This window comes from Ruegeria sp. CDSC042, assembly GCF_059610745.1.
This window is the reverse complement of sequence record NZ_JBXWOF010000007.1, coordinates 54,400-108,156: the sequence shown is the minus strand read 5'-3', so window position 1 is coordinate 108,156 and position 53,757 is coordinate 54,400. Positions and strand designations below refer to the sequence as shown.

The following is a 53,757-nucleotide window of genomic DNA, read 5'->3' as shown; positions in this document are numbered from 1 at the left end:
ACCAATATCTTCGAAGGTCTGACCCGGTTTATGGGCGACGGATCGGTCGTGCCCGGGCTGGCGGAAAGCTGGGAGATTTCAGACGACGGCACCGTCTATACCTTTAAGCTGCGCGATGGTGTGACCTTCCACGATGGCACCACCATGGATGCCGAGGACGTCAAATTCAGCCTCGACCGGGCCCGCGCTGAAGACAGCGCCAATGCACAAAAGGCCCTGTTTGCCGGGATCGAAAGCGTTGAGGTCGTGGATCCGCTGACCGTCAAGGTCACCCTGTCAGGGCCAAACGGGAATTTCCTGTTCAATATGGCCTGGGGGGATGCGGTGATTGTCGCCCCCGAAAGCATAGAGGCGATCAAGACCAACCCGGTCGGCACCGGCGCGTTTGCCTTTGGGGACTGGGTGCAGGGGGACAGCATCACGCTGACGCGAAACCCCGACTATTGGGGTGATCAGCCCGCGTTAGAGTCTGCTACATTCAAGTTCATCTCGGACCCGACCGCCGCCTTTGCCGCCATGATGGCCGAGGATGTGGATGTGTTCGACATTTTCCCGGCGCCTGAGAACATGCCGCAGTTCGAGGCTGATCCGCGCTTTCAGGTGCTTGTCGGCTCGACCGAGGGTGAGACGATTCTGTCCACCAACAACAAACAGCCGCCCTTTGACGACATCCGGGTGCGGCAGGCGCTGGCCCATGCCATCGACCGTCAGGCAATTATTGACGGCGCGATGTTCGGCTATGGCACGCCCATCGGAACGCATTTTGCCCCGCACAACCCGGCCTATGTCGATCTGACCGGCAATTCGGCGTATGACCCCAAGAAGGCCGCGCAGTTGCTGGCCGATGCGGGCTATGCCGAAGGGTTCAAGACCACTCTGCACCTGCCGCCGCCTTCTTATGCTCGCCGCGGAGGCGAGATCATCGCCGCGCAACTGGCCGAGGTCGGGATCGAGGCTGAAATCATCAATGTCGAATGGGCGCAGTGGCTGGAATCGGTGTTCAAGGGCAAGGATTTTGGTTTGACTATCGTCAGCCATACCGAGCCGATGGATATCGGCATCTATGCGCGACCCGACTATTATTTCCAGTATGACAGCATCGACTTTCAGACGCTGATGGAGACGTTGAACGCCACCACCGACCCAGATGAGCGTACCCGCCTGTTGGGCGAAGCGCAGCGTCTGATCGCAAATGATTACGTCAACGGGTATCTGTTCCAGCTGGCCAAGCTTGGCGTTGCCAAGGCTGGCGTTCAGGGCCTTTGGGAAAACGCACCCACAGCGGCCATCGACCTGACCGCCATCAGTTGGGCGGAATAAGACCAGTTCCAGAGAGGAGACCGGCGCATGAGAAGATCAACCCTCGTTGCGTTGATGATCGCGGTTTTAGCCGTGATTGCGCCGGTCGCCAAAGGGGATACGCCGCTTGAACAGGCGGTGACACTGTGGCTGGAGGGCGATGATGAACGCGCTCTGCCACTGCTGGCAGAACTGGCGGCTGATGGCAACGCGCAGGCTCGTCTGCTGTTGGGGCGAATTGAAACCGCCGATCTTGGACCATCTCCGTTCCGCCAATCGCTGGGCCGAAAGGGTTCGCGCAAGCTGTTTCGTCAAAAAGACCTGACGGCCTTTGGCCGATCCTGGCTGTTGGTTGAGGCGAAAGGTGGAAATGAGCTTGCCCAAGCGCTGTTGGATGCCAAACGCCCCACACCAGACCCGAAGCTGATTGCACAGCTCAATGCGTTGGGAGAACATCAAGCTACGGACTACCCGACGCGAATTGTGGCGCTCTATGGCGATCCAGAAATGCGCGGCGATCTTTTGGCGGATGGGCAGCTGATGCAGGACCTCAAACCTTACCTGAGTTATCTGACGGTCAATCCCGAGCCGCGTGGCGACGGTCTGGCCGCGCTGCGCCACATTCAGCCTGATCCAGTTGACATGAATTCCGATCAGGCGCTGGGAATGGCGGGGTTGCTGGCCCTGGGGCTGGGATATGGCGATCTGTCTGTGGACAATAGCTGGCGCCCGGCGGTGGAAAACTGGTTGATGACATCCCTGTCGACCCGCCCCATCGCGCAGCTCTGTTCTGACCAATGCGGGGCCGAGGCACCAAACTGCGCCTTTGCCTTCCTTGCCCTGTTTGGCGGCTATTTCGAGGTCATCCGCATCGACAGCCCGCTGGAAACGCTCATCCCGCAGGAGCAGTTTCTGGATAGTCCTCGCGCGCGCCTGATGGTCCTTCGTCGGGCGGCACTAGCCCGAACCGAGACAAATCTGGAAACGCTGGTGGACAGCGCACCCGCGGCGAAGCTTTCGACCTGCGCGACCGATTTGGTCCGGCAAGAGCAGCAGTCCTACAAGTAGCTGTTGCGTAGGCGCGGCTCGCACCCGTAACCTGTTTGTAATGCTACGCTATGCCCTCAAACGTCTGATTTCGCTGGTGATCAGCCTGGCTATCGCCTCGGTGGTCATTTTTGCAGTGATCGAGGTCGCGCCGGGCGATCCGGCATCCTTCATGCTTGGCGTCAACGCGCAGGCGGACACGCTGGCCGCGCTGCGGGCCGAGCTGGGGTTGGATGTGTCCAAACCGCAGCGCTATTTCAACTGGGTCAGCGGAATGCTGGTCGGGGATTTCGGCACCTCATACACCTATCGCACGCCGGTGTCTCAGATGATTGCGGACCGACTTTGGGTGTCGTTGCCGCTGGCGCTTTATGCACTGGCCCTTTCAACCCTGATCGCCTTTCCCGCAGGGATTTACGCTGCTGCGCGCCGGGGGCGGCCCGGCGATGTGGCGGTCATGGGGGCCACACAGCTCGGCATCGCCGTGCCCAATTTCTGGTTCGCCATGATACTGGTGCTGGTCTTTGCCATCAATCTGCGCTGGTTCAACGCTGGAGGGTTCGCAGGCTGGGACGGCGGGTTTTGGACCGGTCTGCACTCGCTGACCCTGCCAGCCATAGCGCTGGCTCTGCCACAGGCGGCGATTCTTGCAAGGGTCATGCGGTCGGCCCTGCTGGATATTCTGGGTGAGGATTTCATGCGCACCGCACGGGCCAAGGGCCTGTCGCGCCGACAGGCGCTGTGGCGGCATGGGGTGCGCAACGCGCTGATCCCGGTGCTGACCATCATCGGGCTGCAGTTTTCCTTTCTATTGGCCGGGTCGATCATCATCGAGCAGGTGTTTTACCTGCCCGGCCTTGGGCGGCTGGTGTTTCAGGCGATCTCGGCCCGCGATCTGATCGTGGTGGAATCGGTGGTCATGCTGCTGGTCTTTGCGGTGATCACGGTGAATTTTCTGGTCGATCTGGCCTATGCCGCAGTTGATCCCCGTTTAAGGAGCAGGACATGAGCCGCAACCTCATCCTTGGTGCAGTGCTCTCCTCGCTGGTGGTCTTGGCGGCCGCACTTTCCTTTGTCTGGACGCCCTATGCGCACGCCGCGCTGAATATTCCCGCCAAGCTGCAACCACCCAACGCGCAGCACTGGTTTGGCACCGATCATTTTGGGCGGGACATGTTCTCAATGATCATGGTGGGTGCGCGCACTTCAATCGCTGTGGCCTTGGTGGCGGTGGGGATCGGCATGACATTGGGCGTGCCACTTGGTCTGGCGGCAGCGGCGCGCAAAGGCACGTGGCTGGATGAGGTGATCATGCGCGGCAACGATCTGGTTTTTGCTTTCCCGTCGTTGGTCATCGCCATCCTGATCACTGCCGTTTTCGGTGCCGGGGCGGTCAACGCCATCATTGCCATCGGTATCTTCAACATTCCGGTCTTTGCCCGTATCACCCGTGGCGCTGCGCTGTCCCTGTGGGAGCGAGAGTTCATCCTCGCCGCCCGGGTCTCGGGCAAGGGCGCGGCGCGGATATCGGCGGAACATATCATGCCTAATGTGGCGAACTTGCTGATCGTACAGGGCACCATCCAATTCAGCCTTGGCATTCTTGCCGAGGCGGGCCTGTCCTATGTCGGGTTGGGTGCGCAACCGCCTACGCCCAGTTGGGGCCGGATGTTGGCAGATGCGCAGACGATGGTCAGTTTTGCCCCGCATTTGGCTCTGATTCCGGGGCTTGCAATCATTGTCACTGTTTTGGGGCTGAACCTGCTGGGCGACGGTTTGCGGGATTGGCTGGACCCAAGAATACGGGTGGCGCGCGCATGAGCTTGCTGGAAATCGAAAATCTCAACCTGTCGATTCATGGCATGGACATCCTCAAACAGGTCAGCCTGTCTGTTGCGTCGGGTGAGATCGTCGCCGTCACCGGTGAAAGCGGTTCGGGCAAGTCCATGACGGCGTTGGCGGTGATGCAACTGCTGCCAAACGGTGCGGATGCCGCGGGCGCGATCCGGTTGGACGGGCTGGACCTGCTGAACTGTTCCGAGGATGAGATGTGCGCCCTGCGTGGCGCCTCGGTCGGGATGGTGTTTCAGGAACCCATGACCGCGCTCAACCCGGTCAAAACCATCGGGGATCAGGTGATGGAGACAATCCTGATCCACAAAGCCATGCCTACTGCACAGGCCCGGTCCCGTGCCGAGGAAGTGCTGACGCGCGTCGGCCTTCCGCCCGAAAGGTTCCCTCTGTCCAGGTATCCGCATGAGCTGTCCGGTGGTCAGCGTCAGCGCGTGGTGATCGCCATGGCCATCGCGTTGCGCCCAAGGTTGCTGATCGCGGACGAACCTACGACGGCGCTGGACGTCACTACGCAGGCGCAGATTCTAGACCTGCTCACGGGGTTGGTGCGCGAATACGACATGGGATTGCTAATGATCACCCATGATCTGGCGGTTGTGGCCGATATGGCCGACTGGATCATCGTCATGCGCTATGGCGAAGTCGTCGAGGTCGGCGCCACCGAACCCTTGCTGCGGAACATGCAGCACCCTTATACACGCATGCTGTTCCGGGCTTCGGGCCATCAGGTCAACCTGCCGGAACCCAAACCGACACAGCCTTTGCTTGAGGTTGCACAGGTGGTCCGGGATTACCGTTTGCCCCGAAAGGGCTTGTTTGATGCGCCGCGACACCACAGGGCTGTGGCTGGGGTCAGCTTTACACTGAACAAAGGCGAGCGCTTGGGCCTAGTCGGAGAGTCCGGGTGCGGAAAATCGACCCTAACACGGGCTATCCTGGGGCTGGAAGAGGTGCAGAGCGGCCAGATTCTGCTGGACGGGCAGCCAGTATTCACCGGGCACAAACCCAATCTGGCCGTCCGGCGTAAGATGCAGGTTGTGTTCCAGGACCCCTATGGCAGCTTCAACCCCCGACACCGGGTCACGCGCCTGATCACCGAGCCGTTTCACCTGCTCGAACATCCCCCAACCGGGTTCGAGCGGCAGGATCGGATCGCCGAGATTCTGACAGCCGTAGGTCTCAGCCCCGATGACGCGGGTCGGTATATTCACGAATTCTCGGGCGGGCAGAGGCAGCGTATTGCCATCGCCCGTGCCCTGATCATCCGGCCCGAGCTGATCCTGTTTGATGAGGCGGTCTCGGCCCTTGATGTTTCTGTCCGGGCGCAAATTCTGGATCTGCTGGCCGAGCTCTGCGCTGCTTATGACCTAACCTATCTGTTCATCAGCCATGATCTAAGCGTCGTGCGTACGATCACCGACCGGGTTTTGGTGATGCAGGCAGGGCAGATTGTCGAGCAGGGCGAGACGGAACAGGTCTTTTCCAACCCGCAGCACGTTTATACCCAAACTCTGATTGCCGCTGCACCTATCCTGCCGGATATCGGTCAGGATGTGGCGTAAACTTCAATGTTAGAGACGAAATGGAGCCTGACATGACCAACCCCTTGTGGTTCGATCCCAGCTTGTGCCTGATTGGCGGCGCATGGCAGCGCCCAGCCTCGCAGGCCGATCTGCCGCTGATCAACCCCTCGGACGGATCTGAACTTTGCCGGATCGCGCGCGGAGATGCCGGTGACATCGACGCAGCCGTGGCCGCGGCCCAAAAAGCGTTGGATGGGGACTGGGGCCGCAAATCCGCATTAGAGCGCGGGCGCATTCTGACCCGGTTGGGTCAGATGGTGCTGGAGCGTGTCGATGATCTGGCCGCGTTGGAGGCGATGGATGTCGGCAAACCCCTGACACAGGCGCGCGCCGATGCGGTGGCACTGGCGCGGTATTGTGAGTTTTACGGAGGCGCGGCGGATAAGGTGATGGGCGAAACGATCCCTTATCTGGATGGCTATACCGTCTATACCCTGCGTGAACCGCATGGTGTGACGGGCCACATTGTGCCGTGGAATTACCCTATGCAGATCATCGGCCGCTCTGTCGGGGCGGCTTTGGCGATGGGCAATGCCTGTGTGCTGAAACCAGCGGAAGAGGCCTGTTTGACCGCGCTTGCCTTTGCCCATCTGGCGCAGCAGGCCGGGTTGCCGGCGGGCGCTTTGAACGTGGTTCCGGGGCTGGGGGCCGAGGCCGGGGCGGCGCTGTCGGCGCATCCGGGGATTCAGCATGTGTCTTTCACCGGCTCCGTTGCCACCGGCGCGTTGGTGCAACAGGCCGCTGGGCATAACGTGGTGCCAGTGACGCTGGAGCTGGGCGGGAAATCCCCGCAGCTGGTGTTCGACGATGCAGATCTGGATGCGGCCCTGCCATTTCTGGTGAATGCGGGCGTTCAGAACGCAGGGCAGACCTGTTCGGCCTCCTCCCGCGTTCTGGTGCAACGCGGAGTGTATGAGCAGGTCAAATCGCGCATGGCCTCGGCCTATTCCGAGTTGACCGTTGGGCCCGCGTCCGAAGATTTGCGCCTGGGGCCCCTGATTTCAGCACGTCAGAAGGACATCGTGACCGGATTTATCGACAAAGGCGCAGATCTGAATATCGTGGGACAGGGGCCGATTGTTGGCCACGCACCCGAGACTGGTGCCTATGTGCAACCGACCCTATTTGCCGACGTACCCCCTGATCATGTTTTGGCACAGGATGAGATTTTCGGCCCAGTCCAAGTGCTGATCCCCTTTGAGACTGAAGTAGAGGCCCTGCAGATCGCCAACTCCACCGATTACGGGCTGGTTGCCAGCATTTGGACACGCGATGGCGCGCGGCAGATGCGGCTGGCGAAGAAGTTGCGGTCGGGGCAGGTGTTTATCAACAATTACGGCGCTGGCGGAGGTGTGGAGCTGCCCTTTGGCGGTGTCGGGAAATCCGGCCATGGTCGCGAAAAAGGGTTCGAGGCGCTGTACGGATTCTCACAGGTGAAAACGGTAGCCGCGTTCCATGGTTAGGGCCTAAACGATGACCTCGATTGGCTGTTGCACGCCAACGCCAAAGACACGTTTGTAGCGCTCGATCTGATCCGCCGGACCCATCGCTTTTTCCGGGTTGTCCGACAGTTTGACCGTCGGGCGACCATTGGCCGAAACCGCCTTGCAGACCAACGAGAAGGGTGCCAGCGCGTCATCGGGAACCAGCCCTCTGAAATCATTGGTCAGTAGCGTGCCCCAGCCGAAGGATACTTTGGTGCGGCCCGCAAACTGACTATGCAGTTCGCGGATTTTGTCGACATCCAGACCGTCAGAAAAGATCACGCGTTTCTGTTTGGGATCCTCACCGCGTGATTGCCACCATTTGATCGCAGTTTCTGCACCGGTTGCCGGATCACCGCTGTCGATTCTGATGCCAGTCCATCCCGCCAACCAATCTGGCGCGTCGTCCAGAAAACCCTTGGTGCCATAGGTGTCAGGCAGGATGATCCGTAGGTTGCCGTCATGTTCCTCGTGCCAATCGCTAAGCACGTCATAGGGTGCCTGCGCCAGTTTCTCATCAGTATCAGCCAGCGCAGAGTAAACCATGGGCAACTCGTGGGCATTGGTGCCGATGGCCTCGACCTCGCGCCGCATGGCGATCAGGCAGTTCGAGGTGCCGGTAAATGCAGGGCCCAGACCTTCGATCATGGCTTGGACGCACCAGTCCTGCCATAGAAAGGAATGCCGCCGTCTGGTGCCGAAATCGGCGATGCCCAGCCCCTGAATCCCTCGTAGATGTTCGATTTTCTCCCATACACGGGTCATCGCACGAGCATAGAGAATTTGTAGCTCGAACCGCCGCATCGCATTCAGCACCGAGCGGGATCGCAGCTCCATCAGGACTGCCAATGCGGGAATTTCCCACAGCATGACCTCGTGCCATTTGCCTTCAAAGGTCAATTCGTACTGATCACCTTTGCGTTCAAGGTGATAGGGCGGCAGTCGCAGGTTCTCGAACCACCCCATGAAATCCGAACGGAACATCTGACGTTTGCCATAGAAGGTATTGCCGCGCAGCCAAGTGCTTTCCCCCCGGCTCAGGCTGAGTGACCGAATGTGGTCCAGTTGTTCGCGCAGCTCCCCCTCATCAATCAATTCAGCCAATGGAATGTGATTCGACCGGTTAATTAGTGAAAACACCACATCCGTTTGAGGCTTATTTCGAAACACTGACTGGCACATCAGCAGTTTGTAGAAGTCTGTGTCGATTAAAGACCGGACAATCGGGTCAATCTTCCATTTGTGATTGTATACTCGCGTCGCAATATCGACCATTGGGAACTCCTGCGATTTCCGTTGTTAGATCAATAGGTGCGTGGAATGGCAAGAGTCGCTAAATTGATGACAATGACAAGGTCAAGTCACAATGCGAGCATATTGTGGGGTCTTTTCACCGGTTAGTGGAAAGAGGGGGATGGATAGTCGAGGTTTAGTTAGTGAATGGTTCTCGAGTACGACTTTGATATTGTAACGATCGCTTCGGGGGAAAACGATCCGGAGGCGACCCCGTCAGGGGCGCAAAACGGACGCAAAGTGCGTGCGCTGTTTCGGAATGTGAAAACAGCCGATGCATTGCGGGCAGCGTCACCCAAAATACGCAAAATTTTTCATGATGCCGGTTTTGGTCTGGATTCGACGCGCAGCGAGATTACCCATGGATATTACCGTCCACAGGATACGGCGGACAGGGATCGCATTCTGCGAGCCTTGTTTCACAATATCCGGACGACGGGAGTCAAAGGCGAATATTGCGGCGAGTTTGATTTCCTGAAGTTCATGAACGATGTAAAAGCCGCCAAGCCGCGCGCCGGGTTGCCCAAAGAGGTTCCAATGTGGAAACCCAGGCCACAGCAGGCGGAATCGGCCGGACCAAATCGCCGAACTGTACCAGGCCGGGTTGGGTTTGCTTTGGGGTTGGCGGTGATTATCTTTGCGCTGCTCAAGTATCTGGCGGCTGCGGGGGCAACCCCTTAGATCAGCCGAACGCCAGCATCTTTCATCGCGGTCTCTGCCGAGGCCAATGACCCATCCAGGTTAATTGCCCGGCAGGCTCTCATCTGAACTGACACGTCGAAACCCAGCCGCGCTGCGTCAACCGCAGAGTAGTAGACGCAGAAATCCGTGGCCAGTCCGACGAGTGTCAGTCTCTCGATTTCACGGGTGCGCAGATACCCTTCCAACCCGGTGGGCGTGGTCTGGTCGTTCTCAAAGAACGCCGAATAGCTATCGATGTTGCTGCGGAACCCTTTGCGCAGGATCAGATCGCCATCCGTACGCAGGTTCGCATGAAATGCTGCCCCATTTGTTCCCTGCACGCAGTGATCTGGCCACAAAACCTGAGGCCCATAAGGCATCTCGGTCATGTCATAGGGGTTTTTGCTCGCATGGCTGCTGGCAAAGGACGAATGCCCCGCAGGGTGCCAGTCTTGAGTCAGGATCACCGCGTCAAAATCTGGCATCATCGCGTTGATCGGAGCCACGATCTCATCCCCGCCGGGAACCGCCAACGCACCGCCGGGACAGAAATCGTTCTGAACATCGATCACAATAAGGGCATGGGTCATGGGGACCTCCTTCGGTTGCGTTATCGGTAGTGGGCGCGACAAGGGGCGTCAATCCGGTCTCTTGCGACTCTGTCCGCGCGGGTTTAGACCGCGCGCATGTATACGATCGCTGCTCTCTATCATTTCACCCGGTTCGCCAACCACGAAGCCCTTCGTGCGCCCTTGCTTAAGCTGTGCCGCGCGCAATCGGTCAAGGGGACGCTCTTGCTGGCACAGGAAGGGATCAATGGCACTATTGCCGGACCCCGCGCTGGCATTGACGCGGTTCTGGCCCATATCCGTGCGCTGCCCGGCTGTGCTGATCTGGAGTGGAAAGAGGCCACGTCTGACCAACCGCCATTTGGCAAGATCAAGGTACGCCTGAAAAAAGAGATCGTGACCATGGGCCAACCGGACATCGATCCGCGCGCCCGTGTCGGCAATTATGTCGAGCCCGAAGACTGGAATGATCTGATCCGCTCGGATGATGTGGTGGTGATCGACACCCGAAATGATTACGAGGTGGCAATCGGTACGTTTGAGGGCGCGTTAGACCCTGAAACAAGCAGTTTTCGTGAATTCCCCACCTGGTGGGAAGAAAACAAGGACCGGTTCCACAATAAGCGTGTGGCGATGTTCTGCACGGGTGGCATCCGGTGTGAGAAATCCACCAATTACTTGTTGGGTCAGGGGGTCGAGGATGTCTATCACCTGAAAGGTGGCATCCTGCGGTATCTCGAGGAAATGCCCGTCGAGAACAGCACCTGGCAGGGTGAATGCTTTGTGTTCGACAACCGCGTATCCGTTGGGCATGGGCTGGTCGAAGGGCCGCACAACCTGTGCCATGGCTGCCGTCGCCCGATCCTGCCTGAGGATGTGAAACGTGCCGAATACGAACACGGCGTGTCCTGCCATCAATGCATAGAGGAAACCTCTGAGGTCGACAAAACCCGGTTCCGGGAACGTCAAAAACAGATCCTGCTGGCACGTCAGCGGGGACAGGAACATCTGGGCACGGACTGATTTTCTGAAATCTGGTTGCCACGCAGGACAGTCCACCGGATAATCCCGGAGATTTCAGCGCGTTGGAGGTTCCATGTCCCGAAAACCCACGACTTTGGAAGAATGGAAATCTACGCTGCTGGCGGCAGCCGCAATGGTGGTTGCCAGTTTCCTCGCATGGTTCGGTCTGTCCCGTCTGAGCGAGGGCACCGCAGGTGACACGATCGGTACGATCGCCTCTGTGGGGCTGGTTGTGTGGATGGTGTCTCAATCCTGGTTCTATATGACTCAGGTGAAATCACCGCGCCGCATTCTGTTTTTGATGGGTGTGTCCTTTATTCAGGTCGTTCCGTTCCTGTTCGCCGCTGCCTATGGCGCATTCGGGTACCAGGATAATTGCGTCATCGGGGCGCAAGGGCCCGCTGATATCCTGTATTTTTCTTATGTTACATTCACCACCGTTGGGTACGGCGATATGTCCCCAACCGGGCTGTGCCGCGCCCTGGCCGTGGCCGAGGCGGTGACCGGCTATATCCTACTGGGCCTGTTCGTCGCGGCGGCGGTGGCGTTGTATGCCCGCAATCATAGTCCGGATTAGGCTCTGATTTCGTCTATTTGTTTTGATCTATCCAACGCGACATCATCTGTTTGTCGCGAAAGCACTCCGACGGGATTGGGCGGCGTTTGCTGCGCGAGATACGTTCGGCAAAGGTAACCTGCTTGCCGGTCGGGTAATTTGCAAATGGCGAGGGATCATCAGGTTTGTGTTTGGAAATCCAGGCAGACATGGACTGACGGTCGCGCTGCGCCTCGACCGGAATCTCAAGAGCAGTTTGCTCCGCGATGGCGCGGGCATAGCGTATCTGCCGATCGGTGGCGGGCAGCAGGTGATAGTCGTTTGTCGGGCCGTGCGGGGCGGTGTTTCGCAATGAATGGGCCATCGGTTGATCCTCTGACTATGTAGAACAAAAATAGAACATTAACCGAAAATTTCAAGCCGTGGCCTGTTGGAATTGGCAGGAAATCGCTCTGGATCAGTTTTATTGACTGCTGAGTCAATAAAATATAAACGCGGAGGAAACAGCTTCTGATCAGGGAATCCCCACAATGAGATTTCAGCCCAAGGCGAGCCATTTCATCAACGGTGAATATGTCGACGACACGACCGGAGCACCCATAGACGTGATCTACCCCGCAACAGGGGAAGTGATCGCACGGCTGCATTCTGCTACTCCGCAGATCATAGATCAGGCTCTAAACAGCGCAAAATCGGCACAGGCAGACTGGGCCGCGATGTCTGGGACCGAAAGGGGCCGTGTTCTGCGCCGCGCCGCGGACATCATGCGCGAACGCAATCGTGATCTGTCGATCATCGAAACCCACGATACTGGAAAACCGCTGCAGGAAACATTGGTTGCCGACGCTACCAGCGGAGCCGATGCGTTGGAGTATTTCGGAGGTTTGGCGGCCTCGCTGACCGGCGAGCATATCCCGCTGGGTGGTGGGGATTTCGTCTATACGATCCGTGAGGCGCTTGGGGTTTGCGTCGGAATCGGCGCGTGGAACTATCCAACCCAGATTGCCTGCTGGAAAGGCGCGCCGGCTTTGGCCTGCGGCAACACGATGGTATTCAAGCCTTCCGAGACCACGCCCTTGTCTGCTCTGCAAGTGGCCGAAATCCTGGTCGAGGCCGGGGCACCAAAGGGTGTCTATAACGTAATTCAGGGTTATGGCGATGTGGGCGCATCACTTGTGACGGACCCCCGTGTTGCCAAGGTCTCGCTGACCGGATCGGTACCGACAGGGCGCAAGGTTTATGCCGCAGCAGCCGATGGCATGAAGCATGTCACGATGGAACTAGGCGGCAAGTCCCCCATGATCGTGTTCGACGATGCAGATATCGAAAACGCCGTGTCTGGCGCCATTTTGGGGAATTTCTACTCCTCGGGTCAGGTCTGTTCCAACGGCACCCGCGTTTTTGTACACAAAGGCATCAAAGAAGCCTTCCTCGATCGCCTGTCCCAGCGTCTGGCGAATGTGAAAATCGGCGACCCGATGGATGAAGAGGTTAATTTCGGTCCGATGGTTAGCGAAAACCAGATGAATATCGCTCTGGGTTATGTTGAAAAAGGCAAGGCAGAAGGTGCGCGTTTGGTCTATGGCGGTGCGCGTATCGAAGGCGACGGGTTCTACATTCAGCCCGCCGTCTTTGCCGATGTGACCGATGACATGGCCATCGCGCGCGAGGAAATCTTCGGCCCGGTTATGTCAGTGTTGGATTTCGAAACCGAGGAAGAGGTGATGGCCCGCGCCAATAACACCGAATTCGGTCTGGCAGCCGGTGTGTTCACCAAAGATCTGACCCGAGCCCATCGTATCGTGGCCGCGTTCGAGGCGGGCACCTGCTATATCAACACCTACAACCTCGCACCGGTTGAAGCCCCGTTTGGCGGGTCAAAAATGTCTGGGGTCGGGCGGGAAAACTCGAAATTGGCAATCAATCATTTCAGCGAGATGAAAACGGTCTATGTCTCGATGAATGATGTCGAGGCGCCTTACTGACTAAATCCACCAATTCAGGCTCTGTTCATGGGGTTTTCCCTCGGGAACAGGGCATTGGATGCCGCGGTTCGTCAGGAGATCAGCCCTGACTAAGTGGCCACCCTGAGTTTTTCCCAGACGTTTCAGTCCGCCCTCACAAGTGCGAGAAGCTGAGCGATGCTCTCTCGGGCGTTGGCCGTGTTTTCAAGCAGGGCAGTTGCATCCGCCAATGGTCGTTCTTCAATCCTGGTTACAGGTTCTGCCAATGCCAGAGTCGCCCGCCTGACCTGTCCAAATTTTTGGTCGGCCTCAGGCTGCGGGACGTCTTCCATATCAGAAAGCCAGAACAATCTTTCTGCTTCGTTCACCCTGTCAAACTGCAACAATACCCGCCCTGCATTTTCAAACTCACCTATATCCAGATCGGCCTGCGCCCGAAGTGACATGGCCTTGTCCGAGGGGTCATCCCCTAACTCCAGCAAGGCTTTGTGTGGCTGGCCGGACAACAATGCCGCCTGCGCGCGCAAAAGGGCTCGGTCCTTTCGCCTGATAGTGTCCTGAGGTCGGTTGGACCAAAATAGCGTTGGACGGGCAAACCCCAGCGATGCCAACCTTTCGGCAATCGAGATTGCGGTTTCGGTTGTCAGCGATTGTGCCATCGGTTCGGGCAGGTTGAAGATGCGCCGCAAAAAAGTATCGTCGTCGGCGCGCGCAGTCAGTACTTGAACGGCCCGGTCCAGCGTTTCAGCTGAATTCGGAATATCTTCTAACAGATCAAAAGACTGGTCGAACTCTTGGCCCAAACTCAGCGCCAGCGCATATGTCCGTTGCATAAGTGGGCCGATCTCAGATCGGCGCAATTCGACCGTGTAAGATGCGGCAAGTTCGAGCTCCCGGGCGGAGGCTGACCCGCGTTCCGCCCACCGCTGTTCAATCAGTCGCGCCAGCGCCAGAGGCGCTTCGAGCCCTGCTTCCGAGCTGCCCACCACGTCTTTCAGCAAGGTTTCGGATTTTTCCTGATTACCTTCGGCCTTTGCAACACCGGCCTCGGCCTGAATCGCGCCGGGGCTGGGTTTGGTTTCGATGCGATCAACAGCCCGCAAGACGCGCCGCGCGGCTTCAAGTTTTTGGGCTGCAACGAAAATGTCGGACAGCATAGGTCCGACTTGCCGACGCAGATGATCCGGTAGTCGCGCAAAGGATTGTTCCATAACCCTTATCTGGGCATCCTCCGCAAGCTTACCCTCGGTCAGAGCGGCCCAGATTGCGGCGTCACTTTCGCAACGCTGTAGGTCGCGGAATGGATTTGACCCTTTCAGTGGCCGGTCGTCCAGAACAGCGGCAATCGCAGAAATCCGGTTCGTTTCCGGCGTCTCTTCACCCATCCAGCCAAGGCTGCGAACCGCCTCGGCACCGAAGCCGAAATACGCATAGAGCTTGGCAAGCTTCATGGCCCGTCCTTTGTCAACGCGATCAAACTCCTGAAATAGGCCAGTGCGCAGCTCTGCCACCTGTTCGGGGAACAGGCGCCCATCGGACCAGCTGTCAAAGCCTAGCTCGGCGCTGGAAATGCAGGCCGGTTTCTTCTCCAGTTGTGGAATCGACGGTCCCAGCAAGCCATTCAGATCATCCAGTACCGAAGTGACCGCGATGTTCAGGTCCATGCGTGGCGGCATGTTCAGTGATTGATTGCCGTTCGAATCTCGTGGGCCGATCTGGGACAGTTCAAGATCAACCAGATCTCGGTCAGCGCCCTGCAACAATCGCGTCGATAGCTGGTCCTCAAATACCTGCGCATTGAGATTCAAAAGCGGCAATACCAGAGGATCAAGCGCCTGTGGCCCGGGCAGCGGGGCGTTTACCACAGCGGCTTTGGGCAGCGTTGGGGGTGGAATGTCGCTGCTGATCGGTGGAAGGGCTGCCCCCGGCGCAATATCCACAACGATCATCGTGTTTTGATGCAGAAATGCGGTGGCAAAGCAGTCGCAGCCGAATTCGATCTCTAACGCATCACCCGGGTTGGTCTGTGAGATCGCAGACAGACGGTTCTGCGACAGCCGCTGAAATACCGCTCCGGTTTGAAATTCGGCATCAGGAAGCGCTATGTCGAGTCTTGCGCCATTCTTCGTTTGCTTCAGACCCCATTCCGTACCCGGGGGCACCTGCACAACAAGACGGGTATATCCGTCATGCTCGCCCGATCGCACAGAAATGTCGCGCGCGCCAGCCTGTCCAGCGGCCGTAAGCGCCGCTGAAACCATTAGGGCGTATCGGATCATGCCGCTGCCTGCTTTAGCTCTTTCAAGGCCTCTTCAAGTTCTGAGAAACCCGGCCTGTTATGGGTGGGAGTGTTCTGCCGTCCGACTTCGATGCACATGGCAGGGTTGTGGTTGTGCAGGTTGGCAACCAGAACCTCTTTGATCAACTGATAGAAATGATTGTCTTCTTCCACCACGGATTTGAGTTTTCCTGCAAATGGGCCGACCAGCCCATAAGCCAGAAAGACCCCCAGGAACGTCCCGACCAAAGCGCCACCGATCAGCTTTCCCAACACTTCTGGGGGTTGATCAATCGATCCCATCGTTTTGATAACGCCCAGAACTGCCGCAACAATTCCAAGTGCGGGCAGGCCGTCAGCAACAGTCTGTAGCGCGTGGCTAGAGTGCATGGCGTGGTGAAAATTCGCCTCCATCCGCTTTTCCAGCACCTCTTCGACCTGGTGGGGATCGTCATAATTCAAAGAGGCAGCCCGCATTGTGTCGCAGATCAAGTCGACGGCTTCTTTGTCGGCCTGAATTTTCGGATAAGTCGAAAACAGAGGCGAGTTTTCGGGGTCTTCAATATGTTGTTCAACCTCGACCGGGTTGGCCTTGGCGATACGGATCAGCGAAAACAACAGGCACAGCAGGTCACGGTAGTCATCTGGTTTCCATTTAGGACCTTTGAATACTTTTGCCATATCCTTGATCGTGTGCTTCACGGCGCTCAGGTCATTGCTGATCATAAATGCGCCGACCGCGGCGCCACCGATCATCATCATCTCGAACGGCAGGGATTTCATGATGATGGTCATTTTCCCGCCAGCCGCCAAATAGCCGCCGAACACCATGACGAAAATAACAACAATTCCGACAATTCCGATCATAAGAGGTCTCCGGCGAATTCCGATGCAGGGTTGAAAATCATGGGGGCTACTCCTGCGGAGCCGAAGCGTTTCGCCCGGCCATAATCACGCTGATTGTATAGGCAGCCTCGGGGTTCAGGCCTGCCAAAACACCGGCTGCGGCATCGGGCGGCATCCGTGACAGGAATCCGGCGGCAAAGGTCGGGTCCATCGTTTCAAACAGGGCGGCCGCATCTTTCGGCTTCATGTTCTGATAGACATCCGTCAGGCGCGTCAGGTCTGTCTCAGCCGCTTTTTCCGCAATGGCCAGCGTCTCACGCAGCGCCTCTTCGGCCTGCTGCAGGGCGGCCAGGCGGGTCTCAATGGCCTCATCGGCAATGGCGAGCGCCTTTTCCCGATCAATGGCTGTGGCTTCGCGTTTTTTCAACGCTTCTTCGCGCCGCAGCAATTCGGTCAGCAATATTCGGGCACCGGGCAGTTCTGCTTGGGTCTCTTTCGGTTTTGATTCTGCCTGTTCGGCCCCTTTTGCCAGGGCTGGTGCAGCCTCAAACCCCAACCGAATCGCGGCTGATCCAAGCATCAACAGTGAGATCACTGTCAGCACACCGCTTCTTGGTCGTTTCTCTACAACGCGTCCGCTCATGTCGCGGCCTCTCCGCTATTGCGGTCGTGGCGGAAAAACATCAGCCCGCCCGGGCGCTTTTCCTGAGTGTCCTCAAATTTGGGCGCAGCAGGATCCTCTGGCTTTTCCACCGCCTCGATTGGAACCTCTTCAGGCACAGGATCCGTCGTTGGTTCCTCGGCCTTGGGTTCTTGCGGCTTGGGATCTTCAACCTTGATGTCATTGGCGGGTTCTTCGGCCGGAATGACATCATGCATCGAAGCCATCATCAGTTCGAGCCGCTGAGCAACCGATTCCGCCCTTTGGGTCAGCGCCTCAAGTACAAGGCCCGACTGGTCCGAAGCAGTTCGTGCCGAATCAAGCGATTTCTTCAACTCATCCGCCTGGGATGACAGGACAGCGACCGCGCCACCGACACCTTGTTCCAGATTAGTGAACCGCTTTAGCCGACGGGACAGCACGAAACAGTAAAGACCCGCACCCAGCGCACCTGCGACCAGCAAAATATCTGCAATCAGCTCCATCTCGGCCTCCTAATTCAATACGAATTCCATTACGAGGACATCGCGCACGCGCCCTTCCCCAACGACGATTCCAATGCGACGCAAAAGGTGACCGCGAATGCGCATCAGTGCGAGCGAATCCTCCAGATCCGACACTTCGACCGCCCGCAGGTACCCGTTCAGAACATCCATGATACGAGGCTTCATCTTCTCGACATCCGAGGCGTAGCTGCTGTTCACCTCAAGCTGGGCATGGAATTTCAGGTGCCGCGAATCGCCAGCATTGACCGAGACGATCACCGCCGGCAGGTCGATAAAACCAACCTCAGGCAGGGCTTTAACCTCGGTCCCTTTGTCTTTTTCCTTGGCGTCTTCCGCGGCTGGTTGGCCGCCAAATGGCAGGAGTCCCGAAGTGGTCAGGAAATACCCGCCCGCAGCCCCGGCAACGGCCAGAATCACCCCAATGATCAATCCTTTTTTCCCCGATTTTTCCGGGGCTTCTGCCTGTTCTGCAGTCGCGTCAGTCATGACGTCCTCATTCATTCAGTCTGGGGATGTCATAACCCGGCAGGGACTAACCGATTGTTAAGGGCAATCGTCCAAACAGGGGATGCGCCGGGCAGAATGTCGGCGAGTCGGAGGTGAGCGTGCAGCAGATCGGAACTGTCTGGGCAAGTTTGGACAGGCGAAAGCAAATCATTGTCGCCGGTGCAGTCGTGCTGGTGTTTTTGGGGGTCCTTGCGATGTCGCGGTTGGCGACGGCGCCGTCGATGACCCTACTCTATGCCGGGCTGGAAAGCGGCGCGGCGGGGGATATCGTTCGATCACTGGATCAGCGCGGCGTACAGTATGAGATTCGAGGCGGTTCGATTTACGTGCCCGGTTCGCAGCGGGACGAATTGCGCATGACGCTCGCCAGCGAAGGCCTGCCTGCAAACGGGAACCGCGGGTATGAGCTTTTGGATTCGCTCAGCGGGTTTGGCACCACCTCGCAAATGTTCGATGCGGCCTATTGGCGTGCGAAAGAAGGCGAACTTGCACGCACGATTATCGGCAGCCCTCATATAAGCCAGGCGCGCGTGCATATTGCCAACGGGTCAACGAATCCGTTTCAGCGCAGCGTCGCGCCGACAGCTTCGGTCTATCTGGTGTCCTCGGGTGCGGATATCACTTCGGATCAGGCCAAGGCGATCCGTTTTCTGGTCTCTTCTGCCGTCAGCGGTCTCGCACCCGAGAATGTGGCGGTGATTGATTCCAATGGTGCGGTCATTGGCGCAAAAGAGACTGCGGTTGCGGCAGATACTGCGGATGACAAGTCGCGCCAGCTGCGCGAACGGGTCCTGCGTCTGATTGAGGCCCGAGTGGGGGCTGGAAATGCTGTCGTCGAAGTCAGTGTTGATACGGTCACCAAAACCGAATCCATCCGTGAACGGCGCTTTGATCCCAAGGGGCGCGTGGCCATCAGCACTGATGTCGAGGAACGGTCAGACAGCGCCCGGAACCAATCGTCCGATGTCACCGTGGCGTCGAACCTGCCCGATGGCGACGGCGCGGGCGGGGATGCATCCAATTCGAATGCCACACAGACACGGGAACGGGTCAATTATGAGGTGTCCGAGACGGAGCTAGAGGTTCATACCGCACCCGGTGCGATCAAGCGCCTGACCGTTGCAGTTCTGGTGAATGGAACGCGGACGGTTGATGCCTCGGGTGCCGAAAGCTTTGCGCCCTTGCCCCAGACCGAGCTTGATGCATTGGGTGAGCTTGTGGCCTCGGCCGTTGGGTTCGATGCAGAACGAGGTGATGTCATCACCCTGAAATCGCTGGATCTGCCCGCAGTAGAGCCTGGCGGAACTGTGGTTTCCGCTTCGATCTGGCAGCAGATTCATTTCGACGCCATGTCGCTGGTTCAAATGGCGGTTCTGGCGATTGTGATGCTGGTGCTGGGATTGTTCGTGATCCGTCCGATCCTGATGAAACCGGCCCTTGCCCCCGCCCTTTTGCCAGCAGGATCGCCGCCAGAGCCCGAGGCGGTTCTGACCGGTGAGATTGCGACCGAAGAGGGCGGGCAATTCGCCGCTATTCCGGGACATACCCCGGGGGATGTACCCGCGCTGGCGGCAAATCCGGGCACTGATCCGGTTGATCGGCTGCGGGCCATGATCGGCGACAAGCAGGAGGAGACCGTGGAAATCCTGCGCAGTTGGCTTGAAGAAAGCGAGGAGCGTGCGTGATGTCGATAGCCCATCTTCTTGAGGATTTCACCGTACAGGCAGGCGGCGGCAAAGTTCATTTACTGGACGAAGAGGCGCTGGAAGAACAGCGGCTTGGAGCCTTCGAACACGGCTATCGCGCCGGATGGGACGATGCCCTTCAGGCCCAAGAACAGGGTCGTGGACAGGTATCAGACAACCTCGCCCGCGCGCTTGAGGATATGTCCTTTACTTATCACGAGGCGACGAGCCGGATGACACTGTCGTTGGAGCCCATGTTCCAAAGCCTGGTCAATCTGGTGTTGCCGGACACCCTGGATCGGGGGCAGGCCCCGCGGCTGGTCGAACAGCTTACCGAAATGGCCCGGGAACAGATTGGTCAGCCGATGCAGGTCTTTGTGCCTTCGGGTTTCGCGGATGCGGTTGAGGGGCTGTTGCCCCCTGAATTGGCCACCCCGACACGGGTTGTCGAGGACCCGTCTCTGGTGCCTGGTCAGGCGCGTCTGCAGGTTGGTACCTCGCAGCGAGAGGTGGATAGCAGCGCCTTGCTAGAGACAATCCGTTCAGCATTTGACGCTTACGTGTATGAGGCAAAAGAGGCATTGAACAATGAGTGACCCGCAATCCCCCAAACCCGAAAAAGCCAGCCCGTTTGATTCCGTTCCGATCGAGGTAACCGTGTCAGTCGGTCGGGCGCGCCCGCTAATCCGAGATCTGCTGAATATGGGGGAAAACGCTGTTCTCACCCTGGACAAACGGATCGAAGATCCTGTGGACCTATATGTTGGCGATCAACTGGTGGCGCGCGGTCTGCTGGAAGAGATGGAGGGTGATCAAGCCGGGCAACTGGCCGTGCGCCTAACCGAAATCGCGGATCTGCAGAACGGGATCGGGTAATGCGTTTCCTGTTTTGGGTGGCGGTGCTGCTGACGCTGACGCCGTCTCTGGCCGCCGCGCAAGAGGTGTCGCTGTCACTGGGCGAAGGCGGGTCGATTTCCGCGCGCACCATTCAGTTGATTTTGCTTATTACCGTGCTCAGCCTCGCGCCTGGGCTGGCGATCATGATCACCTGTTTCCCGTTCCTGATCACCGTTCTGGCCATCTTGCGGCAAGGGATCGGATTGCAGCAATCCCCCCCCAACATGCTGATCGTCAGCCTCGCACTGTTTCTGACCTATTTCATCATGGAGCCGGTCTTTTCGGAGGCCTGGACCACAGGTATTCGCCCCATGGTCGAAGAAACGATGGAGGTCGAACCAGCGTTGGAGCGCGCGTTGCAGCCGTTTCGTGCCTTTATGGCAGGGCGAGTTGATCCGGATACTTTCCACGCCATGGCAGCATTGCGACCCGGGGGTGATACGGTTTCCTTGTCGGCCGAGGCACCCTTGTCGATCTTGATGCCGTCTTTCATGCTCTCTGAGATAGCGCGGGCCTTTCAGATCGGGTTTCTGATCTTCCTGCCGTTTCTGATCATTGATCTTGTGGTGGCCGCTGTGCTGATGTCGATGGGGATGATGATGGTTCCGCCTGCAACAGTGTCGCTGCCGTTCAAACTAGCCTTCTTTGTCATTGCCGACGGCTGGTCGCTGATCGCAAGCGCGCTGGTGCGTAGCTATATGACATGAATCGTCACTGCCTGGTGATCTGCAGACGTGCGCGCAGGCCTTGCTCTCCGGCTTCGAAGCTGAGGGTGCCGCCATGCTGTTCCGCGATTGTCGCCGCGATTGTCAGACCCAGACCAAACCCATCCGAAGACCCGGTGTTTGACCCGCGCCGGAACGGGGCCATCAGGGCTTCGATATCCGAGACGGACAGATCGGCCCCTTTGTCCTCGACGGTGATGGTTGCTATTTTGGCATCGGTTTCCAGCTGAACCTCGGCATGGCGACCATATTTCAGCGCATTGTCGATCAGGTTGGTCAGGGCGCGCTTCAGCGAAATTGGCCTGCCGACGACCAGCATTCTCCGGGTCTCGGGCAGGGATCCATGCCCTCGGCGCGACATGAAAACGGAGGTGCCCCCCTGAACCGCCACCGGGGTCAGCTTTTTCAGGGTCACCGGCAGATCCATATCCTGATAATCCGCCACCAAGGCTTCGACCAGCGATGTCAGTGAAATCTGGCGCGGTTCTTCGATGCTCAGCTCGGACCTTGTGTAGGTCAGAACGCTTTCGATCATGCCGGTCATCTGATCGACATCGGCCTCAAGCTTTTCGCGCAGCTCTACATCCGGGATCAAAGCGGCACGCAACCGGACGCGGGTGGCCGGGGTGCCCAGATCGTGGCTGACACCCGACAAGACAGTGGCGCGCTTTTCCAGCTGCATGCGCTCGGCGTCCAGATGCTCGTTCACGGCCGAGACGATGTCGCGCAACTCGGCCGGGCCATCGGCCTCATAGCTGTTCGGCCCGCCCCGTCTTTTGCGGTCGCGCAAGGCAGTAGAGAAGCGGGTGAAACTGTCCGATACATTGCCGACCGAGGTAAGGATCACCGCCAGCGCGACAATGGCGACCAGAATCGTGGGCAGACGCAAGTCGGTTGGGGCTGCACGGCATCCCCAGATATCTGTCCCGTCCACCTGTTGCCATGCGCCGCGCCCATAGCGGGCGATCAGTATCGGTTCGCTGCAATAGGTCGCCAAAAGCCGGGTCAGGTTGCCCATTTTCTCTGGGCCGGTCTGGTCGATGCCGGAGAGGATGTCGGACACCGGGTAAACCAGCCGGTCTGACATCACAGCCAGCGTCAACTCTCGGCCCGAAACCGGTGCCGAGCTGTCGGTCAGGATCGACAGGTTGGTGACAAAGCTGCGATCCGAAAACCCGGGGAGTTGTTCGAACTGCCCGGCGTCCGCCAGGCTGGCGGATTTGGGTGGCAATGGAGTAATGGTGATGCCCGGCGGTGGGGATTTACCGATGCGCAAATCCTCATAGACCGCGAACCCGGCAACATAGGCGCGTGTCTGGAATTCCTGCCATGCGCGGGCCGAGGCGAACCAAAGGCCTGCGGCCAGCAACCCCGTGGTAAAAGCGACGCAGGTCCAGATCCAGCCCAGGCTGCGCAGGCGCGTGGCGCGGACGGTCATGCGGTTTCGTCCACAGACACCTCTGCGGCAAAGATATAGCCCACACCGCGTTCGGTCTTCAGCATTTGCGGGTCTTTGGGGTTGGCTTCGATCTTGGATCGCAGCCGCCCGACCAGCATGTCGATGGCGCGTCCCTGGCTTTCGGTCTTGTCAGCCGCGCCGGTTACATCCAGGGCGGCGGCGATTTCATCCCGGGTCAGCGGAATATGCGGGTTGGCCAGAAACACCTTGAGCATCGCCGTTTCGCGTTGGGACAGGGAAACCAGATATCCGTCCGGCGAATGCACTTCGTCGCGCTTGCCATCATAGAGCCAGCCGTCAAAGCGAAAGCTTTTTGTCCGACGGCGATAGGCAAGCGAAGGTGTACGACGCGCCCGTTGCATGACGGCGCGAACGCGAGCCAGCATCAGTTGCGGATTAAAAGGCTTGGCGATGTAATCGTCGGCGCCTACCTCATACCCGGCCATGCGTTGATGATCGGCGGACAAGGCCGAGACCAGAATGATCGGCACGTCCTGTTCGGCCCGCAGGCGGGCACAGATATCAACGCCGTTTTCATCCCCCAGCATCACATCCAATAGAATCAGGTCGATCCGACCCGACTTGAGATGGGCGCGGATTTCGCTTTCGGAACTGGCGGGCAGCGCAATGAAGCCATTCTGTTGCAGGAACTGGGTCATCATCGACCGCATTTCAGGGTCGTCATCCACCACCAACAGCCGCGGAATGCTCACAGTGTTCTTCCTCCTGTTCTCTGGCCCCAAACTTCGTCCATTGTAACGAACGGAAACAGATTCAATGCTAACGTAACACGCTGTAACAAAAGCGGTGAAAATTTGCGCCTTTCCCGGGTATTGGCCCGGATTAAGCGTTGTCAGACTCAGATTGGGGCACAGTATTGCGGCATTGCCATTTTGACTGGCACCGAATTCTCAGGGAGGAGAAAACATGAAACGATTTTCTTTTGCGACTGTGTCCGCATTGGCCGTCGCAGCCGGATCATCTGTGGTGGCCGAACCACAGGCCGAGGTCTTGCATTGGTGGACATCCGGTGGCGAGGCCAAATCGGTGGCCGTGCTTCAGGAAGAGTTTGCCTCGAACGGGGGCACATGGACCGATATGCCTGTCGCAGGCGGCGGCGGTGATGCAGCCATGACGGCGCTGCGGGCGCGGGTTCTGGCAGGCAACGCGCCGACAGCGGTTCAGCTGAAAGGCCCGGCGATTCAGGAATGGTATGAAGAAGGTGTTCTGGCCGATATTTCGAACGTGGCCGCAGCCGAAGGCTGGGCCGAAGTTCTACCCGCGTCGATTGCCGGTCACATGATGTGCGAAGGCACTTGGTGCGCGGCGCCTGTGAACGTTCACCGCATCGACTGGATTTGGGCCAATGCCGATGTGCTGGCCGCAAACGGAATCGAGATGCCGACCACATGGGACGAGTTCAACGCCGCAGCCGAAAAACTGCAGGCCGCCGGTGTGATCCCGCTGGCGCATGGCGGTCAGGCCTGGCAGGACGCTACGGTTTTCGAAGCCGTCGCGCTGGGTCTTGGCGGACCGGAATTCTATCAGAAAGCCCTGGTCGATCTGGACCCCGAGGCGTTGACCTCGGACACAATGATCCAGGTCTTTGACCAGATGCGCACCCTGCGTGGTTATGTGGACGAGAATTTCTCGGGCCGCGACTGGAACCTGGCCACCGCGATGGTGATGAACGGCGAAGCGGCCTTTCAGATCATGGGTGACTGGGCCAAGGGCGAATTCCTGGCAGCGGGCAAAAAGCCTGGTGAGGATTTCCTGTGCGCCTCGACCCCCGGCGATGGATATCTGTACAATGTCGACAGCTTTGCCATGTTCGAGGTTGAGGGCGACGACAATCGCGCCGGTCAGGAATTGCTGGCCAAGCTGATTGTTGCACCGAACTTTCAGGAAGTGTTCAACCTGAACAAGGGTTCGATCCCGGCCCGGACCGATGTGTCGCTGGATGCCTTTGACATCTGTGCGCAAATCTCGGCCGAAGACATGGGCTCGACCTCGGCAGGTGGTTCGCTGCTGCCATCTTATGCCCATGGCATGGCGCTGCGCGGGTCGCAGGCTGGTGCGATCACAGATGTTGTGACCGCGCATTTCAACTCGGATATGTCCTCGGCTGACGCGGTTCAGCAACTGGCGGACGCGGTGGCCAACAGCTACTGATCCAAAACGCTCTGCCCCCCAAGGTGTGGGGCAGAGCATCTTTCCCCGGAGGAAAACATGTCCGAATGGCTGGAAAACCACCTGCCCAAGGTGGTGCTGGCACCGTCGTTCATCGCCGTATTGATCTTTGTCTACGGATTTATCGGATGGACCGCATGGGTGTCGCTTACACGCTCAAAACTGCTGCCGAAATACGAGATCCATGGCTTCATCCAATATGAGCGCCTGTTCGACTCTCCTCGCTGGGATACGGCGATTGGCAACCTGTATATCTTTGGTACTCTGTTCATCGTGATCGCGATGCTGCTGGGCCTGCTGCTGGCCATCCTGCTGGATCAGAAAATCCGCGTCGAAGGAGCGATCCGAACAATCTATCTCTACCCCATGGCGCTGTCGATGATCGTCACGGGCACGGCGTGGAAGTGGATCCTGAACCCCGGTCTGGGGATTGAGTCCATGGTGCAGGGTTGGGGCTTTCCCAACTTCGAATTCGATTGGCTGGTGAACCCCGATTACGCGATCTACACTATTGTGATCGCTGCACTCTGGCAGAGCTCGGGCTTTGTGATGGCGCTGTTTCTGGCCGGTCTGCGCTCGGTCGATGGCGAGATCATCAAGGCCGCACAGGTCGATGGTATTCCCACATGGCGTATCTATACCGCGATCATCATCCCGTCGATGGCCCCGATTTTCCTGTCCGCTTTCATCGTGTTGGCGCATCTGGCAATCAAAAGCTTTGACCTTGTCATCGCCCTGACTGGCGGCGGCCCGGGTTATGCCACCGATCTGCCCGCCACTTACATGTATGCGATGGCCTTTTCGCGCGGCGATATCGGTCAGGCGGCGTCTTCTGCAATGATCATGATGCTGGTCGTCTTTGCCATCGTGGTTCCTTATCTCTACTCAGAATTGAGGGCTAAAAATGACTGATCTGTCGATGCCCCACACCCAAACCCGCAGTCAAAGTAACATGAGCAAAATCGCCCTGCGCTGGCTGCTTTACGTGGTGCTGTGCCTGTTCGCGCTGTACTATCTGATGCCGCTGTTTGTGATGTTGACGACATCGCTCAAAAGTCTTGAGGAAATCCGTACCGGTAGCCTGATATCGTTACCGCGTGAGGTGAGTTTCGAGGCCTGGAAAACCGCTTGGTCGGGCGCCTGCACGGGAATCCAATGCGAAGGTCTGCGGCCTTACTTCTGGAACTCGGTCCTGATTGCGGTGCCTGCGGTGGCTATCTCGACCCTGCTGGGCGCTCTGAATGGTTACGTTGTCGCGCAGTGGCGGTTCAAAGGGGCTAACATCATCTTCTCGCTGATGCTGTTTGGTTGCTTCATTCCGTTTCAGGTCGTCCTGCTGCCGATGGCGCGCCTTCTGGGCATGATGGGTATTGCCGGAACCATTCCGGGCCTGATCTTTGTCCACGTAATCTATGGTCTTGGCTTCACCACGCTGTTTTTCCGCAACTATTATGTCTCTATCCCGGCCGAGCTGACCAAGGCCGCCCGCGTCGATGGGGCCGGGTTCCTGCGGATTTTCTGGTCGATCTTCCTGCCACTGTCACTGCCGATCATCGTGGTAACCGTGATCTGGCAATTCACGCAGATCTGGAATGATTTCTTGTTCGGCGTCTCGTTCAGCCAGGCGGGCACACAGCCTGTGACCGTGGCGCTTAATAACATCGTAAACTCCACCACCGGTGTCAAAGAATACAATGTCGACATGGCCGCCGCGATCATCGCGGGTCTGCCGACGCTGCTCGTCTATGTCGTTGCCGGTAAGTATTTCATCCGCGGCCTGACCGCTGGCTCTGTGAAGGGATAGAATGATGGCTCCCATCCTTGATATCAACAAGCTGTACAAGAACTACGGCGCAACCGAGATCCTGAAGGATATCAACATCTCGATCGAACCGGGCGACTTTCTGGTGTTGGTCGGCCCATCGGGCTGTGGGAAATCCACCCTGCTGAACTGTATTGCCGGGCTGGAACCGATCACCGGCGGTACGCTGGCCATTGGTGGCAAAGACATGACCCATGTCAGCCCTAAGGACCGGGACATCGCCATGGTGTTTCAGTCCTACGCCCTGTACCCAACCATGTCGGTGGCCAAGAACATTACCTTTGGCATGAAAGTGCGCGGCGTAGATCAGGCTACGATGGACGCTAAGCTAAAGGATGTGGCCGCACTGCTGCAAATCGAACCGCTGCTGAACCGCCGTCCCAGCCAGCTGTCCGGTGGACAGCGTCAGCGGGTGGCGATGGGACGGGCGCTGGTGCGCGACCCCAAACTGTTCCTGTTTGACGAGCCGCTGTCGAATCTCGACGCCAAGCTGCGGGTCGAGATGCGGACAGAAATCAAGAAGCTGCACCAGACGCTGGATGCCTCTATCGTTTATGTGACCCACGACCAGATCGAGGCGATGACGCTGGCCACCAAGATTGTGGTTCTGAAAGGCGGGATCGTGCAGCAGATCGGCAGCCCGGCCGAGATCTATAACAACCCTGCCAACCTGTTCGTCGCCGATTTCATGGGCTCACCTGCGATGAACCTGATCCCTGCAAAGGCAACCAAGAACGGCACAGGCACCGAAATTGCCATCGAGCGGTCATCGGGTGAAACGCTAGTCCTGAAGGATGCCCGTGATCTGTCACTGCCGCAGGATGTCATTCTGGGCCTGCGCCCAGAGGATATCGCCGAGGCCGGGTTCCGCGCCGGAGACGGTGTACAGGAAGCGGTTTGCATGGTCGACATGGTCGAACCTGCCGGAGCTGACACCTATGTTGTGTCCGAACTGGGCGGCAAACAGGTCACTGCGCGCCTGCACGCGGAAACCAGCGCCCAGGCCGGACAAGAGCTGAACCTGGCCTTTGACATGAGCAAAGTGTCCTATTTTGCCAAGGAAACCGGCGAGCGGTTGAACTAGCGCACTGCGCAGGACTTGTTCTTGCTAAGCTCGGGCAATTTCGCCAAATACTGACGCCATGTCAGGCCAACGAGATTGCCCGGGGTATATGATGATACTGGAAATTCGACATTACACACTAAAACCGGGCCGCCGAGAAGCGTTCATAGAATTCTTCGAGAAACACAATCGCGCTGCGTTGCGGGATGCAGGAATGCTTGTGTTTGGGCCGCTCAGAGACCTGGAAAATCCTGACAAAGTGCATTGGATGCGCGCGTTTTCTTCGTTGGAAGAACGCGACAGGATAAAGGACAGCTTCTATGGCGAGGCGGTCTGGAATGACCAGATCGAACCCATTGCAATGCCAATGATCGCACACTATGAGGCCGAACTGGTCGAAACTACGAGCGGATTTGAAAGTTTTGACTGCAGCAAAACTCTGTGAATTCACCCGGTTCGCTTCATATCCTTGATCAGACGGTTCAGATCACCGCCGCGCGCGTCCAGCATGGCGCCAATCTCGGTACGTTCGGTCAGCAGCATGTTCACGCCTTCGATAAACATGTTGAAGAATTTGTCGCGGCCGGATTTGTCGGACACCAGGAAGGTCACCTCAAAGGGCGAGGAGCCCTGCAACTTGACCGAGGTGCGGACCTCGTATCCCGCTTTGATCTTGCGCGCATTGCGAACGGTCACCTGGCCGCCAATAAACTCGCGAAAGCGACGCCCGTATTTGCTGGAGATATAGCCCTGAAACGCGTCGGTGAACTGCTTTATCTGTGACGCACTGGCCGAGCGGCCATCGGCCCCCAGCACATAGCGGGCCATGATCGGAACGTCAGCATATTGCACGAAGATCTTTTCAAAATCGCGGATCATGCTCTTTTCGGATTTTCCTGAACTGATGACGCGGTTGATGTCATCCACAACGCTAACGACCAACGCTTTTGCACTGGCCTCTGTCTGGGCAAAGCCTGGCAAGGGGAGGGTGGCTAGCGCCAGGCCGGCGATGCCAGATGCAATAAACTCTCTTCTCTTCAAATAATTACTCGGCATATGGATCCTCGTAGGGGTCAAGGTAGGGGTCTCTGACAGGGTCGGTCCCGATATCTGCATAGGGATCGTCATACAATCCCAGATAGGCGTCCTCATCATCGCGTGCCAGTTCGAAACGTCGATTTTGCAGGTAAATTGTTTGTGCCTGCTTATAGCTGTCAGCACTTTCATAGAGGATGGAATCGACTGTGTCCGAGAACCGTCCACGGTCGCCCATCCGCCTTACGATTTCGGCGTAGACGCCGATATTCTCGACCGGGCGCACCGGTGTGAAGTTGATCGGGTTCGAAAACAGGTTGACGACGACGCCGACCGCATCCCTGGATGTTGAGGGGCCATAGAAAGGCAATTCCACATAGGCGCCTTCGCCAAAACCCCAGACGTGCAGGGTTTCACCGAAATCGGTATCCACGGGCGGCAGGTTCAATTCGCTGGCCGGGTCAGACAGACCCGCGCCACCAACGGTCGTATTGATGAGGAACCGCAGCAGGGCATTGCCCGACTGCTTCAGATTGCCCTGCAGCAGATAATCCAGAGCCTGACCCGGCATAGTCAGGTTTTCGGCAAAATGGTTGAAACTGGTCACCATCGGATCGGGCACGATCTTCACATAGCCCTTCGAGGCCGGACGGAACAGGAACCGGTCGACGCCCAGATTGAACTTGTGAATGCCGCGGTTTGTATTCTCGTAGGGATCGAAAGTATCGCCGCGCGCGGCCTGATCGGCGGGTTGGGACGCACAAGCGCCAAGAACGGTCATCAGGGTCACGACAATCAGGGGCTTGAATCTGATCTTGCTCAACACGGTATTTCAACTCCAAACGCGCCAGCCGTTTTGTGAGTGGGGCTGGACGCTCAATCAATAATGCCTGCGGCCATTTTGCGGCTCAATCTGTCGTCACATAAAGGTTTTGGGCCCATTTTGAAACAGTTCGCGTTTAACCCGGCCGACTGCATCTGGTAAAGTGACACAAGTTCAACACCTCGGGATAAGAGAAGTTACGCTTAATACGCCACTGACCGCAGTTTTACTGGTTTCACACTTTTCCAGCCGAACGATCCCGGATAGCGTCCCGCCGAGTCTATATCAGGTGAGGATCAACAGATGAGTATCGCAGCAAAACTGGAAAGCTTGGGAATCAGTCTGCCGGACGGGCCGGCGCCCGCCGCCAACTATGTGCCTTTCGTGCGGGTCGGCAATATCGTCTACGTTTCAGGACAGATTTCCAAGGATGCGGAACTGATCACCGGCAAGCTGGGTGATAACATGGATGTTGCAGCCGGTGCTGCGGCTGCCAAGGTCTGCGCGATCAATCTTCTGGCGCAGGTCAAGGCTGCTTGCGGTGGCGATATAGAAAAGCTGGTGCGTGTGATCAAACTGACAGGGTTCGTGAATTCAACCGCCGATTTCACCGACCAGCCGCAGGTGATCAATGGTGCGTCGGACTTTCTGGTCGAGGCGCTGGGCGAGGCTGGTCGCCATTCGCGCTCGGCCGTGAGTGCAGCGTCGTTGCCGTTGGGCGTCGCGGTTGAGATCGAAGGCATCTTCGAGATCGCATGACCCCGGTACTGCCCGCTACGTTCCTACAGGCCCCGATCACGCATCGGGCCCTGCACGACAAATTGGACAACCGCCCGGAAAACAGCCGGGCGGCGGTTCGTGCCGCTGTTAAGGCCGGTTACGGGATTGAGATTGATCTGCAGTTGAGCGCCGACAACCGGGCTTTAGTCTTTCACGACTATGACCTGGGGCGACTGACCGGGCGACCGGGGCCAGTTCGGCAGATTTCGGCGCAGGTAGCGTCCGAGACACAGCTGTTGCACGCTGATGACGGTATTCCGACACTGGATGATGTGCTGGAAATCGTGGCGGGCAAGGTGCCCCTGCTGATCGAGCTTAAGGATCAGGACGGTGTGATGGGCCCGAATGTGGGCCCGCTCGAGCGCGATACTGTACGAGCCCTTGAGGGTTACGAAGGTCCGGTGGCGCTGATGTCGTTCAACCCCAATTCGGTGGCTGAACTGGCGCGGTTGGCGCCGCATTTGCCCAGGGGGATCACGACCTGTTCGTATCAGCCCAAAGTCGAACTTTTGCCTGCGGCGGTGTGCGATTACCTGCGGGACATCCCGGATTTCGCAAGGGTCGGGGCCAGTTTCATCAGCCACGAAGCCGAAGACCTGTCCCGCCCAAGGGTTGCCGAGCTGAAGGCGCAGGGTGTTCCGGTCCTGTGCTGGACCGTTCGCTCGGCTGCGCAAGAGGCCGAGGCCCGCAAGATTGCCGATAATGTGACTTTCGAAGGGTACTTAGCCGCGCATCCGGGTTGAACCGCGCCCCTTCCGTCACAGATAAAGATGAAATGCAGAGGGCACATGGATCAGGCACAAATCGAGGTTCGGGTACTTGGATCGCTCTCGCAGATTATTGCGGCAGAGTGGGACAGCTGTGCCTGCCCCGAGGCTGCGGACGGGGGCCGTCCGCTTGATCCCTTTACCACTCATCGCTTTCTTTTGGCTTTGGAGGAAAGCGGGTCGGTCGGGCCGGGTACCGGCTGGCAGCCGCAATACCTGACGGTTTACCTGGACGGAATGTTGATCGGGGCCGCCCCGATGTACGCAAAATCGCATAGTCAGGGCGAATATATCTTCGACCACAACTGGGCGCATGCCTATGAAAACGCTGGCGGGCGGTATTATCCCAAACTGCAGATTGCGGTGCCGTTCACCCCGGCCACCGGGCGTCGCTTTCTGCTGCGGCCGGGATATCAGGCGGTGGGCATGTCCGCCTTGGTGCAGGGGGCGGTGCAGCTGGCGGCGGATAATCAGGTATCGTCAGTCCATGCGACCTTTTGCACTGAAGATGAGGCGTTGGCGGGCGCGCAGATGGGCCTGATGCTGCGCCATTCCCAGCAATTTCACTGGCTGAACGACGGGTATGCGAATTTCGATGGATTTCTGGCCGCTTTATCCTCGCGCAAACGCAAGAACATTCGCAAGGAACGCGCACAGGCCTGCGCCTTTGGCGGCGAAATCCGCGCGTTGACCGGCGATGACCTGCGCCCCGAACATTGGGACGCGTTCTGGGAGTTCTATCAGGATACCGGCGCGCGGAAATGGGGCGTGCCCTATCTGACGCGGCAATTCTTTGATATCGCTCAGGAAACCATGGCGGATGACATGGCATTGGTTCTGGCCGAGCGCGGCGGGTATCCGATTGCGGGCGCGCTGAACTTTATCGGGCGCGAGACGCTTTATGGCCGTTACTGGGGCTGCGTCGAACATCATGCCTGCCTTCATTTCGAACTGTGCTATTATAGGGCAATCGACTTTGCCATTGCCCAAGGCCTGGCTCGGGTCGAGGCAGGGGCGCAGGGCGAACACAAGCTGGCGCGCGGCTATCTTCCCACGCGCACGCACAGCCTGCACTGGGTCAATGACCCCAGCTTTGCCGATGCGATCAAAAAATATCTGGACGCCGAGGCCCAAGCAGTGGGAGAAGAAATCGAGATTCTGACTGATTATGGCCCGTTCAGAAAGTCGAACCCGGAGGAACACCAATGACTGAACTTCTGTCGACCGAGACCCGTGGCCCCTTGCTGGACCCGCTGTTCAAAGGCGGCTGGACCATGGTCAAGGACCGGGATGCGATTACCAAGACCTTTATGTTCGAGGACTTCGTCCACGCCTTTGGTTGGATGACCCAAGTGTCTATGTTTGCCGAGAAATGGAACCATCATCCCGAATGGTTCAATGTCTACCGCACGGTCGAGGTGACGCTGTCCACCCATGATGTCGGTGGGCTTTCGGCGCTGGACGCCAAACTGGCCCGCAAGATGGACAGCCTGGTCTAACCGCTGTCACCGCGTGATCCGACACCGCCGGCAAGGCTGGCAACCTGACCCAGCCGCCTGAACTCGGCTGGGGTGACCAGGTTGTCACTAACGTCGATTTCGGCAGGTATCCGGGTAGTTCTGTTGCCGATCATGCGCACGGACCGTGCTGCGGGGTTGATGTCGAGACAACGCCGGTCATAGCAGGTCAGGCCATTGGTACTGATCTCTATCCTCGGTTGGCCATCAGGGCCGGTCACAATAGGGGCCTGCGGCACATCACATGCAGCAAGCAACCCCAACGCAAAAAGAGCGCTCCATTTGGTCATTGCATACTCCTGTCTGGCCCAAGGCCGCAGAGCCTAGTCCAGTTGACCGTTGCTGTTCTGATCAGCAGAAATAAAATCTTCGGTCATATGCTGATCGTATTCCGTTCTTGAAATATTATTATCCCGGTCCCGGTCAACCTTTTGGAATTGCTTTATATCCAGAAACGGCTTGGCTTCATCCAGGCCCAATGTGCCGTTCTTGTCCTCATCCATCGTCTGGAACGCATAGTCGGAGAAGGCGTCGAACTCATCTTTCGACAGGAAGCCGTCATTATTGGTATCGATGGCCTTAAGCTCATTCTCATGCAGCTCTGCCACGGTTTCGGCCGTAGCGGCACCCGCCAGGGACAACATCGACAGGACGATTGCGGTTTTCATCTTCATCCCTCTCAACATGCGAACCTCTGACCTTCAACGCCGCCGACCGCAGCACCCGCTGCCGTCAGAATGGTTTTCCCGGAACCGCCTCCAAATTGATTGCCGATGACGCCGCCCAGCAAGGCACCACCCACTGTGCCGCTCAGGCAGGCGATCTCATGCTGTCGTGCGGCCTGTTGCTGCGGGGTAGGGGCCGGTCCACAAGCGCCAAGTGCGCCGGTCAGACCTAAAAGAAAGGTAAATGTCTTTAGGTTCATAAACAAACTCCCTGATGAATATGTACCAAGTATTCGCCCATCATAAGAGTGTCGCAAGTTAAATTGCGAAAATGGCCCCAGCAGCACTGGGGCCAGATCAGGTCAGATAACCTCTAACAGCCCTTCACCTGCGGAAATCTCGCAGACGCCGGGATTTTCCTCCAGGTTCATGGCGACCACTTTGCCGTCTTCGACCAGCATCGCATAGCGCTTGGACCTGCCGATCAGACCAACGGGCGGGGCGTCGAAATCCATCCCGATGGCTTTGGTGAATTCAGACGCCGCATCGGCCAACATGGTTAGGCCAGTCGCAGTTGCGCCGGTGGACTCGCCCCAGGCGCTCATGACAAAGGGGTCGTTGACCGAGATGCAGATGATTTCTTCCACGCCTTTTGCATCGAACTGGTCTTTGGTACGCATAAAGCTTGGAACATGCGCCGTTGTGCACGTGCCGGTATAGGCGCCGGGCACGGCGAAAATGACAACCTTGCGCCCTTTGGTCTTGTCCGAAACGCGGACCTCTTCAGGGCCATTTGCCCCCATTTGGGTCAATGTGGCGTCGGGCAGAGTGTCACCTGTTGAAATCATTTTTTCGCTCCTGTCATTTGGATTTGCAGAGTCGGGCCTAGCCGCAATATAGGTGAGCTAACAAAAGTGACCACGGGAATTCGACAGGGTGAGGGGAATATGAGCCATATTGTCGTGATTGGCGCCGGCCAGGCAGGTGCTTCGCTTGTCGCCCGGCTGCGCAAAGATGGGTTCGACGGCGAGATTACTCTGATTGGCGCAGAGCCGCATTTGCCCTATCAGAGACCGCCTTTGTCCAAGGCCTATCTTCTGGGTGAGATGGGGCTAGAGCGCCTCTTCCTGCGCCCCGAAAACTTCTATACCGATAACAATATCACCCTGCGCCTTGGTCAGCGTGTGACCGGTATTGACCCGCAGGCCAAGACGGTGACGCTGGGTGATGAGGTTGTTTCTTATGATGAGCTGGCCCTGACCACTGGATCGGATCCGCGCCGCCTTCCAGCCGCTATTGGCGGCGATTTGGACGGGGTGCATGTGGTGCGTGATCTGTCCCATGTGGACGAAATGGAACCCTATGTGTCCGAAGGCGCGCGTGCGCTGATCGTGGGTGGGGGATACATCGGGCTTGAGGCCGCAGCCGTTTGCGCCAAGCGCGGGGTCAAGGTGACCCTGGTCGAAATGGCCGACCGCATTTTGCAACGGGTCGCCGCCCCCGAAACCAGTGACTATTTCAGAACGCTGCATTCCGAATATGGCGCCGATATCCGCGAAGGTGTCGGGTTGGAGCGACTGCTGGGTGAAAACGGCAAGGTCACTGGCGCGGTGCTAACGGATGGCTCTGAACTCGAGCTGGATTTTGTCATCGTCGGGGTCGGTATCGCCCCTGCGACCCATCTGGCCGAGATGGCCGGGCTTGAGCTGGACAATGGCATCAAGACCGATGTGCATGGCCGCACCTCTGATCCGTCGATCTGGGCGGCGGGTGATTGCGCCTCATTCCCGCATGCTGGCGGGCGTATCCGTCTGGAAAGCGTGCCAAACGCGATTGATCAGGCCGAGATTGTTGCCCAGAACATGTTGGGCGCGGCAAAGGACTATACTGCGACCCCGTGGTTCTGGTCGGATCAGTATGACGTCAAACTGCAGATCGCGGGCCTGAACACCGGGTATGACCGGGTGGTGACCCGCAAAGGTGACGGGCAGACCGTGTCCTTCTGGTACTATAAGGGCGATCAGCTGATCGCGGTCGACGCGATGAACGACCCGCGTGCCTATATGGTTGGTAAGCGTCTGATTGAAAGCGGAAAAACAGCTGATCCTGCTATTGTGGCCGACCCGGATGCGGACCTGAAACCGCTGCTCAGAGCGTGAGGATCATCTCCGGAGCCTTCCGAGGTCGGGCTTTGGCCTCGGTCGGCAAGGGGGACGCCGGCGCGCATCTGCGCCCGACCACAGACCGGGTACGCGAAAGCCTGTTCAACGTACTGGCCCATCAGATTGATTTTGACGGGCTGCGCGTGTTGGACCTGTTCGCAGGCACCGGTGCGCTGGGGCTTGAGGCCTTGTCGCGCGGTGCGGCACATGTGAGCTTTGTCGATGATGGCCGCGTGTCACAGGGCCTGATCCGCAAGAATATCGACCTGACCCGCAGCTCTGACTGTACCGAGCTGATCCGTCGCGACGCAACGCGGCTGGGGGCCAATCCCGACGCGCCTTATGACCTGATCTTCCTGGACCCGCCCTATGGCAAATCCCTTGGGCAAAAGGCGATTGCGGCTCTTTCTGACGGCTGGTTCGCACAAGGCGCCCTTGTCGTCTGGGAGGAAAACGCGCCCATGCAGCCGCCCGACGGGTTCGTGTTGCATAACAGCCGCAAATATGGCGACACGCATATCACCCTGATGTGGAATGGCGATCCGGATGCATGATCTGGTGATCTTTGATTGCGACGGAGTCCTGGTCGACAGTGAGCCGCTGTCCAATCAGGTACTGGTCGACAATCTTGCCCGTTATGGCCTGAACCTGACAATCGAAGACAGTATGAAGCTGTTCGTTGGGGGCACCATGACCGGGGTGCGGGACAAAGCCCGGGCGCTGGGCGCGGAGCTGCCCACAGGCTGGGTTGATGAGGTCTATGCGGAAACCTATGACCGGCTCCGACTTGGCGTGCAGCTGATGCCCGGCGTGGCGGACCTGCTGGCGGTTCTCGAGGCAAACGGGCTGCCCTTCTGTGTCGCCTCGAACGGCAGCCCGGACAAGATGCAGATCACTTTGGGTCAGAACGGGTTATGGGATCGGTTTCGCGATGTCGCCTTTTCGGCCCATGTCCTGGGAACGGCCAAGCCGGACCCGGCATTGTTTCTGACTGCGGCTGAACGCTTCAACGCGTCAAACCCTCTGGTGATCGAGGACAGCCTCAGCGGCGTGACCGCAGCAAGCAGGGCACATATGCGCTGTTTGGCCTATGCACCGCATGGTGGCGGTAAAAAACTGGCCGCTGCGGGGGGCGAAGTCTTCTCTGACATGGCGCAGGTTCCGGCGCTTTTGGGGATTTGACCCGGTCATGTTACCCTGCGGGGCATGGACCGTGCACTGACCCCGTCGAATTGGTCACTTCCGCAAGAGGCTGACACCGCAACCGATCCCCAGCGCACGCCTCTGCGCGCGCCGGTTTTCATCCATGATGCGGTCACGCCATGGGGGCAGGAAACCCTGCTGCTAAAGCTGCTACGGGATCAGGCGGCGGATCAGGAAGAATAGGTCGGGTGGTACTTGCCGCCTGGCGACAGGGTAAAGATCTCGACCCCATCTGCCGTTACACCGACCGAGTGCTCAAACTGTGCCGACAGTGACTTGTCGCGCGTCACGGCGGTCCAGTCATCGGCCAACGTCTTGGTCTCGGGGCGGCCCAGATTGACCATCGGCTCGATGGTAAAGAACATGCCCTCTTCCAGAACCGCACCAGTGCCCGGACGGCCATAGTGCAGAACGTTTGGCGGTGCATGGAAGACCCGGCCCAGCCCGTGGCCGCAAAAATCGCGGACTACGCTCATCCGGTGTGCCTCGACAAATGATTGAATCGCGTGGCCGATATCGCCGAACGTGTTGCCGGGTTTGACCATCTCGATGCCCTTGAACAGGGCATCATGAGTGATCTGGATCAACCGTTCGGCTTTGCGCGGCAGCTTTCCCGCTACATACATGCGCGAGGTATCCCCGAACCAGCCGTCGACAATAACGGTCACGTCGATATTCAGGATATCGCCATCCTTCAGCTTTTTGTCGCCGGGAATGCCGTGGCAGACCACATGATTGACGCTGATACAGCTGGCATGCTGATAACCCTTATAGCCAATCGTGGCCGACGTCGCGACCGCATCCTCGACCATCTGCGTGATGAGCCCGTCAATCGCGCCAGTGGTCTGGCCGACGAAAACATGATCGGCAATATCATCCAATATCCGCGCAGCCAAAGCCCCTGCCGCCTGCATGCCGGCAAAGTCACCCTGTTCATAGATACGGATACCGTCCTTGGTCAGACGGCCACGATGTTCTTTCATCGATGCGAGGCTCCAAATATTTCGCGCAGCACCCTTTTTACGCTGCTTGTGCAGAAAGTACCAGAGGGCGCACGGTCGCGGGTTAAGATGGGGATCAATGCTGTGGCTTCAAGGATTAGTCGGATCGCCTTTGTTGGGCGGGTGCTTTTTCAGAGCTCTATGCGCAGTTAGAGGGGGGTGCTAATGTCGGCTTGGCGGACAAATCTGCCGTTCGCCGCACCTGCATCAGTGTGACCTTCCGAAACACTGGAGTGACCTTTCAAGCTCTGTTCGCGTTCACTGTGACAAGACCCATTTCCTACTAGTTTCTGTACCTGTTTTTACCTGAATTTTGCGACCAGAAAAGATCCGATGTGATAACCGGAGTACAAGACCCATAAGAACCACAATGCGTCCAGCGCCCAAGCAGGGTTAAAACTGCCTTCTCCGAAAGAGAAATACATCTCGTTTGATACGCCGCTAATCAGAAAGTATGAAACAAACGTTGACGAAATTACTAGCAACGGTCTCTTGTCCAGAACACTTTTATACACTTTGCTTCCCATTTCTTTCCGCTATGTCGCGATAGTAATGCGTTTTCGCGGCACGCCCGTGAGCCAACTTGGGGCAGCGAATTGGACATTGCAAGTTTGGGCTCAAACTACCCCTTCAACGCTTCTGCATGAACGATAGTTTTTCGGCTAAGTTCACCCAGACCCCCTCAGTCGAAACCCGCGTGCCGTAGACCAGTTTCTCGACACCCCTAGCTGCGCCGCCTCGAACGCCGCTGCATAGGTCGGGTCGATATCTGCGGCCATGGAAATTCGTCCACAATCGCCGTTTTGCCATTCCACAACCTGAGCGATGATCCAGAACAGTTTTTCAGTGATGGTATTACAGAAGACATCATCACAGGATTGTCGCGCTTTTGCACGCTTCAGTTGGTCTCAAGGAACGCTTCTTTTCGCTTCAGAGGCAAGGAGGCCGATCCAGCTGAAATTGCGGCGACTTTGGGCGCGGATTATCTTGTCGAAGGTAGTGTGCGAAAAGCAGGGAGCGGGGTCAGAGTTTCGGTGCAGCTCTCCGACTCAATTTCGGGATCGCAGTTGTGGTCGGATCGAAATGATCGTGAACTAGAGGATGTTTTGGAGGTTCAAGACGATGTGACACGAAGCATCGTGGCGGTCCTCCCCGGGCGGGTTCAGCACGATGTTGACGATCGTTCGACCCGAAAGCCAGAAAATGAAATGAAGGCTTACGAGCTAATGCTAAAGGGCAAAGCCCTTCGCGAGGGCCTGAATGCCCGAGATACGGCAAAGGCACGGGCCCTGCTAGAACAGGCGGTAGCCCTCGACACGACAATCGCGCGATCGTTCATGTACCTTTCAGATACCTATGTCATTGATATTTGGCTAGGGTTTGCTGTTACCGAAGCAACCAACCATGTATTGCAAATTGCTCGAAAGAGGGCGGCACTGGACAACCGGGATGTCTACATCCAGGACCAACTCGGTTTCGCCTATTTGTGCGCAGGCCTTTGGCAAGAGGCTGAGACCCAGTTTGAAAAAACGCTGTCTTTGATCGAAAACGAGGCAGAGTCCATGGCTTGGTGTGGATACGCCTTTCTTTTGCTCGGGAGGCATGAGAAGGCGCGTGACGTCGTATCTGAGGCAATGCAGTTGGATCCTTTGCACCCCCCGGCCATCGACTGGATCATGGGACAGATTCAATTCTTCTGCAAAGACATCGAAGCGGCACTCGGTTTGTTGATGGGAGAGGCTTGGCTCAATTCCTTGGCGACGGCACTGGTGGCGGCCTCCTACGCAAAGCTAGATCGTCAGGCAGAGGCCGAAGCAGCCCTCGTTGAATTTTACAGCCGAACGTCGCGACGAACTCATGAGCCGAGGTATCCGAGTGAATGAAGAAACCGTTTCCACTCTCGCTCATGGGTTTCAGACGATGTGGCGGCAACCAGATGATTTCGAACACCTTGCTGCTGGCCTACGCGCAGCCGGTTTGCCCAGTTGAACTTAAGTATAGAAATTGCTTTCGACTTTGTAGGGCTGGACCAGACCTCGGAGGCAGAAGGAAATTCGGGGTTCAGACACATTTACTTGGATGAGGACAGCCTAGAGCAGCCACTCGATCCGGCCCTGTCATGCTGCGTCGCAGCCCGCCATTGCCACCGTTGATACATGGCGCAGCATTCACAAAGGATCAGTTTTGTTGTTGGGGCAAACCAATCCCTGATGCGTTTCTACTTAAGGGTATGATCGGATTGATTTGATTCCAGTTGCCTAACATCATGTCCAAGCCTGAACTCGGTGGTATCAATCCGGTCGCAAACCTAATATGCCTGCCTGCAACCAAGAGAGGACACCCAATGCCTAAATCCAAAAAGCCCAAGGCGAGGCGCCCGGGTGCAAACCCTGTCAAGAAGCCTGCTTGGCATCAAGCGCTCAACGGTACTGCCGGACAACATGGGGAGCGGCCTACCAAAACAGGCAAAAAGGCACAGAACAAATCGGCTTAGGCAAATAGCCAATTTCGCCAAATCCATCCTTCGCAATGCTAGCGGCGTTAGCTTCTTTTTCTTACTATCAAATATGTAGTGGATTGCTTTCGACCGTGAAGTTTCTCGCAGAGCGCGTGTTCCCTAGAAGTCGTCGTATCGAGCCGCACCGACAGCTCAACACACTTCTAAAGGAACAACACAATGACCACGCAACCCCAAGACAAGCCCGTTTCAAATGGCGTAAATACCGAGGCCCTGATCGGGGCACGGGGCGCATTTGCCGAGATGCCAAAAGCTGCGTCCTTCACATTCCGCAGCACTTGCGACTGGGTCGACGGCAGTGAAAGCCGCAACACCATCAATGGCTATTTTGGCCTGGGTGAAGAACACACACGCAAAGAAACTTTTTCAATTTGCTCGGACCATCCAGAAGTTTTCGCTGCTCGTGACAGCGCGCCGACCCCCCCGGAAATCGCATTGTCCGCATTGGCGAGCTGCCTAACCGGTGGCATCGCTGCAGTTGCGCAACATCGGGGCATCCAACTGCATGACGTACAATGCGTTGTCGAGGGTGATATGGATATGCGCGGGATATTGGGCATGGACCCCGACATTCGCAACGGCTTCAGTGCAGTCCGTGTGACCTTTGATATCGATGCTGACGCAAGCGACGATGACATTCGCGCTTTGGTCGCACAGTCACAAAAACGATCCACTGTTTTTGATCTTATGACCAATCCGACCAACGTACATGTGGTCGTCGCCTAGGCCGCGATTGCTACAGGAGCGAGCGTCATGCGACATATTTCGACTGTCATCATTGGCGCCGGGCAAGCCGGGCTCGCAATGAGCAAGTGTCTTTCGGACCGTTCCGTTGCGCATGTTGTGGTGGAGCGGGGCGAGGTGGCGCAGTCCTGGATGAAAGACAGGTGGGACAGCCTGCGGCTGCTTACTCCAAATTGGCAGTCAAGGTTGCCGGGGTATGGGTATAAAGGACCTGATCCGGACGGGTATATGAACATGCCCCAGATCACTGGTTATCTGCTTGACTATGCCCATGCGATCGATGCCCCGGTCGAAGAGCACACAGCTGTTCATTCTGTGACCTTTCATGGGAACAACTATTTGGTTCGCACCAACAAGGGCGATTGGATCTGCGACCATGTCGTTGTCGCCAGTGGGGCTTGCGCACGGCCTAAACTGCCTCAGTTGGCGGGCGCTGTTCCGGAAGGCGTCACGCAGCTGTCGCTCGGAACGTATAAATCGCCTGATCAAGTTGCAAAGGGCGGTGTGCTGGTGGTTGGAGGGTCAGCCAGCGGCGTGCAGATTGCCGCTGAACTCTGCAATGCGGGGCATGCTGTGACCCTTGCCGTTGGGGAGCATATCCGTGCGCCGCGGCGTTATCGTGGGCGGGATATTCAATGGTGGATGGATCGTAGCGGCATTCTGGACGTCCGCGTCAAGGATGTGGACGATATCGAACGCGCCCGCCGCTTGCCCTCGTTCCAACTGATGGGTGATTCTGGAATAGGCTCCATTGACCTGAATACGCTTCAGGCGATGGGGGTTGCAGTAACGGGTCGACTGGTCGGCATTCAAAACGGTATGGCGCAGTTTTCCGGCTCAGTTGCCAATCACTGTGCCATGTCGGACTTGAAGATCGGCCGCCTTCTTAAGCATTTCGACGACTGGGCCGAACGCGTGAACATTACAGGCCTTCCCGAGGCGCAGCTGTTGCCACCGACGTTATTGTCCAACCCGCCACACCTCATGTCCAATCTGAGAAACGGAGCGATCTGCACCATCATCTGGGCAACGGGTTATTCCCCCGAATTCAGTTGGCTGAAGCTTCCTGTGTTCGACCGGAAAAGCATTTTGGTCCACGATCAAGGCATCGTTGCACCCGGTCTATACGTCCTGGGATTGCCCTTCATGCGGCGTCGGAAGTCGGCGCTGATTGATGGCGTGGGCGGTGATGCGCAGGCCCTTTCCGATCACCTTATTGCCAATCGAAACCGCCACGCGGCTTGAAGGAGTTCAATCATGAACAAGGCGATCAAAACCCGCGCAATTTCGACGGCGTTTACAGATCTGGTTGCGGTTGATCACCCTATCGCGCTGGCCCCCATGGCCGGCGCCGTGGAAAGCGACTTGGCTGCTGCTGTTGGCAATGCAGGCGGCTATCCGATCATGCCCTTCTCGTGGAGCAGCAGAGAGACTATAGAGGCTGAACTTACAAACCTGCGGGCAAAGACCGGCGCGCCATTTGCCGTAAACCTTTGCCTCGACATGCCGCAAGAAGCCCGATTAGAACTTTGCCTATCGCATCGCCCTCATGCTGTGCATTTCTTCTGGGGGGATGCAGCGCCCTTCGTAAAACAAGTGCATGCCAGCGGGGCATTGGTAATCCAAACCGTCTCGTCTGCGAATGAGGCAAAACGCGCCGTTGATGCGGGCGTTGATGTATTGGTCGCGCAGGGTTGGGAAGCAGGAGGGCATGTTCGTGGGACCGTTGCGACCCTGCCGCTGATCCCGGCCGTCGTGGATGTGGCAGGATCGGTGCCAGTTCTGGCGGCCGGAGGTATCTCGGACGGGCGCGGGTTGGCTGCGGTCCTCTGTTTGGGGGCCAGCGGCGTTGTCATGGGAACTCGTTTTCTGGCAACCCCAGAAAGTGCGGCGCATTCCGAATACATCGCACAGCTTTTAGCGGCCCAGCATTCAGACACAGTCCATGAGACCGATCTTTATAATGTTGGATGGTCAAATGCTGCACATCGCGTGCTGCGTAACGCCGTAGCGGATCGTTGGCTAGCAGAGGGCCGCCCCGGCAATCGGGCACGTCACCGGTCCGGTGAAACGGTTGCAATGCGAGGCATCGCCCCAATCAAGGCCTATCAATCCACGACACCCCATCATTCGATGACCGGTGAGATTGAAGCGTTATCGATGTGGGCAGGTCAAAGCGTTGGCCTGGTGAACAGCACTGAACCCGCTGGAACGATTGTCGACAGTATTATGGCACAGGCCGGCGCTGCGCTAAGATTGTCCTAACGTGTTGCCAAAATCTCTTCGGCATTCGGCAAGCTTGCAAAAATGCAATCGGAAAGCCAGCTTGATATATTACGTGTCAGAGCCGCCGGTCCGATGATCTCCATCGTGCCAAAGGCTTTGGCAGCCTTATAGGTCGTGTGACCCAACCATGCATCCGCCATCGCGCGCACCTTGGTTGTGATGAATACGTCCACGTCCAGACCGGGGTCGGTTGTGCAGACATCAACATTGCCACCTTCAACCGTGATCCACCATTTAGGTTGCTCAGCGAAATCCGTAAACTGGAACAACACGACCGTTCTGCTGCCGGGCAGGTTCTCGGGAACAATACTTCGTTGAAGATAAAGCATCAAAAGTTCGACGTCGTAATCCGCGTCGCTCATAAACGCCTTTGACCATTCCATGCCCCAACTTCCAAGTGCCAGTAGGATTGGCTGCAGCTGCCGGCAGCTTGCGGTTGGTAGGTATTCGTGCCCCCGACCGCCTTGAATACGACGCTTATAGACAAGGTCATACTCCTCGAGCGTGACCAATCTGCGCGTCAAAAGCGTGGGAGAGATCGCGCCCAACCCACGCTGGAGCTCTGAAAAACGTGTGCTGCCCATCAACAGTTCGCGTACAATCAGCATGGTCCATTTTTCGCCCAAGATTTCAGTTGATTTGGCGATGGGGCACCATTGGCCATAGCTGTGCGACATCAAAGTTACTCCAGAAAGTGTAGTAAGGCACTCCAATCGGTATAGTGCTTTGCTCCAATCTGTAAAGCATCGCGTAGGGACGTCGTCAGATAGATCTCATGACATCAAGCAGCCCAACTGCGGATCTGCAAAACAGAGAGTGCTTATGACCCTATCCATACACACGCCCCAGACAGCTGCCCCACAATCACGTCCGATATTCAACGCGATCACGCAGGCACGTGGCTTTGTTCCTAACGTTTATGCCGTCTATGGCGGTCTTCCTGATGCGATGACCGGGTTTGCCGGGCTGACCGGCGCCTTTGGGAACAGCAGCCTGTCGCCCGCCGAACGCGAAGTGATCCAACTTGCGGTTAGCGTGGCCAACAAGTGCCGCTACTGCGTCGCAGGTCACACAGCTTTTGCTGCTGATGCCAAACTGAGTGACAGCCATGTTCAAGCGATGCGTGCGGGGCGCGACCCTGAAGACGATCGTCTTGGTGCTCTGGCACGGTTTGCCCGGAAACTCACAACAGACCGTGGTCGTGACTGCACCGAAGAATACGCGGGATTTTTAGCGGCAGGTTATCACCCAGAGCAGGCGCTGGAGGTAATCATAGGCGTTGCAAACAAGACGCTAAGCAACATGACAGCCAACTTACTGGACCTGCCGCTAGACGCGGAATTTGCGCCCTATGCATGGACTCCTAAGGCAGACGCAGCATGAGCCCCGAAAGCCGCGCGAAGGGATTAAAGATCGCCTTGGCCCTGTTTGGGACCATCTGTTTTCTGATCTATCCACTGGCCGTTATCTGGCCTTCGGGGTGGGTCTGGCATGGTGGCGGAGGTCAGCACTATTTCCAGATGATCTGCGGTATTTACGCGGTTCTGGGATGGTTCCTGATCCGGGCATCCTCAGCCCCGCAAAACCATATGAGTCTGATCAGTTTTGCCATCTGGTCCAGTATCGTCCACGCAGCGATTATGGCCGCTCAAGTCAGCCGGGACCATATGGAGATCGGTCATTTGGTGGGCGATATCCCAGCCCTGATCATTATGGCTGCGGTGCTTTGGTATCTGTCGCCATGCCGATCAGAGACACCTAGAACCAGCGAAGGAACACCCAAATGAAAACCGCAGCTCTGCAGCGCGTGTCCGTCAAGACCGCCCAGACACCCGCTGAAATCGCCGCCATACAAAACATGATGCGCGCCTTGGTTGATTGGTTGTTCGTGCGCCATCACGCCTATCGCGATCTCGTTGCCCGCTATTACGACCCGGTTGAATTTGAACGAGAGCTCTCAGACCTGCGTTGCATATATGGAGCGCCCACAGGAACGCTGTTAATCGCAACCATTGATAAGGAATTCGTTGGGTGTGTCGGACTGCGCGCACTCAATACAGAATATTGCAAAATGAAGCGCATGTTCGTCGTTCCGAAATTTCACGGGCAAGGCGTAGGTCAGGCTCTTGCAACGCATCTTACCCACCGTGCCCGCGAATTTGGGTACTCAAGAATGTATCTTGATACCGGCCCAGAACAAATCGAGGCACGAGGATTGTATCAAAAGCTCGGTTTTAAGCCGATCAAACCCTATTATGATGTCAGCGAGGAAATGGCGGATTGGCTAACCTTCATGGTCCTGCAACTCGACCCACAATGACTGGATCAAGGTTGGGGACTGATTATGACAGCACTGCGTGTAATGACGCATTCCTCAGATACTCATGGAAGATATCTGCCTGGTCGTGACTGCTGACCCAATGATCGTACATTGTTGTCATTGCCGGATGTGCCAGCGGCAAACAGGCAGCGCATTCGCCGCAATCCCACTTCTTACGGCAGACAATGGGTGTTCAGATCAGGGAGGGCCAGCGCCCCGGTTTTCTTGCTCACGCAGAGAATCCCACGTTGCTAGAAGGTCGAATTCACAGGATGGGATCAAAGGGCCTTTTCAACGCTTCTGCATGAATGATTGGCTTTCGGTCACGTTTACCCAAACCCCTTCAGGCGATATCCGTGTGCCATAGACCAATTTCTCGACACCCCTAGCTTGCGCCGCCTCGAACGCCGCTGCATAGGTCGGGTCGATATCTGCGGCCAATGCAATTCGCTCACAATCGGTGCGCTGGACCAGATACAGCAGGATTGCGCGATGCCCCTCGTCCACCATAGCTGTCAGTTCCCCTAGATGTTTGGTTCCGCGCGCTGTGACGCTGTCGGGGAATTCGGCCAGACCGGGTTCGCGAGACAGGGTCACGCATTTGACCTCGACATAAGCGTCCTGAAGGCCCGGCTGGGTCAGCAGGAAATCAACGCGGCTGTTCTCGCCGTATTTCACCTCGGGGCGCACAGTTTCATAGATTGCCAGTTCGGGGATCTCCCGCGCGATCAATGCCGCGCGCAACGCCCGGTTCGGGACGGACGTATCCACGCCGGTGAAATGCCCGTTTTCGTGATCGACCAGCCGCCAGCCATATTTCAGCTTTTTCTTCGGGTCGTCATTGGGCTCCAACCATATTTTCTCGCCCGGTTCGGCCAGTCCCATCATCGAGCCGGGATTGGCGCAATGCGCTGTCACCTCGCGCCCGTCCTCAAGCCTGCAATCGGCTAGAAAGCGTTTATAGCGGCGGATCAGGTGGGCGGGGACAAGAGGGGTTTCAAATCGCATGCTTCAGGGCCTATACCTGCGGAAAGGGTCGATCAAGGGGGCGCAGGCCATGCAAAATCCAACCGCAGCCATGCTGGTGATCGGGGATGAAATCCTGTCGGGTCGCACCCGCGACGCAAACATGCATTATCTCGCGCAGGAGCTGACCAAGCAGGGGATCGACCTGAAAGAGGTCCGTGTGGTCAGCGATGACGCCGCTGCGATCGAAGCCGCCGTTCAGGCGTTGTCGGCAAATTTTGATCATGTCTTCACCAGCGGCGGGATTGGACCGACCCATGATGATATCACCGCCGATTGCATCGCCCGTGCCTTTGGCGCGCATATCGACATCCGCGACGATGCCCGCGCTTTGCTTGAAGCGCATTACGAGAAATCCGGGCTGGAACTGAACGCTGCCCGTTTGCGCATGGCGCGCATCCCTGATGGTGCCGCGCTGATCGACAATCCGGTTTCGACTGCGCCAGGCTTTACCATCGGCAATGTTCATGTGATGGCTGGGGTGCCCTCGGTCTTTCAGGCGATGGTGGCGAGTGTATTGCCGGGTCTGACCGGCGGTGTTCCTCTGCTGTCCCAAACCTTGCGGGTGGATCGCGGCGAAGGCGATATCGCAGCCCCCCTTGCGGCACTCGCAGCGGATTTTCAGGATCTGTCCATCGGGTGTTATCCGTTTCAGATCAACGGTGTGTTTGGCGCCAATGTGGTCATTCGCGGAACCGAAGGTGCCCGGATCGACGCGGCCTCAACCCGGTTGGCGAAAGAGCTTGGTCTGTGAGCGTTACCTGGCCTGATGTCGTCGATGGCACTTGGCCATCTGCGCATCGCGACAGGAAGGGGCCGTTTTGGGTGCGTCAGGGTCTGGGCGGCGGATCGCGGGTGAGTGCAGCCAATGCGCTGGGGCCGGTCTTGGATGACGATATCGCGGCGGCCGAGGTCGCGATGCAGGCTCTGGGGCAAAAGCGCATCTTTTGCCTGTGGCCAGGGGACGAGGCGCTGGATGCGCAGCTTGAAGGCCGGGGCTATTCCGTGTTGGATCCGGTCAATATTTACACCTGCCCGGTTGAGCATCTGACTGATCTTCCGCTCCCCCGCGTAACGGTGTTCTCGATATGGGAGCCGCTGGCAATCATGCGTGAGATCTGGGCCGAGGGCGGGATTGGCCCAGAGCGGCTGGCCGTGATGGCGCGAGCCCCGGGTCCCAAGACCGGCCTGCTGCTTCGCCATAGTGACCAACCTGCTGGTACCGGGTTTGTTGCGATGCACGGGGACGTGGCCATGGTCCACGCACTTGAGATTTTGCCCGCTCATCGCCGTCAGGGCCTGGGCCAATGGGCGATGCGCGCGGCTGCGCTCTGGGCACAGGATCAGGGCGCCGGGACGCTCAGCGTGATTTGCACCAAGGCGAATGCGGGTGCCAATGGCCTTTATCGCGCACTTGGGATGGAGCTTGCCGGAGAATACCATTACCGTCAGCTGGCTGAAGGAGAGAACCCAAAGTGACCGATCTTACCCCACCCACCGCGCTGAACCTTCCGATGGTGGATCCGCTACCGCCGGAGACACAGAAATATTTCGACATTTGCGTCGAAAAGCTGGGTTTTGTGCCCAACGTTCTGCGGGCCTATGCCTTTGACATCGACAAGCTGAACGCGTTCACCGCGATGTATAATGATCTGATGCTGGCCGATAGCGGGTTGTCCAAGCTTGAGCGCGAGATGATCGCAGTAGTCGTGTCGGCAATAAACAAGTGTTTCTATTGCCTTGTCGCACATGGCGCGGCTGTCAGGCAGTTGTCCGGTGATCCGCAACTGGGTGAAATGCTGATCATGAACTACCAGGTTGCGCCCTTGGATCAGCGGCAGCGTGCCATGCTGGATTTTGCGTCTAAAATGACCACCGAAAGCACCAAGATCGAAGAGCCTGACCGGCAAGTCCTGCGCGATGCCGGATTTAGCGACCGCGATATCTGGGACATTGCCAATGTGACCGGCTTTTTCAACATGTCGAACCGTGTTGCAAGCGCGACCGCGATGTCCCCCAACCCCGAGTATCACGCCCAATCAAGATGATCCGCCGTCTCGTTATATTCCTGTTGCTCATGGCATCGCCTGTTGTCGGGCAGGAGCTGACGCTTCCTTCGGGTACGCGATTGGTCAGCGACCGCACAAGCCCGTTGGACAGCTATGACCTGCCCACTGGCCCCTATACCGACGGGACGGTACCGGCGCGCCGGGTTGAAGGACGTGTCGAGCGCTATACCTGGCGGCTGCAGGCCGGGGCGAGCACTACTTTACAGCTGCTGGCCCCTCTGAGGGAGCAGATCAAAGCCCAGGGGTTTGAGGTTCTCTTTGACTGCGAAGCCCGCAGCTGCGGCGGCTTCGATTTTCGCTTTGGAACCGAAGTTGTCCCCACGCCTGACATGTATGTGGCCATCCAGGACTATCGCTTTTTGTCCGCTGCCAAGGGCGACGAAGTCCTGAGCCTGTTGGTCAGCCGAAACCCGCCCGATGGCTATGTGCAGATGATCCGCGTGTCACCTGAAGGGGCCGAAGCCGCGCCTCCGTTGGTGATCGAAGAAGAGGTCGATCAGGCACAGGGGCTGTTGGCAGAGCTTGCACAGGAGGGCCATGTGATTCTGGGTGATCTGCATTTTCGCACGGGCGAGATAACCCTGGGTGACGGGCCTTTCGGCTCTCTGAATGAGATTGCGCAGTATCTGTCGGACAATCCCGGAACGCGGCTGGCTCTGGTCGGGCACACGGATGATACTGGCGCACTCGAGGCCAACATATCGGTCAGCACCGGCCGGGCGCAGACCGTGCGCGCCCGGTTGATCGAGAAATACGGCGTGGCCTCCGACCGGGTCGAGGCGCGGGGGATCGGCTATCTGGCTCCGATCACCTCGAATGCAACGGCCGAAGGTCGCGATTTGAACCGCCGGGTCGAGGCGGTTCTGCTGATCAACTGATCCCTACATCACCCACCACAGGTACAGCGGCAGCCCGATCGTGATGTTGAACGGGAAGGACACACCCAGCGACAGGGTCAGATAGATCCCGGCCTCGGCCTTTGGCAGCGCGATCTTCATCGCCGCGGGCACAGCGATATACGAGGCGGATGCAGACAGGACCATGAACAGGAACAGGCTGCCTTCGGGCAGGCCGATCACCGCCCCGACCACCCAGGCCATCGCAGCGCCGATCAGGGGCATCAGCATTCCAAAGGCAAACAGACCCAGCGAGAGCTTGTCGCGGTTCTTGATCAGGCTGCGCCCCGCGGAAATGCCCATATCCAGCAGGAAAAGGCACAGGATGCCGGTGAAGGGTGTGACGATGAAGGGCGCAATCATCTGCATCCCTTCGCCACCCGTGACCGCGCCGATCAGGAAAGCCCCGGTCAGCAGGACAATCGACCCGTTTGCCAAAAGATCACGCCACAGCCCCTTGTCCTTGACGCCATTACTGCTGGTTTTATGCGCCAACCACAGGGCCGACAGGATGGCCGGAACCTCCATTGCGGCGGCAACAGCGACCATGAACCCATCATGGCTGAGCCCCACCAGATCCAGCAGGCTGATTGCGGTGACGAAAGTCACGATTGAGATTGACCCATAATGCCCGGCAACAGCCGCCGCATTCAACGCGTCCAGCCGTGTCATGACCCGGAGCAGGCCGAATGCCACAAGGGGGATGACAAATGACAGCGCCACCCCGCCCAGCAATGTCAGGAACAGGACTATATGGATGCCGTGCTCGGCCAGGCTGCTGCCGCCTTTGAAGCCGATGGCCAGCAGCAGATACAGCGACATGAACTTGGCCGCCCCAGCGGGGATCGACAGATCGCTGCGGGCAAAAGCCGCTAGCAGCCCGAGGACGAAGAAAAGGATGGTTGGGACCAGCAAGTTGCTGGAAAGGGTTTCGATTACGCTGGGCATTTTGGCTCCTGTCCCGATTTCACGGGCTAAGTGCCTTGCCTATATTTGTTATCCAAATATTATCTTTCTAAATTTTGGATAGTTTAAAGCTATGAAATGCGCCCAACACTAAGGCAACTGGAATATATCGTTACGGTCAGCCGACTGGGTCGATTTGGATTGGCAGCTGAGGTTCTGAATGTCAGCCAGCCCAGCCTCTCGGCGCAAATTGCCTCTGTAGAACAAGAACTTGGCCTGCGCATCTTTGATCGTAACCGGGGTGGTGTTCAGGTGACTGCCAAAGGCCAAGAGTTCATCGAGCGCGCCCAGAAGATCCTTGCCGATGTCCGGGATCTGCGCCACGCGATGAGCAGCGAGACACCGGTCTCAGGACGGCTAAGGCTGGGCGTGTTGCCCTCAATCGGGCCCTACCTGCTGCCTCAGGTCATCAAAAAGGTCCATCAAGACCGCCCCGGTCTGCGCATTGTCGTGCGCGAGGAAAACACGCGTGATCTGGAACAAGGGCTGAAATCCGGTCGGTTCGATCTGATCCTGTCCACGCCCGAGGACCATCCGAACACAATCCAGCAGCGCCTGTTCAACGAATCCCTGTGGATCGGGGTCGCTGTGGATGATGTGCTGGCGGGTGATACCCAGGGTGTCACCGCCCAGGATTTGCGCGACCGGCTGATCCTGACCCTGGACCAAAGCCACCGTCTGTCCCGGATCGTCTATGCGCTTGCGGCGGAATGCGGCGGGGTGGTGTCGGATGAATACGAGGGCACCACGCTTGATTCCATCGTGCTGATGGCAGCCTCGGGGGTTGGGGTTGCGGTGTTGCCGGACCTGTATGCAAGACGTCAGGGGATTTACCGCGATGAAGTCCATTTGCGCCCGTTGACCATAACAAATGCCAACCGCGATATCGCGCTTCTTTCCCGCAGAAAAGAAGCTGATCTGCCCGGACAGAATATCCTGATCCAATCCTTGCGTACGGTCGCGCAGAGTATGGGGCTGGCCGTGTTAAGCGACTAAAAAAATGGCCCACACAACATGTGCGGGCCGTTCAGTTTCCACCGGGAGAAATTAGAATTACCAGTCCATCGGGCCTTTTTCGTTGAAGGCATCGACAAGAAAATCAATGAATGCCCGCACCTTGGGCTGCGTAAAGCGGCCGGGCGGGTAGACGGCATAAACGCCTTGCACTTCATCGGGCAGCGACGGCATTGCGTCGACAACTTCGCCCGACTTCAGCGCCTCGGCATAGAGATAGCTGGGCAGATGCGCGATCCCAAGCCCCGAGACCGCAGCGTTCAACAAGGATTGCCCATCATTCACGCTGAGCCACCCGGCGGTGCGGACCTGACGTTTTTCACCCGAAGGTGCGGTCAGTTTCCACACATTGCCCGAAGACTGGCTGGAATAATGTAACAGCTTGTGTTCGTTCAGGTCGTCGATCTTTTGCGGACGCCCGAATTTCTCGATATAGGTGGGCGCGGCGACCATCCGCTTGACGGTTTCGGTCAGCTTGCGGGCGCGCAATGTACTGTCTTCCAGCTCACCAATCCGCACAGCAACGTCGAACCCTTCCGAGATCAGCTCAACATAGCGATTGTTCAGCACCATATTCACCGTGATGTCGGGATAGGCAGCTAGAAATCCTGACAGAACCGGAGAAAGGTGATTCACGCCGAAATCTGTCGCCACACTGATCCGCAGCAGACCAGAGGGGGCAGATTGCATCGAGGTGACCAGCGCATCAGCCTCGCCCGCGTCATTCAGAACGCGGCGGGCCCGGTCATAATAGGCCAGCCCGATTTCGGTTGGTGACACGCGGCGCGTCGTGCGGTTCAGCAGTCTTGCGCCCAGGCGTGCTTCCAGGCTGGAAACGTGCTTGGACACAGCCGATTTTGAGATGCCCATTTTCTTGGCCGCGTCGGTGAAACCGCCTTGGTCCACCACGTTGGCGAAGGCTTCCATTTCGGTCAGTCGGTCCATTCTTGTTCCCCAGGTGTAGGTTCTTTAACTGATCTTTACGTCAAATCTGGGCGGAAACAGGGCGGACATGGGATAATATCAGGGATTTGAATCGGATCGTTTGCGCTTGGGAAACTCTGAAACAGTGGTTTCCATATGGGCCACAAGCCTTTTGACAACGGGTATCCTCGATTTCGGGCCGAAACATGCTACCATGAGGATGGCAAATTTGTGACAACGGAGAAGATTATGAAAGCTGTTTTAGCTATTGCCGCAACCTGCCTGTCGGCGACATTTGCTCTGGCCGGGGGTGAAACACCATCAAACCCCGAAGCGCAGGTCTATTTTGTGAAATTGTCTGACGGCGACGTTGTCCAATCTCCGGTCACCGTGGTCTTTGGCCTCAGCGGCATGGGGGTCGCGCCGGCGGGTACTGAAAAGGAAAACACCGGGCATCATCATCTGCTGATCGACCGACCGCCTTTGGGGCAGGGAGAGGACGGTGCGGATGAGTTGTCTTATGGTCTGCCCGCGGATGACAATCATATCCATTTTGGCGGCGGTCAGACCGAGGTGACGCTGGAAATGGCTGCAGGCGAACATACGCTTCAGCTAGTGCTGGGCGATGCAGGTCATGTACCGCATTCCACGCCCATCGTGTCCGAGGTGATTACGATAACCGTTGAATAAGCGATAAGAGACTTCTGCTGTTGGTATCCGGCGGGCTTTCAGGAATGCCGCCGGGCCACGGTGATGTATGGCGTTTACTTTTCCTTTCGAACCGGAAATTCTGCGTGCTAGGAAAGGGAGGGCTAGGATGTCGACAGAGTTCCTACTGACGTCTCTGATCGTTGTGCTTTTACCGGGCACCGGCGTGATCTATACGCTTGCGGTTGGGTTGGGGCGTGGCTTTTGGGCCAGTTTTGCGGCGGCGATTGGCTGTACCATAGGGATCGTACCTGCTGCGCTGGCCAGTATCGTCGGTCTTGCGGCCCTGCTGCATACCAGCGCGCTGGCCTTTCTGGTGCTAAAATACCTTGGGGTGCTGT

The 53,757-nt window shown here is 57.6% G+C and carries 63 protein-coding genes (2 of these 63 cut by a window edge); 42 read left to right on the top strand and 21 right to left on the bottom strand.

Annotation, left to right across the window (positions count from 1 at the left end; genetic code table 11):
* The 6 genes in view from AC2FHX_RS14945 to AC2FHX_RS14920 are tightly spaced (at most 40 nt apart) and all read left to right on the top strand, a layout consistent with a single transcriptional unit that may run on beyond the window.
* A protein-coding gene (locus AC2FHX_RS14945; RefSeq protein WP_142638604.1) for an ABC transporter substrate-binding protein crosses the window boundary here: on the top strand, positions 1-1,320 show its 3' portion. It extends 168 nt beyond the left edge of the window; only the last 1,320 of its 1,488 coding nucleotides appear in the window; its start codon lies beyond the left edge, outside the window; the stop codon is at positions 1,318-1,320.
* Between the two features lie 27 nt (positions 1,321-1,347).
* Complete coding sequence (locus AC2FHX_RS14940) at positions 1,348-2,367, top strand: hypothetical protein (RefSeq protein ID WP_496702503.1); 1,020 nt, start codon at positions 1,348-1,350, stop codon at positions 2,365-2,367.
* Between the two features lie 40 nt (positions 2,368-2,407).
* Positions 2,408-3,355: an ABC transporter permease gene (locus tag AC2FHX_RS14935; protein ID WP_496702505.1), complete on the top strand. Its 948-nt coding sequence runs from the start codon at positions 2,408-2,410 to the stop codon at positions 3,353-3,355.
* Positions 3,352-4,167, top strand: a complete 816-nt coding sequence (locus AC2FHX_RS14930; RefSeq protein ID WP_142638610.1) for an ABC transporter permease — start codon at positions 3,352-3,354, stop codon at positions 4,165-4,167. The genes AC2FHX_RS14935 and AC2FHX_RS14930 overlap by 4 nt, the downstream gene beginning before the upstream one ends.
* Positions 4,164-5,762: an ABC transporter ATP-binding protein gene (locus AC2FHX_RS14925; protein WP_496702507.1), complete on the top strand. Its 1,599-nt coding sequence runs from the start codon at positions 4,164-4,166 to the stop codon at positions 5,760-5,762. The genes AC2FHX_RS14930 and AC2FHX_RS14925 overlap by 4 nt, the downstream gene beginning before the upstream one ends.
* A 32-nt stretch (positions 5,763-5,794) precedes the next feature.
* Positions 5,795-7,246, top strand: a complete 1,452-nt coding sequence (locus AC2FHX_RS14920) for an aldehyde dehydrogenase family protein (RefSeq protein ID WP_496702509.1) — start codon at positions 5,795-5,797, stop codon at positions 7,244-7,246.
* Between the two features lie 3 nt (positions 7,247-7,249).
* Here the strand turns inward: AC2FHX_RS14920 and pncB are convergent, their stop codons facing one another.
* On the bottom strand, positions 7,250-8,542 hold the full coding sequence (gene pncB, locus AC2FHX_RS14915; RefSeq protein ID WP_282022090.1) for a nicotinate phosphoribosyltransferase: 1,293 nt from the start codon (positions 8,540-8,542) through the stop codon (positions 7,250-7,252).
* 165 nt (positions 8,543-8,707) lie between these two features.
* Between pncB and AC2FHX_RS14910 the strand changes: the two genes are divergently transcribed.
* Positions 8,708-9,241, top strand: a complete 534-nt coding sequence (locus tag AC2FHX_RS14910; RefSeq protein ID WP_281973310.1) for a hypothetical protein — start codon at positions 8,708-8,710, stop codon at positions 9,239-9,241.
* Here AC2FHX_RS14910 and pncA read toward each other — a convergent pair.
* Positions 9,238-9,831, bottom strand: coding sequence for a bifunctional nicotinamidase/pyrazinamidase (pncA, locus tag AC2FHX_RS14905; RefSeq protein WP_496702511.1), 594 nt, complete (start codon positions 9,829-9,831; stop codon positions 9,238-9,240). The two genes, AC2FHX_RS14910 and pncA, sit on opposite strands and share 4 nt — an antisense overlap.
* A 96-nt stretch (positions 9,832-9,927) precedes the next feature.
* Between pncA and trhO the strand changes: the two genes are divergently transcribed.
* Together trhO and AC2FHX_RS14895 are read left to right on the top strand one after the other, a co-directional pair.
* On the top strand, positions 9,928-10,833 hold the full coding sequence (gene trhO, locus AC2FHX_RS14900) for an oxygen-dependent tRNA uridine(34) hydroxylase TrhO (RefSeq protein ID WP_282022092.1): 906 nt from the start codon (positions 9,928-9,930) through the stop codon (positions 10,831-10,833).
* A gap of 73 nt (positions 10,834-10,906) precedes the next feature.
* Positions 10,907-11,410 carry a potassium channel family protein gene (locus tag AC2FHX_RS14895; protein WP_281973307.1) on the top strand — a complete coding sequence of 168 codons (504 nt, stop codon included), beginning with the start codon at positions 10,907-10,909 and terminating at the stop codon, positions 11,408-11,410.
* Between the two features lie 13 nt (positions 11,411-11,423).
* Here the strand turns inward: AC2FHX_RS14895 and AC2FHX_RS14890 are convergent, their stop codons facing one another.
* Positions 11,424-11,753: a hypothetical protein gene (locus AC2FHX_RS14890; RefSeq protein WP_142638625.1), complete on the bottom strand. Its 330-nt coding sequence runs from the start codon at positions 11,751-11,753 to the stop codon at positions 11,424-11,426.
* Between the two features lie 166 nt (positions 11,754-11,919).
* On the opposite strand from AC2FHX_RS14890, the gene betB reads away from it, so the two are divergent.
* The gene (betB, locus tag AC2FHX_RS14885) at positions 11,920-13,374 is read left to right on the top strand and encodes a betaine-aldehyde dehydrogenase (protein ID WP_281995702.1); all 1,455 of its coding nucleotides are present in this window, start codon (positions 11,920-11,922) and stop codon (positions 13,372-13,374) included.
* Positions 13,375-13,496: 122 nt separating this feature from the next.
* Here betB and AC2FHX_RS14880 read toward each other — a convergent pair whose 3' ends face one another.
* From AC2FHX_RS14880 to AC2FHX_RS14860, 5 genes are read right to left on the bottom strand one after another with little or no spacing between them, the layout of a single operon-like run.
* Positions 13,497-15,632 (bottom strand): hypothetical protein, encoded by a 2,136-nt coding sequence (locus AC2FHX_RS14880; protein ID WP_496702513.1) that lies wholly within the window; start codon positions 15,630-15,632, stop codon positions 13,497-13,499.
* Entirely contained in the window at positions 15,629-16,498 is an 870-nt protein-coding gene (motA, locus tag AC2FHX_RS14875; protein WP_496678419.1) for a flagellar motor stator protein MotA, read from the bottom strand. The genes AC2FHX_RS14880 and motA overlap by 4 nt, the downstream gene beginning before the upstream one ends.
* A gap of 46 nt (positions 16,499-16,544) precedes the next feature.
* Positions 16,545-17,120 carry a MotE family protein gene (locus AC2FHX_RS14870; RefSeq protein WP_271952374.1) on the bottom strand — a complete coding sequence of 192 codons (576 nt, stop codon included), beginning with the start codon at positions 17,118-17,120 and terminating at the stop codon, positions 16,545-16,547.
* The gene (locus AC2FHX_RS14865) at positions 17,117-17,623 is read right to left on the bottom strand and encodes a hypothetical protein (RefSeq protein ID WP_496702515.1); all 507 of its coding nucleotides are present in this window, start codon (positions 17,621-17,623) and stop codon (positions 17,117-17,119) included. The genes AC2FHX_RS14870 and AC2FHX_RS14865 overlap by 4 nt, the downstream gene beginning before the upstream one ends.
* A 9-nt stretch (positions 17,624-17,632) precedes the next feature.
* Positions 17,633-18,130 (bottom strand): flagellar basal body-associated FliL family protein, encoded by a 498-nt coding sequence (locus tag AC2FHX_RS14860; RefSeq protein WP_496702517.1) that lies wholly within the window; start codon positions 18,128-18,130, stop codon positions 17,633-17,635.
* Positions 18,131-18,249: 119 nt separating this feature from the next.
* Between AC2FHX_RS14860 and fliF the strand changes: the two genes are divergently transcribed.
* Genes fliF through fliP form a run of 4 tightly spaced genes read left to right on the top strand, consistent with a single transcriptional unit; the run spans position 18,250 to position 21,440 of the window.
* Positions 18,250-19,836, top strand: coding sequence for a flagellar basal-body MS-ring/collar protein FliF (gene fliF, locus AC2FHX_RS14855; RefSeq protein ID WP_496702518.1), 1,587 nt, complete (start codon positions 18,250-18,252; stop codon positions 19,834-19,836).
* Positions 19,836-20,432: a FliH/SctL family protein gene (locus AC2FHX_RS14850; protein WP_496692771.1), complete on the top strand. Its 597-nt coding sequence runs from the start codon at positions 19,836-19,838 to the stop codon at positions 20,430-20,432. Before fliF ends, AC2FHX_RS14850 begins: the two co-directional genes overlap by 1 nt.
* Entirely contained in the window at positions 20,425-20,712 is a 288-nt protein-coding gene (locus AC2FHX_RS14845) for a FliM/FliN family flagellar motor switch protein (protein WP_271952383.1), read from the top strand. The genes AC2FHX_RS14850 and AC2FHX_RS14845 overlap by 8 nt, the downstream gene beginning before the upstream one ends.
* A complete protein-coding gene (gene fliP, locus AC2FHX_RS14840; RefSeq protein ID WP_496692770.1) occupies positions 20,712-21,440 on the top strand; it encodes a flagellar type III secretion system pore protein FliP in 729 nt (242 codons plus the stop codon). Before AC2FHX_RS14845 ends, fliP begins: the two co-directional genes overlap by 1 nt.
* A gap of 4 nt (positions 21,441-21,444) precedes the next feature.
* Here the strand turns inward: fliP and AC2FHX_RS14835 are convergent, their stop codons facing one another.
* On the bottom strand, positions 21,445-22,896 hold the full coding sequence (locus tag AC2FHX_RS14835; RefSeq protein ID WP_496702520.1) for a sensor histidine kinase: 1,452 nt from the start codon (positions 22,894-22,896) through the stop codon (positions 21,445-21,447).
* Positions 22,893-23,630: a response regulator transcription factor gene (locus AC2FHX_RS14830; RefSeq protein ID WP_496702522.1), complete on the bottom strand. Its 738-nt coding sequence runs from the start codon at positions 23,628-23,630 to the stop codon at positions 22,893-22,895. Before AC2FHX_RS14830 ends, AC2FHX_RS14835 begins: the two co-directional genes overlap by 4 nt.
* A 214-nt stretch (positions 23,631-23,844) precedes the next feature.
* On the opposite strand from AC2FHX_RS14830, the gene AC2FHX_RS14825 reads away from it, so the two are divergent.
* The 5 genes from AC2FHX_RS14825 (at position 23,845) to AC2FHX_RS14805 (ending at position 28,437) form a co-directional block, all read left to right on the top strand.
* Positions 23,845-25,089 carry an ABC transporter substrate-binding protein gene (locus tag AC2FHX_RS14825; protein WP_271952389.1) on the top strand — a complete coding sequence of 415 codons (1,245 nt, stop codon included), beginning with the start codon at positions 23,845-23,847 and terminating at the stop codon, positions 25,087-25,089.
* A 57-nt stretch (positions 25,090-25,146) separates the two neighbouring features.
* A complete protein-coding gene (locus tag AC2FHX_RS14820) occupies positions 25,147-26,019 on the top strand; it encodes a carbohydrate ABC transporter permease (RefSeq protein ID WP_142638652.1) in 873 nt (290 codons plus the stop codon).
* Entirely contained in the window at positions 26,012-26,911 is a 900-nt protein-coding gene (locus AC2FHX_RS14815) for a carbohydrate ABC transporter permease (protein ID WP_271952391.1), read from the top strand. Before AC2FHX_RS14820 ends, AC2FHX_RS14815 begins: the two co-directional genes overlap by 8 nt.
* A gap of 4 nt (positions 26,912-26,915) precedes the next feature.
* Positions 26,916-28,013, top strand: coding sequence for an ABC transporter ATP-binding protein (locus tag AC2FHX_RS14810; RefSeq protein WP_142638656.1), 1,098 nt, complete (start codon positions 26,916-26,918; stop codon positions 28,011-28,013).
* 91 nt (positions 28,014-28,104) lie between these two features.
* Positions 28,105-28,437: a putative quinol monooxygenase gene (locus AC2FHX_RS14805; protein ID WP_496702524.1), complete on the top strand. Its 333-nt coding sequence runs from the start codon at positions 28,105-28,107 to the stop codon at positions 28,435-28,437.
* Between the two features lie 2 nt (positions 28,438-28,439).
* On the opposite strand, the gene AC2FHX_RS14800 is transcribed toward AC2FHX_RS14805, so the two are convergent.
* Positions 28,440-29,048, bottom strand: coding sequence for an MlaC/ttg2D family ABC transporter substrate-binding protein (locus AC2FHX_RS14800; RefSeq protein WP_496702526.1), 609 nt, complete (start codon positions 29,046-29,048; stop codon positions 28,440-28,442).
* Entirely contained in the window at positions 29,038-29,808 is a 771-nt protein-coding gene (locus AC2FHX_RS14795) for an MlaA family lipoprotein (RefSeq protein ID WP_142638706.1), read from the bottom strand. The genes AC2FHX_RS14800 and AC2FHX_RS14795 overlap by 11 nt, the downstream gene beginning before the upstream one ends.
* Before the next feature lie 345 nt (positions 29,809-30,153).
* On the opposite strand from AC2FHX_RS14795, the gene AC2FHX_RS14790 reads away from it, so the two are divergent.
* From AC2FHX_RS14790 to AC2FHX_RS14775, 4 genes are read left to right on the top strand one after another with little or no spacing between them, the layout of a single operon-like run.
* Complete coding sequence (locus AC2FHX_RS14790; RefSeq protein ID WP_142638661.1) at positions 30,154-30,609, top strand: RidA family protein; 456 nt, start codon at positions 30,154-30,156, stop codon at positions 30,607-30,609.
* Complete coding sequence (locus AC2FHX_RS14785) at positions 30,606-31,373, top strand: glycerophosphodiester phosphodiesterase family protein (RefSeq protein WP_142638663.1); 768 nt, start codon at positions 30,606-30,608, stop codon at positions 31,371-31,373. Before AC2FHX_RS14790 ends, AC2FHX_RS14785 begins: the two co-directional genes overlap by 4 nt.
* Before the next feature lie 45 nt (positions 31,374-31,418).
* Complete coding sequence (locus tag AC2FHX_RS14780) at positions 31,419-32,606, top strand: GNAT family N-acetyltransferase (RefSeq protein WP_496702529.1); 1,188 nt, start codon at positions 31,419-31,421, stop codon at positions 32,604-32,606.
* The gene (locus AC2FHX_RS14775) at positions 32,603-32,896 is read left to right on the top strand and encodes a 4a-hydroxytetrahydrobiopterin dehydratase (protein ID WP_496702531.1); all 294 of its coding nucleotides are present in this window, start codon (positions 32,603-32,605) and stop codon (positions 32,894-32,896) included. The genes AC2FHX_RS14780 and AC2FHX_RS14775 overlap by 4 nt, the downstream gene beginning before the upstream one ends.
* Here the strand turns inward: AC2FHX_RS14775 and AC2FHX_RS14770 are convergent.
* The 4 genes from AC2FHX_RS14770 to AC2FHX_RS14755 form a co-directional block, all read right to left on the bottom strand.
* Positions 32,893-33,204, bottom strand: coding sequence for a hypothetical protein (locus AC2FHX_RS14770; RefSeq protein WP_281973287.1), 312 nt, complete (start codon positions 33,202-33,204; stop codon positions 32,893-32,895). The genes AC2FHX_RS14775 and AC2FHX_RS14770 overlap by 4 nt on opposite strands.
* A 33-nt stretch (positions 33,205-33,237) precedes the next feature.
* Positions 33,238-33,582: an EF-hand domain-containing protein gene (locus AC2FHX_RS14765; RefSeq protein WP_496678396.1), complete on the bottom strand. Its 345-nt coding sequence runs from the start codon at positions 33,580-33,582 to the stop codon at positions 33,238-33,240.
* An 11-nt stretch (positions 33,583-33,593) separates the two neighbouring features.
* On the bottom strand, positions 33,594-33,839 hold the full coding sequence (locus AC2FHX_RS14760; protein ID WP_271952399.1) for a glycine zipper 2TM domain-containing protein: 246 nt from the start codon (positions 33,837-33,839) through the stop codon (positions 33,594-33,596).
* A 102-nt stretch (positions 33,840-33,941) separates the two neighbouring features.
* Positions 33,942-34,427 carry a peroxiredoxin gene (locus AC2FHX_RS14755; RefSeq protein ID WP_142638675.1) on the bottom strand — a complete coding sequence of 162 codons (486 nt, stop codon included), beginning with the start codon at positions 34,425-34,427 and terminating at the stop codon, positions 33,942-33,944.
* 99 nt (positions 34,428-34,526) lie between these two features.
* On the opposite strand from AC2FHX_RS14755, the gene AC2FHX_RS14750 reads away from it, so the two are divergent.
* From AC2FHX_RS14750 to AC2FHX_RS14735, 4 genes are read left to right on the top strand one after another with little or no spacing between them, the layout of a single operon-like run.
* On the top strand, positions 34,527-35,738 hold the full coding sequence (locus tag AC2FHX_RS14750; RefSeq protein WP_496702534.1) for an NAD(P)/FAD-dependent oxidoreductase: 1,212 nt from the start codon (positions 34,527-34,529) through the stop codon (positions 35,736-35,738).
* Entirely contained in the window at positions 35,735-36,295 is a 561-nt protein-coding gene (rsmD, locus tag AC2FHX_RS14745) for a 16S rRNA (guanine(966)-N(2))-methyltransferase RsmD (protein WP_496702536.1), read from the top strand. The genes AC2FHX_RS14750 and rsmD overlap by 4 nt, the downstream gene beginning before the upstream one ends.
* Positions 36,276-36,923 (top strand): HAD family hydrolase, encoded by a 648-nt coding sequence (locus AC2FHX_RS14740; protein WP_496702538.1) that lies wholly within the window; start codon positions 36,276-36,278, stop codon positions 36,921-36,923. The genes rsmD and AC2FHX_RS14740 overlap by 20 nt, the downstream gene beginning before the upstream one ends.
* Before the next feature lie 24 nt (positions 36,924-36,947).
* Positions 36,948-37,127 carry a hypothetical protein gene (locus AC2FHX_RS14735; protein ID WP_496678387.1) on the top strand — a complete coding sequence of 60 codons (180 nt, stop codon included), beginning with the start codon at positions 36,948-36,950 and terminating at the stop codon, positions 37,125-37,127.
* Here the strand turns inward: AC2FHX_RS14735 and map are convergent.
* Positions 37,115-37,927 (bottom strand): type I methionyl aminopeptidase, encoded by an 813-nt coding sequence (gene map, locus AC2FHX_RS14730; RefSeq protein WP_496702540.1) that lies wholly within the window; start codon positions 37,925-37,927, stop codon positions 37,115-37,117. The two genes, AC2FHX_RS14735 and map, sit on opposite strands and share 13 nt — an antisense overlap.
* An 821-nt stretch (positions 37,928-38,748) precedes the next feature.
* Between map and AC2FHX_RS14725 the strand changes: the two genes are divergently transcribed.
* The 4 genes from AC2FHX_RS14725 (at position 38,749) to AC2FHX_RS14710 (ending at position 43,472) form a co-directional block, all read left to right on the top strand.
* A complete protein-coding gene (locus AC2FHX_RS14725) occupies positions 38,749-39,828 on the top strand; it encodes a tetratricopeptide repeat protein (RefSeq protein WP_496702542.1) in 1,080 nt (359 codons plus the stop codon).
* Positions 39,829-40,622: 794 nt separating this feature from the next.
* Positions 40,623-41,189 (top strand): OsmC family protein, encoded by a 567-nt coding sequence (locus AC2FHX_RS14720; RefSeq protein WP_496692757.1) that lies wholly within the window; start codon positions 40,623-40,625, stop codon positions 41,187-41,189.
* A 27-nt stretch (positions 41,190-41,216) separates the two neighbouring features.
* Entirely contained in the window at positions 41,217-42,452 is a 1,236-nt protein-coding gene (locus tag AC2FHX_RS14715; protein WP_496702544.1) for an NAD(P)-binding domain-containing protein, read from the top strand.
* Positions 42,453-42,464: 12 nt separating this feature from the next.
* The gene (locus tag AC2FHX_RS14710; protein ID WP_496702546.1) at positions 42,465-43,472 is read left to right on the top strand and encodes an NAD(P)H-dependent flavin oxidoreductase; all 1,008 of its coding nucleotides are present in this window, start codon (positions 42,465-42,467) and stop codon (positions 43,470-43,472) included.
* On the opposite strand, the gene AC2FHX_RS14705 is transcribed toward AC2FHX_RS14710, so the two are convergent.
* Positions 43,469-44,170 carry a winged helix-turn-helix transcriptional regulator gene (locus tag AC2FHX_RS14705; protein WP_496702548.1) on the bottom strand — a complete coding sequence of 234 codons (702 nt, stop codon included), beginning with the start codon at positions 44,168-44,170 and terminating at the stop codon, positions 43,469-43,471. The two genes, AC2FHX_RS14710 and AC2FHX_RS14705, sit on opposite strands and share 4 nt — an antisense overlap.
* 145 nt (positions 44,171-44,315) lie before the next feature.
* On the opposite strand from AC2FHX_RS14705, the gene AC2FHX_RS14700 reads away from it, so the two are divergent.
* From AC2FHX_RS14700 to AC2FHX_RS14685, 4 genes are all read left to right on the top strand, one after another.
* Positions 44,316-44,876, top strand: coding sequence for a carboxymuconolactone decarboxylase family protein (locus AC2FHX_RS14700; RefSeq protein WP_496702550.1), 561 nt, complete (start codon positions 44,316-44,318; stop codon positions 44,874-44,876).
* Positions 44,873-45,280, top strand: coding sequence for a DUF6632 domain-containing protein (locus AC2FHX_RS14695; RefSeq protein ID WP_496702552.1), 408 nt, complete (start codon positions 44,873-44,875; stop codon positions 45,278-45,280). The genes AC2FHX_RS14700 and AC2FHX_RS14695 overlap by 4 nt, the downstream gene beginning before the upstream one ends.
* Entirely contained in the window at positions 45,277-45,813 is a 537-nt protein-coding gene (locus AC2FHX_RS14690) for a GNAT family N-acetyltransferase (protein ID WP_496702554.1), read from the top strand. The genes AC2FHX_RS14695 and AC2FHX_RS14690 overlap by 4 nt, the downstream gene beginning before the upstream one ends.
* Before the next feature lie 64 nt (positions 45,814-45,877).
* On the top strand, positions 45,878-46,180 hold the full coding sequence (locus tag AC2FHX_RS14685) for a GFA family protein (RefSeq protein ID WP_496697802.1): 303 nt from the start codon (positions 45,878-45,880) through the stop codon (positions 46,178-46,180).
* Here the strand turns inward: AC2FHX_RS14685 and sfsA are convergent.
* Entirely contained in the window at positions 46,105-46,821 is a 717-nt protein-coding gene (gene sfsA, locus AC2FHX_RS14680; RefSeq protein WP_496697800.1) for a DNA/RNA nuclease SfsA, read from the bottom strand. The genes AC2FHX_RS14685 and sfsA overlap by 76 nt on opposite strands.
* 49 nt (positions 46,822-46,870) lie before the next feature.
* Between sfsA and AC2FHX_RS14675 the strand changes: the two genes are divergently transcribed.
* Genes AC2FHX_RS14675 through AC2FHX_RS14660 form a run of 4 tightly spaced genes read left to right on the top strand, consistent with a single transcriptional unit; the run spans position 46,871 to position 49,786 of the window.
* A complete protein-coding gene (locus AC2FHX_RS14675; protein WP_496697798.1) occupies positions 46,871-47,593 on the top strand; it encodes a competence/damage-inducible protein A in 723 nt (240 codons plus the stop codon).
* Positions 47,590-48,318, top strand: coding sequence for a GNAT family N-acetyltransferase (locus AC2FHX_RS14670; protein WP_496702556.1), 729 nt, complete (start codon positions 47,590-47,592; stop codon positions 48,316-48,318). The genes AC2FHX_RS14675 and AC2FHX_RS14670 overlap by 4 nt, the downstream gene beginning before the upstream one ends.
* Positions 48,315-48,887, top strand: coding sequence for a peroxidase-related enzyme (locus tag AC2FHX_RS14665; protein WP_496702558.1), 573 nt, complete (start codon positions 48,315-48,317; stop codon positions 48,885-48,887). Before AC2FHX_RS14670 ends, AC2FHX_RS14665 begins: the two co-directional genes overlap by 4 nt.
* Positions 48,884-49,786 (top strand): OmpA family protein, encoded by a 903-nt coding sequence (locus AC2FHX_RS14660; RefSeq protein ID WP_496702559.1) that lies wholly within the window; start codon positions 48,884-48,886, stop codon positions 49,784-49,786. The genes AC2FHX_RS14665 and AC2FHX_RS14660 overlap by 4 nt, the downstream gene beginning before the upstream one ends.
* Before the next feature lie 3 nt (positions 49,787-49,789).
* Here AC2FHX_RS14660 and AC2FHX_RS14655 read toward each other — a convergent pair whose 3' ends face one another.
* Positions 49,790-50,752 (bottom strand): sodium-dependent bicarbonate transport family permease, encoded by a 963-nt coding sequence (locus tag AC2FHX_RS14655; protein ID WP_496679078.1) that lies wholly within the window; start codon positions 50,750-50,752, stop codon positions 49,790-49,792.
* A gap of 96 nt (positions 50,753-50,848) precedes the next feature.
* On the opposite strand from AC2FHX_RS14655, the gene AC2FHX_RS14650 reads away from it, so the two are divergent.
* Positions 50,849-51,766 carry a hydrogen peroxide-inducible genes activator gene (locus AC2FHX_RS14650; RefSeq protein WP_496679081.1) on the top strand — a complete coding sequence of 306 codons (918 nt, stop codon included), beginning with the start codon at positions 50,849-50,851 and terminating at the stop codon, positions 51,764-51,766.
* Between the two features lie 57 nt (positions 51,767-51,823).
* On the opposite strand, the gene AC2FHX_RS14645 is transcribed toward AC2FHX_RS14650, so the two are convergent.
* Entirely contained in the window at positions 51,824-52,729 is a 906-nt protein-coding gene (locus AC2FHX_RS14645; RefSeq protein WP_271952071.1) for a LysR family transcriptional regulator, read from the bottom strand.
* Between the two features lie 228 nt (positions 52,730-52,957).
* Here AC2FHX_RS14645 and AC2FHX_RS14640 point away from each other — a divergent pair, with 228 nt between their 5' ends.
* Positions 52,958-53,398, top strand: coding sequence for a DUF4399 domain-containing protein (locus AC2FHX_RS14640; RefSeq protein WP_281973795.1), 441 nt, complete (start codon positions 52,958-52,960; stop codon positions 53,396-53,398).
* A 127-nt stretch (positions 53,399-53,525) separates the two neighbouring features.
* Positions 53,526-53,757: the beginning of a LysE family translocator gene (locus tag AC2FHX_RS14635; RefSeq protein ID WP_142639979.1), read on the top strand. 377 nt of this gene lie beyond the right edge of the window; 232 of the gene's 609 nt are visible here — the first part of the coding sequence; its start codon is at positions 53,526-53,528; the stop codon falls past the right edge of the window.

What these genes read in the sequence shown, in the direction of transcription:
- AC2FHX_RS14940 (WP_496702503.1), top strand. Translation starts at nt 1,348, where the DNA reads ATGAGAAGATCAACCCTCGTTGCGTTGATGATCGCGGTTTTAGCCGTG.
- AC2FHX_RS14935 (WP_496702505.1), top strand. Translation starts at nt 2,408, where the DNA reads ATGCTACGCTATGCCCTCAAACGTCTGATTTCGCTGGTGATCAGCCTG.
- AC2FHX_RS14930 (WP_142638610.1), top strand. Translation starts at nt 3,352, where the DNA reads ATGAGCCGCAACCTCATCCTTGGTGCAGTGCTCTCCTCGCTGGTGGTC.
- AC2FHX_RS14925 (WP_496702507.1), top strand. Translation starts at nt 4,164, where the DNA reads ATGAGCTTGCTGGAAATCGAAAATCTCAACCTGTCGATTCATGGCATG.
- AC2FHX_RS14920 (WP_496702509.1), top strand. Translation starts at nt 5,795, where the DNA reads ATGACCAACCCCTTGTGGTTCGATCCCAGCTTGTGCCTGATTGGCGGC.
- pncB (WP_282022090.1), bottom strand. Translation starts at nt 8,542, where the DNA reads ATGGTCGATATTGCGACGCGAGTATACAATCACAAATGGAAGATTGAC.
- AC2FHX_RS14910 (WP_281973310.1), top strand. Translation starts at nt 8,708, where the DNA reads ATGGTTCTCGAGTACGACTTTGATATTGTAACGATCGCTTCGGGGGAA.
- pncA (WP_496702511.1), bottom strand. Translation starts at nt 9,831, where the DNA reads ATGACCCATGCCCTTATTGTGATCGATGTTCAGAACGATTTCTGTCCC.
- trhO (WP_282022092.1), top strand. Translation starts at nt 9,928, where the DNA reads ATGTATACGATCGCTGCTCTCTATCATTTCACCCGGTTCGCCAACCAC.
- AC2FHX_RS14895 (WP_281973307.1), top strand. Translation starts at nt 10,907, where the DNA reads ATGTCCCGAAAACCCACGACTTTGGAAGAATGGAAATCTACGCTGCTG.
- AC2FHX_RS14890 (WP_142638625.1), bottom strand. Translation starts at nt 11,753, where the DNA reads ATGGCCCATTCATTGCGAAACACCGCCCCGCACGGCCCGACAAACGAC.
- betB (WP_281995702.1), top strand. Translation starts at nt 11,920, where the DNA reads ATGAGATTTCAGCCCAAGGCGAGCCATTTCATCAACGGTGAATATGTC.
- AC2FHX_RS14880 (WP_496702513.1), bottom strand. Translation starts at nt 15,632, where the DNA reads ATGATCCGATACGCCCTAATGGTTTCAGCGGCGCTTACGGCCGCTGGA.
- motA (WP_496678419.1), bottom strand. Translation starts at nt 16,498, where the DNA reads ATGATCGGAATTGTCGGAATTGTTGTTATTTTCGTCATGGTGTTCGGC.
- AC2FHX_RS14870 (WP_271952374.1), bottom strand. Translation starts at nt 17,120, where the DNA reads ATGAGCGGACGCGTTGTAGAGAAACGACCAAGAAGCGGTGTGCTGACA.
- AC2FHX_RS14865 (WP_496702515.1), bottom strand. Translation starts at nt 17,623, where the DNA reads ATGGAGCTGATTGCAGATATTTTGCTGGTCGCAGGTGCGCTGGGTGCG.
- AC2FHX_RS14860 (WP_496702517.1), bottom strand. Translation starts at nt 18,130, where the DNA reads ATGACTGACGCGACTGCAGAACAGGCAGAAGCCCCGGAAAAATCGGGG.
- AC2FHX_RS14850 (WP_496692771.1), top strand. Translation starts at nt 19,836, where the DNA reads ATGTCGATAGCCCATCTTCTTGAGGATTTCACCGTACAGGCAGGCGGC.
- AC2FHX_RS14845 (WP_271952383.1), top strand. Translation starts at nt 20,425, where the DNA reads ATGAGTGACCCGCAATCCCCCAAACCCGAAAAAGCCAGCCCGTTTGAT.
- fliP (WP_496692770.1), top strand. Translation starts at nt 20,712, where the DNA reads ATGCGTTTCCTGTTTTGGGTGGCGGTGCTGCTGACGCTGACGCCGTCT.
- AC2FHX_RS14835 (WP_496702520.1), bottom strand. Translation starts at nt 22,896, where the DNA reads ATGACCGTCCGCGCCACGCGCCTGCGCAGCCTGGGCTGGATCTGGACC.
- AC2FHX_RS14825 (WP_271952389.1), top strand. Translation starts at nt 23,845, where the DNA reads ATGAAACGATTTTCTTTTGCGACTGTGTCCGCATTGGCCGTCGCAGCC.
- AC2FHX_RS14820 (WP_142638652.1), top strand. Translation starts at nt 25,147, where the DNA reads ATGTCCGAATGGCTGGAAAACCACCTGCCCAAGGTGGTGCTGGCACCG.
- AC2FHX_RS14815 (WP_271952391.1), top strand. Translation starts at nt 26,012, where the DNA reads ATGACTGATCTGTCGATGCCCCACACCCAAACCCGCAGTCAAAGTAAC.
- AC2FHX_RS14810 (WP_142638656.1), top strand. Translation starts at nt 26,916, where the DNA reads ATGGCTCCCATCCTTGATATCAACAAGCTGTACAAGAACTACGGCGCA.
- AC2FHX_RS14805 (WP_496702524.1), top strand. Translation starts at nt 28,105, where the DNA reads ATGATACTGGAAATTCGACATTACACACTAAAACCGGGCCGCCGAGAA.
- AC2FHX_RS14800 (WP_496702526.1), bottom strand. Translation starts at nt 29,048, where the DNA reads ATGCCGAGTAATTATTTGAAGAGAAGAGAGTTTATTGCATCTGGCATC.
- AC2FHX_RS14795 (WP_142638706.1), bottom strand. Translation starts at nt 29,808, where the DNA reads ATGACCGTTCTTGGCGCTTGTGCGTCCCAACCCGCCGATCAGGCCGCG.
- AC2FHX_RS14790 (WP_142638661.1), top strand. Translation starts at nt 30,154, where the DNA reads ATGAGTATCGCAGCAAAACTGGAAAGCTTGGGAATCAGTCTGCCGGAC.
- AC2FHX_RS14785 (WP_142638663.1), top strand. Translation starts at nt 30,606, where the DNA reads ATGACCCCGGTACTGCCCGCTACGTTCCTACAGGCCCCGATCACGCAT.
- AC2FHX_RS14780 (WP_496702529.1), top strand. Translation starts at nt 31,419, where the DNA reads ATGGATCAGGCACAAATCGAGGTTCGGGTACTTGGATCGCTCTCGCAG.
- AC2FHX_RS14775 (WP_496702531.1), top strand. Translation starts at nt 32,603, where the DNA reads ATGACTGAACTTCTGTCGACCGAGACCCGTGGCCCCTTGCTGGACCCG.
- AC2FHX_RS14770 (WP_281973287.1), bottom strand. Translation starts at nt 33,204, where the DNA reads ATGACCAAATGGAGCGCTCTTTTTGCGTTGGGGTTGCTTGCTGCATGT.
- AC2FHX_RS14765 (WP_496678396.1), bottom strand. Translation starts at nt 33,582, where the DNA reads ATGAAAACCGCAATCGTCCTGTCGATGTTGTCCCTGGCGGGTGCCGCT.
- AC2FHX_RS14760 (WP_271952399.1), bottom strand. Translation starts at nt 33,839, where the DNA reads ATGAACCTAAAGACATTTACCTTTCTTTTAGGTCTGACCGGCGCACTT.
- AC2FHX_RS14755 (WP_142638675.1), bottom strand. Translation starts at nt 34,427, where the DNA reads ATGATTTCAACAGGTGACACTCTGCCCGACGCCACATTGACCCAAATG.
- AC2FHX_RS14750 (WP_496702534.1), top strand. Translation starts at nt 34,527, where the DNA reads ATGAGCCATATTGTCGTGATTGGCGCCGGCCAGGCAGGTGCTTCGCTT.
- AC2FHX_RS14740 (WP_496702538.1), top strand. Translation starts at nt 36,276, where the DNA reads ATGGCGATCCGGATGCATGATCTGGTGATCTTTGATTGCGACGGAGTC.
- AC2FHX_RS14735 (WP_496678387.1), top strand. Translation starts at nt 36,948, where the DNA reads ATGGACCGTGCACTGACCCCGTCGAATTGGTCACTTCCGCAAGAGGCT.
- map (WP_496702540.1), bottom strand. Translation starts at nt 37,927, where the DNA reads ATGAAAGAACATCGTGGCCGTCTGACCAAGGACGGTATCCGTATCTAT.
- AC2FHX_RS14720 (WP_496692757.1), top strand. Translation starts at nt 40,623, where the DNA reads ATGACCACGCAACCCCAAGACAAGCCCGTTTCAAATGGCGTAAATACC.
- AC2FHX_RS14715 (WP_496702544.1), top strand. Translation starts at nt 41,217, where the DNA reads ATGCGACATATTTCGACTGTCATCATTGGCGCCGGGCAAGCCGGGCTC.
- AC2FHX_RS14710 (WP_496702546.1), top strand. Translation starts at nt 42,465, where the DNA reads ATGAACAAGGCGATCAAAACCCGCGCAATTTCGACGGCGTTTACAGAT.
- AC2FHX_RS14705 (WP_496702548.1), bottom strand. Translation starts at nt 44,170, where the DNA reads ATGTCGCACAGCTATGGCCAATGGTGCCCCATCGCCAAATCAACTGAA.
- AC2FHX_RS14700 (WP_496702550.1), top strand. Translation starts at nt 44,316, where the DNA reads ATGACCCTATCCATACACACGCCCCAGACAGCTGCCCCACAATCACGT.
- AC2FHX_RS14695 (WP_496702552.1), top strand. Translation starts at nt 44,873, where the DNA reads ATGAGCCCCGAAAGCCGCGCGAAGGGATTAAAGATCGCCTTGGCCCTG.
- AC2FHX_RS14690 (WP_496702554.1), top strand. Translation starts at nt 45,277, where the DNA reads ATGAAAACCGCAGCTCTGCAGCGCGTGTCCGTCAAGACCGCCCAGACA.
- AC2FHX_RS14685 (WP_496697802.1), top strand. Translation starts at nt 45,878, where the DNA reads ATGGAAGATATCTGCCTGGTCGTGACTGCTGACCCAATGATCGTACAT.
- sfsA (WP_496697800.1), bottom strand. Translation starts at nt 46,821, where the DNA reads ATGCGATTTGAAACCCCTCTTGTCCCCGCCCACCTGATCCGCCGCTAT.
- AC2FHX_RS14675 (WP_496697798.1), top strand. Translation starts at nt 46,871, where the DNA reads ATGCAAAATCCAACCGCAGCCATGCTGGTGATCGGGGATGAAATCCTG.
- AC2FHX_RS14660 (WP_496702559.1), top strand. Translation starts at nt 48,884, where the DNA reads ATGATCCGCCGTCTCGTTATATTCCTGTTGCTCATGGCATCGCCTGTT.
- AC2FHX_RS14655 (WP_496679078.1), bottom strand. Translation starts at nt 50,752, where the DNA reads ATGCCCAGCGTAATCGAAACCCTTTCCAGCAACTTGCTGGTCCCAACC.
- AC2FHX_RS14650 (WP_496679081.1), top strand. Translation starts at nt 50,849, where the DNA reads ATGCGCCCAACACTAAGGCAACTGGAATATATCGTTACGGTCAGCCGA.
- AC2FHX_RS14645 (WP_271952071.1), bottom strand. Translation starts at nt 52,729, where the DNA reads ATGGACCGACTGACCGAAATGGAAGCCTTCGCCAACGTGGTGGACCAA.
- AC2FHX_RS14640 (WP_281973795.1), top strand. Translation starts at nt 52,958, where the DNA reads ATGAAAGCTGTTTTAGCTATTGCCGCAACCTGCCTGTCGGCGACATTT.